Consider the following 55,542-nt stretch of genomic DNA (forward strand, 5'->3'; position numbering starts at 1 on the left):
AGCCGGCCGCACGGAGCGCGAGGTCGCCGACGACATCGCCGCCGCGATCGTCGAGGAGGGCCACACCGAGGCTGCGTTCGTCATCGTCGGCTCCGGTCCGCACGGCGCCGACCCGCATCACGAGGTGTCCGATCGCGTGATCGAGGCGGGCGATGTCGTGGTGGTCGACATCGGGGGCCCGTTGCCCTCGGGCTACAACTCGGACTGCACCCGCACCTACGCGCTGGGCGAGCCGGCGGCCGGGATCGCCGAGCAGTACGCGCTGCTCGAGAGCGCGCAGCGGGCGTCGGTCGAGGCGGTTCGGCCCGGCGTCACCGCCGAGGCGATCGACGCCGCCGGGCGCGACGTGCTCGCCGCGGCGGGCCTCGGAGAGTTCTTCCTGCACCGCACCGGTCACGGGATCGGACTGTCCGTGCACGAGGAGCCGTACATCGTTGCGGGCAACGATCTTCCGGTCGAGGCCGGGATGGCCTTCTCGATCGAGCCGGGAATCTACTTCAGTGGCCGGTGGGGAGCGCGGATCGAGGATATCGTGATCGTCACCGAGGAGGGCTGCGAGCCGGTCAACACCCGTTCCCACGGCCTCACGATCCTCTAGGAGTTCACCGGGAGGTTCCATGACGCACGGCGGCGGTACCACGTCCGACGGCCCTTCGATCTTCGAGGAGGGCGACGGCAACAGCAGCCGGGTCGTCCAGATCGCGATCGTGGCCGCGATGGGCGGACTGCTCTTCGGCTACGACAGCGCGGTCATCAACGGCGCGACGAAGGCGATCGAGCAGCGGTTCGAGATACACGGCTACGCCCTCGGTTTCGCGGTCGCTTCCGCGTTGCTGGGCGCCGCCGCGGGCGCCATGACGGCCGGCCGCATCGCGGACCGGATCGGGCGCCTGCGCGTCATGCAGATCGCCGCGGTGCTGTTCTTCATCAGCGCTGTGGGCTGCGCCTTCGCCACCCATACGTGGATGCTGATCACGTTCCGCGTGATCGGCGGTATCGGCGTCGGCGTGGCGTCGGTGATCGCCCCGGCGTACATCGCTGAGGTCTCACCGGCCAGGATCCGCGGGCGGCTCGGGTCGCTGCAGCAGATGGCGATCGTCGTCGGCATCTTCCTGTCGCTGCTCGTGGATTGGCTCCTGGCCTCGCTCGCGGGCGGCGCGTCCGAGAAGCTGTGGCTGGGCATGGAGGCCTGGCGCTGGATGTTCCTGGTGATGGCGATCCCGGCCGTCGTCTACGGCGTCGCGTCCACGATGATCCCCGAGTCGCCCCGCTACCTGGTCTCCCGGCACCGCATCCCCGAGGCCCGCACCGTGCTCACGATGCTGCTGGGCGAGAAGAACCTCGACATCACGGTCACCCGCATCGAGCAGAGCCTCGCCGGCGAGGAGAAGCACTCCTGGCGGGACCTGGTGAAGCCGGGCGGCGGCATCTACCCGATCGTGTGGGTCGGCCTCCTGCTGTCGATCTTCCAGCAGGCCGTGGGCATCAACGTGATCTTCTACTACTCGAACATGCTGTGGCAGGCGGTCGGCTTCGAGGAGTCGCAGTCCAACCAGATCAGTGTGTTCACGTCGATCGTCAACGTGATCGTGACCATCGTCGCGATCATGCTGGTCGACAGGATCGGCCGCCGGCCGCTGCTACTCATCGGCTCGATCGGCATGGCGGTTTCGCTGGCGACCATGGCGCTCTGCTTCAGCACCGCGGTCATCGGGGCCGACGGTAAGCCCTCGCTCGCGGGCGCGGTCGGCGTGATCGCTCTCATCGCCGCGAACCTGTTCGTCATCTTCTTCGGCGTCAGCTGGGGCCCGGTGGTGTGGGTTCTGCTCGGCGAGATGTTCCCCAACCGGATCCGCGGCGCGGCGCTCTCCCTGGCCGCCGCGGCGCAATGGGCGGCGAACTGGGCCATCACGGTGACCTTCCCGAAGATGGAGGGCAACCTGTCGCTGGCCTACGGCCTGTACGCGTTGTTCGCGCTGCTGTCGCTGATCTTCGTCTACCGCTTCGTCCCCGAGACCAAGGGTCGCTCGCTGGAGGACATGGACGGCAGCCTTCCGGCGCGGCGCTAGCCTCGGAAGCCGCTCGACCCCAACACCCGCGCGACCTCGATCTCGATGACGACACGCTTCGGGTTCTCCCGCGGCGGCTTGTAGCGCACGGCGTAGCGCGCCTCGGCGTCGCGGACCGACTCCGCGTCGCCCAGCACCCGCGCCGGGCCCTCCAGGGTGAGCCACCGCGGACCGTCGACCTGGGTGAGCGCCGCGTACCCGCCCCGCGCCGCGTTGCGGGCCTTCTGCGTGTCACCCGAAGTGATCACCCGCGCCACGCGAGCGCCGGGGTCGTAGGTGAAGGCGATGGCGACGCTGTGCGGCGTGCCGTCGGCGCGCAGGGTGACGAGGGAGGCGAGGTGCCGCTCGGTGACGAAGGCGAGGGCGTCGGCGTTCAGTTCGGGCACAGCCCCACCGTAGTCTGGACCGGTGACGGACAGGATTCCCGACGGTGCGGTGCTCCTCCTCGGCGGCCGGAGCGAGGTCGGCACGGAGGTCGCCAGACGGCTCGCGCCGGGCCGCGACGTGATCCTCGCGGCGCGCCGCCCCGAGTACCTGGACGAGCAGATCGCGCTGCTGCGGGAGGCGGGCGCCACCGGAGTCTTCCCGATCGCCTTCGACGCCGACCGCACCGACGAGCACGCCGCGGTACTCGCCGAGGTGGCCGATCGGTTCGGTCGGATCGGTGTGGCGGTGGTCGCGTTCGGGATCCTGGGCGATCAGGCGCGTGCCGAGGAGGACCCGCAGCACGCGGTGCAGATCGCGCAGACCGACTACGTGGCGCAGGTGTCGATCCTGCTGAGCTTGTCCAAGCTCCTGCGCGCCCAGGAACCGCGCGAGGGTCGACGGGGCGCGATCGTCGCCTTCTCGTCGGTTGCGGGCGTGCGGGTGCGCAAGGCCAACTTCGTGTACGGGAGCACCAAGGCCGGCCTCGACGGCTTCGTGCAGGGGTTCGCGGACTCGCTGCACGGCTCCGGCGTTCAGGTCCTGCTCGCGCGGCCCGGGTTCATCGTCGGCGCGATGACGCGCGACCTCATGGCCTCCGGCGTGCAGCCGGCGCCGTTCAGCCGCACGGCGCCGCAGGTCGCGGAGGCGACGGTGCACGCGCTGCGCCGGGGCCGTCGGGCGGTGTGGATCCCGGGCGTGCTGCGCCCGCTCTACGCGGGGCTGCGGTTCGTCCCGCAGGCGGTCTGGCGCCGGATGCCCCGATGACGGTGACGGTGGTCGGCATCGGCGCGGACGGCTGGGCCGGGCTCACCGAGGGTGCGCGCCGAGAGCTGCAGGGTGCCACGACGATCCACGGGGCGCAGCGACACCTCGAATACCTGCCCGGCGAGGTCGCCGCCGACCGGCGGCCGTGGCCGTCGCCGCTGCTGCCCGCGCTCGACGACCTGCCGGACGGGGTGCACGTGCTCGCCAGCGGCGACCCGATGTTCTACGGGATCGGCGCCACTCTGTCGCGGCGCCGCCCGGACCTCGCGCTGCGGGTGCTGCCCCACCTGTCGTGCTTCGCTCTGGCCTGCGCGCGGCTGGGATGGCCGGCCGAGGAGGTGGTCGTGGTGTCCGCGGTCGCGCGGGACCCCGCCCCGGTGGTCCGTGCGGTCCGCGCGGGCCGCCGCGCGATCGTGCTGAGCGAATCCGGTTCCACCCCCGCGCAACTGGCCGACCTGTTGCACGACGCCGGTCCGACCCCGACGATGACCGTCCTCGAGCAGCTGGGCGGCCCGCGGGAGAAGGTGCGCACCTACCGGCGTTCGATGCGGGTCGACGACCTCAACGTCCTCGCGATCGACCCGGTCGCCCCGGGTAGCACCGACGGGGATTTCGAGTTCGAGCACGACGGCCAGATCACCAAGCCGGACATCCGCGCGCTGACGGTGGCGGCGCTGCGGCCGTCGAGCGGATGGATCTGGGACTTCGGTGCCGGTTCCGGCTCCGTCGGCATCTCGTGGGCGCTGGCCGGCGGCGGCTCCGTCGCTGCGGTCGAACGCCGGACCGACCGCGCGGAACGGGTGGCGCGCAACGCCGCCCGCGCGGGCGTCCCCCTCGAACTCGTCGTCGGCGACACAGCCGAGCTGACCGCGGAGATGCCGGTGCCCGACGCGATCTTCATCGGCGGCGGCCTCACCGAGAACCTCGCCGCGGCGTGCGTCGGCGTATTGCCGCCGGGCGGGCGACTGGTGGCGAACACGGTCACCGTCGAGGGGCAGTCGCTCGTGGCACTGCTGCGCAACCGGTTCGGCGGTGAGCTGCGCAGTTACGCCGTGTCGGATCTCGCGGCGCTCGGCGCCGGGACGGCGTGGCAGCCACGCCGCCCGATCGTGCAGTGGGCCTACGTCAAGGAGTCGTCGTGACCGTCTACTTCATCGGTGCGGGACCGGGCGCACCCGACCTGCTGACGTTACGTGGCGCGGATCTGCTGGCCCGGTGCACGGTGTGCCTGTACGCGGGATCCCTCGTGCCGCAGGAGATGCTGGACCGCTGCCCGCCGGGCGCGCGGCTCGTCGATACGGCGCGGATGCCCTTGCCGGACATCGTCGGCGAGCTGGTCGCCGCGCACGCCGCCGGCCTGGACGTGGCGCGGCTGCACTCCGGCGACATCTCGCTGTACTCGGCGTTCACCGAGCAGGCGGGCCGGCTCGACGCGGCGGGAGTTCCCTACGAGATCGTGCCGGGTGTCCCCGCGTTCGCCGCCGCGGCGGCGTCGCTGCGCCGCGAGCTGACGGTGCCCGGCGTGGGACAGTCCTTGCTGGTCACGCGCGTGTCCACACTCTCGACGGACATGCCGCCGGGGGAGGACCTCACCTCCCTCGCCCGCACGGGCGTCACGCTCGCGCTGCATCTCGCCGCCCACCGCGCGCAGGCGATCGCCGACGAGTTGACCCCGCATTACGGCGCCGACTGCCCGGTCGCGGTGGTGGCCTTCGCCAGCCGCCCGGACGAGCGGGTGGTCCGGTGCACCCTGGCGGACCTGCCGCGGCGGCTCGCGGAGGAGGGCATCACCAAGACCGCGGTGATCTTCGTCGGAAAAGTGCTGGCGCCGGCGGAATTCGAGGAGAGTTACCTCTACTCGGCGCGCCGCCTGCGCGTTCCCGGGGCGAGCCATTGACCCGGGTGCTGGTGCTCGGCGGCACGGCCGAGGCCCGGGAACTGGCCCGCCTGTTGCACGAGGACGACCGTTTCGAGGTCCTCAGCTCGCTCGCCGGCCGGGTCGCGAATCCGCGCTTGCCGGTGGGGGAGACGCGGATCGGGGGGTTCGGCGGACCGTCGGGCCTGGCGGAGCTTCTCGAGGACTTCGACGTGCTCGTGGACGCGACGCACCCCTTCGCCGCGACGATCTCCCGCAACGCGGCGGAGGCCGCCCAGCGGGCCGGGGTGCCGCTTCTCGCCCTGGTCCGACCGCCGTGGTCGCGCGCGCCCGGCGACCGCTGGACCGTCGTCCCGACGGTGCCCGCCGCAGCAGCCGAACTCGCCGAGCGGGCGCCCGCCCGGGTGTTGCTGACGACCGGGCGGCAGGACGTCGGCGAGTTCGCGGCGCTCGGCGACCACTGGTTCCTCGTCCGCGTGGTCGACGCCCCGTCGGGCCCGCTGCCGCGCCGGCACGTGCTGCTCCGCGACCGAGGACCCTACACTCCGGAGTCCGAACGGACCCTACTGCGCGAGAACGCTATCGACGTCCTGGTCACCAAGAACAGCGGCGGCGACCTGGTGTCCGCGAAGCTCGCCGCGGCCCGCGAACTCGGGCTGGAGGTAATCGTCGTGGATCGGCCCTCCCGCCCGGACGGCGTCCCGACCGTGCCGACCGCCGCCGAGGTGTACGCACGGCTCGTCGCCGGGCTCTGATCCACAACAGGAGCTTGTGGATCGCCCCGGAATTCGAGCGGCACGCGCGGACCGTGGCCCCTACGATGGTTGATGTGGGACTGCAACGTCCCGCCCGACGACGAACCAGGAGACGCGCATGACGAGCATCGAGATCCCCAGCCCGGTAGCCGAATTCATCGACGTCGTGAACGCCGGTGACGAGACCGCGTTCCTCGACGCCTTCACGGCGGACGGCTTCATCGACGACTGGGGTCGCGTGTTCGGCGACCGCGCGGCGATGCAGGGGTGGTCGGCGAATGAATTCATCGGCGCGAAGGGCGTTCTCACGCCCCAGAGGGTCACCATCGACGGCGATACCGTGACCGTGATCGGAGACTGGCGCAGCACGCACGCCAACGGCCTCAGCTCGTTCGCGTTCGTCGTCGCGGGAGACAGGCTCGCCTCCATGACCATTCGCGAGGGCTGACCGCCGTGCGGACGATCATCATCGTCGCCGTCGGCATCGTCCTCGCAGTGGCGTTCCTCGCCGTCGGGCGTGCGGTGCGGAGCGTCGGGGCGCAGCGCGCCGCCGCAGCGTTCGTCCTCGTGTGGATCCTCGCCATGATCGCGAACATGATCGTCGGCATGACCCACGGCTACTCCTTCGGCGAGGAGTTCCCGATCCTGCTGGTCAACGTCCTGCCGGGTGCAGTGGTCGCGCTGATCGGCGCCCGGCTGCTCACGCGAGCAGGGCGCTGACGGCCGAGCGCCGCCGTGCGAGTTCGTCCAGGTCGGCGTCCAGGCGGGCCAGAGTGGCACGCATCGTTGCCTCGATGGTGGGGCACAGTTCGACGGTCCGCTCGTGCCGCACGCAGGGGAGGATGACGCCGATCGAGTCCGTGTCGAAGCCGGCGTCGAGGAGGCCGCGGATCCGGCGGACCTGCAGCGGCGCGCCGTCGTCGTAGACGCGATAGCCGGCGGGGGTGCGCCTCGACGTCAGGAGCCCCTTCTCCTCGTAGTACCGGAGCGAGCGTGCGCTCGCACCCGTGACCTCGGACAACTCGCCGATCAGCATCTCGGTCTTGACCTTCACACCGGTGTCAACCCACAGACTGGGGCCATGCATTCCGATGACGCTGCACAGATCCTGTCCGGTTCCCAGTACGAGGTCGTCGACGGTGGTGGAGAGGGCCCCGTCGTGGCGCTCGCCCACGGCGCCGGCGGAGGTGTGCGGGAGAACTTCGCGCCGTTGATCGACGGCATCGGCGAGCGACGGTTCGTCGGACCGTACTGGCCGGGCTCCGGTGACACACCCCGATCCGGCGCCCCGCTCGAACTCGATGCCCTCGCGGACGCCGTGGTCGCCGCCGGGGTGAGCAGCGGTGCCGATCGCTTCCCGGTCGTGGGCCTGTCACTCGGCGCCGCTGTCGCTGTGACAGCCGCCCTGCGCCATCCCGAGCATGTTTCGGGCCTGATACTCACGGTGGGGGTCGCCCGCGCGGACGTGCGCGTGCGGGCCGCGACCGACTCCTTCCGCGCCCTCGCGGCGGCCGGCGCCCCGGAACTGGCGGCGTACGTCCTCCGAGCCTGCTCGACCGACGAGCAACTCCGCGGCCTCTCGCCCGAGGATGCGGAACGGATCATCGCCGACGTCCGTGCCGCGATTCCTCCGGGCGCTCCGGAGCAGATGGAGCTCGCCGGCCGCGTGGACGTGACCGGTCTGCTGTCCGCGATCGCCGTCCCGACTCTGGTCGTCGTCGGTGGCGGCGACAGGCTGATCCCACCGGACATCGAGCGGGAGTTCGGCACCGTCCGGGGCGCACGGGTCATCGAGTACGACGGTGCCGGCCACATCTTCACCCCGCCCGAGGCGACGGTGTGGGCAGCCGATGTCGCGGACTTCCTGCACACCCTGCCGTGAGGGCGTGCATGATCGGCGCATGAGTACGGCAGTCCTGGCCCTGCACTGGCAGGTGAACGTGATCGAGCCCGAGGGCTTCTTCGGCCCCATGCTGGCCGGTCCCGTGGCGGAGTCCGGTGTCGTCGACCGCGCCGCGGCGTTCCACGACCTGGCACTGGCAGCTGGAATTCCGGTGATCTTCACGCGGTTCACGGTTCCGGAGGACGAGGGCGAGCTGGTCCGCAACACCGGCTTCATGCAGGCCGTCGGGGACGCACAGGAGGCCTTTCGCCCCGAGTCCGACGGTGCCCGGATCATCGACATCATGGCGGACCAGCCGACCGCGGTGTACGACAACCAGCGCCTGTCCGGCCTGGCGGGTCCGGCCACGGATTGGCTCGCGGAGCACGGCATCGACACGATCTACATCACCGGCGTCGCGACGAATCTCACCGTCGAGCAGACGGCCCGGCACGGCACCGATCTCGGCCTGATCGTGCACGTCGTCGAGGACTGCGTCGCCGCCGGCGACCCAGCGGTACACGACGCGTCACTGGACAATCTCGACCTGGCCACGGCCGGGCGCGTCACGGCGGCCGAGGCCGTGACGCGATTCGCCCTTGAATTCGAACAGAACGGATAGTCGGACCGAGCGACCGCCTCTCAGCGCAGCTTGGCGCCGTACACGTGGGTGATCGTCAGGATCAGCAGGACTCGACGGTCCGCGACCATGACGGCCCGGTACTCGTCCCAGTCGGGATGCTCGCCCGCGCCGCGACGGTAGTAGTCGACGAGGGAGTCGACCTCCGGGCCGTTCGGGTCGGAGCCCGGGCCGATCAGCTCGGCGGCACCCTCCGCGGTGGCCCAGGTGTAGCCGTCGGCGCTGGTGAATTCGACGGCCGCCCGCGGATCGCGCCGGAGGTTCGCCTCCTTGGCCCGGCCTGCTGTCATCGATACCAGGATCCGGTCGGCGCCCGCGTCGTACACCGTCGTCACGGGCGAGAGCTGGGGCATGCCGTTCGCTCGCAGGGTCGCGAGGACCCCGATGCGGCTGGTGGCGATCAGGGCGCGGGGGTCGAACTCACTGGAAGCCATGCCCCGTGCAACGCCGCCACCGCAGCGGCTGTTCCTCGGGGCGTCAGGAACCCTCGCAGATCCGGATCTCCCGGACCGCACCGTCGCCCAGTGCCGCAAGGGCCTCCTGGTAGGCGGGGGAGTCGTGGGTGGCGACGGCCTGCTCGAGGCTGTCGAACTCGATCACGGTGGTGCGCTCGATCTTTCCGGCCTCGTAGGCGACGGCCGCCTGGCCGCGCACGATGAACCGACCGCCGCCCGCGATGATGGCCGGGCCGCCGATCGCGGAGTACGCCGCCATCTTCTCGGGATCCTTGATCTCCTGGTAGAACGCGATCCAGTACGCCTTCGCCATCTCTTCACCCATCGTCGCAGCCGTCGGAAGAACGCCTCGACGATAGTCGGCTCGCGATCACGACACGGAGACGGGCACGAGCCGCACCGCGCGCCCGTCGTCGTCGAGCACCCGCCCCATCCGTTTGATGTGCACCAGCGCGACCGCCCGATCCACCGTCTCCAGGTCGGGCACGCGCTCGCTGAGCTGCGCCTCGAGACGCTGCAGGTCTCCCGCCGAGCGCAGCCAGAGAGAGGCGAACATGTTGGTCGGGCCGCCGGTGATCGCGGCACAGACGCGGACCTCGGGCACGCCGGCCATCCCCGCGAGGACGGCGTCGAGCCGGGCCGGCGGTACGCGGCACCAGATGCTGCCCGATACCGGCCACCCGCTCAACGGCTGCGCCACCTCGCAGCGCAGGACCACGGCGCCGGACGCCAGGAGGCGGTGCGCGCGCCGTCGAGCGGTGGAGACGGACATGCCGGTCCGCACCGCGAGGTCCGTGAATCCGGCTCGCCCGTCCCGAAGCAGCTCCGTCACCAGGTCGTGGTCGCGGTGGTCGGCGCGCTCGGGCCGGATCTCCAGGGCGGGACGGTCCGCGGCGAGACGCCGTGCGGTGGCCGCGTCGAGGGCCCGCAGGCGCCAGTCGGCACCGTCGGTCCTGGCGGTCGTGACGATGTGCACCCGGGTGCCGATCACCCCGTCGGTCGCGCCGAGTTCGTCGCGCAGGAGCCTCGACAGCGCCACGAGATCGACGACGAGGACGGTGAGCAACAGGTCCCGGCCGCCCGAGGTGTGCTCGATGGTGAGTACCCGAGGCTTCGGGACCAGCTCCTGCGCCACCGCGTCGGCGGAGCCGGCACGGCAGTTGACCTCGATGAACGCGATGAGGGGCGAGCCGGGGCCGCCCAACCCCGGGTGCGCCGACATCCACGCCCGGCCGGAGGCGGTGAGGCCGGCCCACGCGCGCGCGGCGGTGTCGGGATCGATACCCAGCGCTTCGCCGATCAGAGTCCAGGAAGCGCGAGGGTGGATCTGGAGCGCGTTGACGATCTTCCGCTCCAGCTCGGTCAATGCGACGATTCTCCGATCATCGAACTCCATGACGGCGATAATCCCACAGATCATCGGCATTGTGAGCGCGGTCACCACTATTGAGCCACCGCCGCACCGGCGGGCAGTAGGAAGGACCAGCGACAGTGACCACTCAACTCGAGAAGGCGGCGGCTCCGCGTCGCGCTCGCTCACGCAAGGAACTGGCGGCATCGACCGTCGGCTCGATCGTCGAGTCCTACGACTGGAACATGTACGCCGTCCTCGCGCCGTTCTTCGCGACCACGGTCTTCGGCGGGGGTGGCGGCAAGCTGCTCGCCGCCTATGCCGGTTTCGCCGTCGGCTTCCTCGCCCGGCCGATCGGCAGCGTCGTCATCGGGCGGTTCAGCGACAAGTACGGTCGCCGCCTCGGCCTGACCCTGAGCATGAGTCTCATCGCCGCCGCGAGCCTCGGCATCGCGCTGCTCCCCTCGGCGTCCATGATCGGCGTCTGGGCCGGCGTGCTGGCGGTGCTGTTGCGCCTGGTCCAGGGCCTCGCGTACGGCGGCGAGACGCCGACCGTCGCGGCGTACGTCACCGAAGCCGCACCCCGCGACAGCCGCTGGCGATTCAGTGCGATCTCGTACGGCGGCATCGTGATCGGATCACTGTTGTCCTTCGGCACGATCGCGGTGATGTACGCGGTGTTCGGCAAGGACGGACTCAGCAACGGCGGCTGGCGCTGGGGCTTCATCGCCGCCGCACTCATCGGCCTGCTCGCGATCTGGGTCCGGTCCTTCGCACCGGAGACCGAGTCCTTCGAGAAGATGTCCGCTGAGCACGGCACGAAGCGCCCGCCGATCTCGTCGGTCTTCCGGGAGCATCGCTGGGCCTGCCTAGCCCTGCTCGCGTTCACGATCTCGACGACGGTGCCCTTCTACTTCGCGCTCGTCTACCTGCCCGTGTACGCCGACAACATCGGTGCGGCGCAGAAGGCCTCGGCGTCCAGCTTCATGACGATCGTGCTCGCCGTCGTGCTGGTCGCGATGCTCTCACTCGGCGCTCTCGCCGACCGGATCGGCCCGCTGAAGGTGCTGCGCACCGGCTACATCCTGCAGATCGTGCTGACTCTCCCGCTGATCCTCGCGATGCGCTCGCACGTCCTGCCCTTCTGGGTCACCGCGCTGATTCTCGGCGTCATGGTCGCACCGATGCTCATGGTCACGAACGTGTACGGCGGCCTCCTGTTCCCGACCGCCCTGCGCGCCGTCGGCGGGGGCATCGTCACCGCCGCCGCGGTCGCGATCTTCGGCGGCACCTTCCCCCTGCTGGCCGAATGGCTGCACGAGAACGGCGGCTACGCCGTCCTGCCCTTCTACGTCACCGCGGTCGCGGTCATCGGCCTCGCCGGGACCTTCGCCGCGGTCCGCGCCCGCACCTTCACCGATGCCCTCTCCACCGACTCGAACGGAGCCACCCGATGACCACCCGCGCCGACGCCACCCAGATGCTCGACGAGCTCCAGCGATTCCGCCGCGACCTGCACGCGCACCCGGAACTCGGTCTGCAGCTGCCGCGCACGCAGGAGAAGGTCGCCGACTTCCTCGGCGGGCTGCCCCTGGAGATGACCCCCGGGAAGCAGCTCACCTCCCTGACCGCCGTGCTCCGCGGCGGCCGCCCCGGCCCGACGGTGCTCCTCCGCGGCGATATGGACGCCCTCCCGGTCGCCGAGCGCACGGGCCTCGACTTCGCCTCCGCCACCGGCGATATGCACGCCTGCGGCCACGACCTGCACACCACCATGCTGGCCGGCGCGGCCCACCTGCTCAGCGCCCGCCGCGATCAACTGGCCGGTGACGTGGTCTTCATGTTCCAGCCGGGCGAGGAGGGCTACGACGGCGCCCGCCTCATGGTCGAGGAGGGCGTGCTCGAGGCCTCGGGCACGCGCCCCGTCGCCGCCTACGGACTGCACGTGATGAGCGCGGCGGTACCGGCCGGGCAGTTCGGCACCCGCGCGGGCGCGATGCTCTCGGCGTCGGATGCGGTGAAGGTCACCGTCCGCGGCCACGGCGGCCACGGCTCGATGCCGCACCACGCCGTCGACCCGGTCCCGATCGCCTGCGAGATGGTGCTCGCGCTGCAGTCGATGATCACCCGCCGCATCGACATCGGCGACCCGGCTGTGCTCACCGTCGGCTCGATCCACGGCGGTACGCAGAACAACGTCATCCCCGAGGACGTGACCTTCGAGGTCACCGTTCGTACCTTCTCCGGCGCGACGCACGAAGCGGTCCGGGACGGCCTGTTCCGGGTGTGCCGCGGCATCGCGGCGGCCCACGGCGCCGAGGTCGACATCGATTGGCAGGACCTGTATCCCGTGACGATGAACAACGCCGCCGAGGCGGAGTTCGCCGCGACCGCCGTGGCCGAGGCCGTCGGCGAGGAGAACTTCGCCTGGTGGCCGCGCCCGCTCAGCGGCTCGGAGGACTTCTCCCGCGTCCTCGACGAGGTGCCCGGCGCCTTCCTCATGCTGGGCGCGACGCCTGCAGGTGCGGATCCGGAGAAGGCCCCGAACAATCACTCGGCCTACGCCGCCTTCGACGACTCCGTGCTCGGCGACGGCGCCGCGGTCTACGCGGAGCTCGCGCTCCGCAGGCTCGCTGCTGCCTCCGCCTGACGGTCCGCCATCGCCGGCGGACCTGCCGGCCCGGCGTCAGTACCTGCGCGGCGTGTGCACGATCCGGCCGGCGGCGCGGTCGGTGACCTCGGTGCGCGAGGACCCGACGATGAGCAGGCACCGCATGTCGACCTGCTCCGGGTCGAGCTCGCCCAGAGTGGTCACCGTCAGCGTCTCCTCCGGCGAGCCGACGGCGCGGCCGATCACCACGACGGTCTCGGGCGCGCGGACCTCGAGCAGGACCTCCCGCATCCGGACCAGCTGCTCGCGCCGGGTCTTCGAGGCGGGGTTGTACACGGCGAGGGCGAGATCCGCGCTCGCCACGGCGCGCAGCCGTTGCTCGATGACCTCCCAGGGCTTGAGGTAGTCGGACAGCGAGATCGCGGCGTAGTCGTGGCCCAGAGGAGCGCCGACTCGGCTGGCGACGGCGTTCGCCGCCGTCATCCCGGGGAGGACGCGCACGGGCACGTCGTGGAAGTCGGGGTCCGCGGCGACCTCCGCGACGGCGGAGGCCATCGCGAAGACACCGGGGTCGCCGGAGCTCACCACCGCCACCCGGGCGCCGTTCGCGGCCAACGACAATGCGTGCCGGGCCCGCTCCGCCTCGACCCGGTTGTCGGAGGCGTGCACCCGCTGGCCGGGGCGGGGCCGCACCCGGTCCGTGTAGGTCTGATAGCCGACGATGTCCGTGGCCTCGGCCAGCTCGTGCCGGACCTCCGGGGTGGTCCACGCCTCGTCGCCGGGTCCCAGTCCCACGACGACGACCTCGCCGCGCGCGGTCGACGGTGCGCCCGGCGCGTTGATCCGCCCGGGCACGAGCACCGTCGCGAAGTACGGCACGTCGGCGGCGCTCACGTCGCCGAGTGCGAGGACCCGTTCGTCGGCGCGGCTCGCGCGCTCGACGTACCAGGCCGCGTCGGCGCGGCCCGCGGCGTGCAGCGCACCGTCGACCGTGGGGAAGGTCCGGCCCAGCTTCATGATCGCGGCGGCGTCGGTATCGGCGAGCCGGCGACGCAGCTCGGGTTCGGGCAGGGTTCCGGGCAGCACGGTGAGCACCTCGTCGGCCTCCACGAGCGGGACGCCCGTCGCCGCCGCGGCGGCGCTCACCGAGGTCACGCCGGGCACGATGAGACACTCGAACCTGTCCCGGAGCCGCTTGTGCATGTGCATGTACGAGCTGTAGAACATCGGGTCGCCCTCGGCGAGGAGGGCGACCTTCCGTCCGGCGGTGAGGTGCTCGGCGAGCTGCTCGGCGGCCTGGGCGTAGAAGTCCTCCAGCGCGCCGCGGTAGCCGCCGGGGTGATCGGTGGTCTCGGTGGTCACCGGGTACATGAGCCGGATCTCGATCTGCCCCTCACGCAGGTACGGCGCCGCGCAGGCCCGCGCGTTCGAACGGCCGTGCCGCGCACTGTGATAGGCCACCACGTCGGCCTCGGAGATGAGCCGCGCCGCCTTGACGGTGACCAGCTCGGGGTCGCCGGGGCCCACGCCCACGCCGTACAGGATCCCCGTCACAGCTCCTCCTCCCGCGCCAGCGCGTTGAGCGCGGCGGCCGTGATCGCGCTGCCGCCGCGGCGGCCCAGCACGGTGATGTACTCGACGCCGAGATCCTCCGCCTCGGCGACGAGCGCGTCCTTGGATTCGGCGGCGCCGATGAACCCGACCGGGATGCCCACCACCACCGCGGGTTTCGGGGCTCCCGCAGCCAGCAGATCCAGCAGGTGGAACAGGGCCGTCGGGGCGTTACCGATGGCGACCACGGCACCGTCGAGCCGCTCGCCCCACAGCTGGACGGCCGCAGCGCTGCGCGTCGTGCCCAGCTCGGCGGCCAGGTCCGGCACGCGCGGGTCGCGCAGCAGGCAGGTGACCGCGTTGTCGGTGGGAAGACGCGTGCGGGTCACGCCGTGCGCCACCATGTTCGCGTCGGTGAGGATGGGCGCGCCGGAGCGGAGGGCTTCGCGACCGGCCGCGACGGCACCGTCGGAGACGCGGATGTCGCGCGCGAGATCGGTCTGGCCCGCGGCGTGGATCATGCGGACCGCCACCGTCTCCGCGGCGCCGGACAGGCCGGAGAGATCGGATTCCGCGCGGATCGTGGCGAACGATCGCCGATAGATCTCGGCGCCGTCGGTGAGGTAGTCGTGCACCCGGGAAGCCTAGTCGTCGGCCCCGTCGCGCACGACCACCCGTCGGTGTTCGCCCGACGGTGCGCCGCACCCGCGTGCGCAGGCCACGACGTGGACGCGTTCGTCGTCGCCGATCGTGCCCGCCAATTCCGCGGCGTGCGCCAGCGCGTCGCCCTGTGCCCGGGCGCACCCGTGATCACCGACGCAGGCGCTGACTCGCAGCAATGGTGAGTTCGCGTCGAAGATCAGGCCCCTCGGGGCGAGCACCCGGACCACGGTCTCCGCCGCGCCCTCGTCGAGGCCGTGAAGGTACAGGGTCCGCCACGGCGTGATCGTGATCGGATGGTCGACCGCGGCCACGAACTGCGCGGTGCGCGGATCGAGGCGGCCCAGGGGGACGCCGGCCCCGAGCACGACGGTCCCGTCCGCCTGGTCGAACCATCCGACGGGCGGCGGGTTCGGCGGCTCGGGGACGTCCCGGGGCCCCGTCACGCGGCCGCCCAGGGCCCGAGCGATGCGCCGGGCACCGTCGGGCAGGTCCCGGATGCGCCATTCATCGGCCCGCACGTCCAGGAAGGCCTGCGCTGCGTCCAGCAGGTGCGGGGCGGTGGCGGGCAGGTCGGTCGGGTGGCCGTCCAGGTGCACCACTCCGTCGCGGATCTCGGCGTCCGCGGCCAGCGCGGCGACATCGCCGGTCCCGTCGTCGAGGGCGAACAGGAAGCGGCCCGGGAGCTCTGCGAGCTCGGGGCGGGCCTGCAGCGCCTCGTCGAGTCGCGCGGCCGTGTCGCGCACGTCGGACGACAGGGGAGAGGCGACGATGTTGCGCACCCGCTCGTGACTGTCGGACGGAAGCAGCCCGGTGGCCATGAGGCGCTCCCGCGCGGCGTCGAGATCGACGACGCCGCGCAGCTGAACGTTGCCGCGCGAGGTCAGTTCGAGCGCGTTCTCACCGGCGAGCTCCGCGAGTTCCTGCAGCGCGGCGGGGGAGATCCGGCCGCCGGGCAGGCGCACCCGCACGAGCGCACCGTCGGCCGCCGAGTGCGGCCTGAGCACGCCCGGGCAGGCGTCGGGTTCCTTCGGCGGCAGGGCGATCAGTCCTCGACGTGCACCGGCGGCAGCGTGATGACATGGCCGGCGTAGGCGAGGCCCGAACCGAAGGCCATGACGAGGGCGGTCTGCCCGGGCTTGGCCTTGCCGGTGCGCAGCAGCTCCTCGATGGCGAGCGGGATCGACGCCGCGGAGGTGTTGCCGGTGGTCACGATGTCTTCGGCGACGACGCAGTCGTCGCGCAGCTCGAGCGCCTTGATGAGCACCTGCGTGATGCGGAGGTTAGCCTGGTGCGGCACGAAGACGTCGATGTCCTTCGACGTCAGGCCGGCCACCTTGAGCGCCTCCTGGCACGCGGGGAGCAGCGCGGTGGCGGCCCAGCGGAAGACCTTGCGGCCCTCCATCCGCAGGTACGGGCGGACGGGCGCCTCGGTCGAGGTGTCGTCGCGGAAGGCGTGCACCTCGTCGAAGTAGGTGCCGAAGTCCTTGTCCTGGTAGATCGCGGTGGTGAAGTCGCCGTCGGCGCCCCACGAGACCTGGGAGACACCCACTTCGTCGGACGGTCCGAGCACGGCGGCGCCGGCACCGTCGGCGAAGATGAACGCGCAGGTGCGGTCCTCGGGCGAGATGAGGTCCGACAGGCGCTCGACGCCCACGACCACGACGTACTTGGCCGTGCCCGCGCGGATCAGGTCGACGCCGACGGCGGCGGCGGTGGTGAAGCCCGAGCAACCGGCCGTGATGTCGAAGGCGGGGATCCCGACCTTGCCCAGCGCCTTCGCGATCTGCGGCGCGAGCGAGGGCCCGAGCTCGAGGCGCGTGTTGGTGGCGGAGATGACGCAGTCGATCTGCTCCGGGTCGATGCCGGAGGCCTTCACGGCGCGCTCGGCGGCCTTGACCGACATCTCCAGGATGGTCTCGTCGTCCTCGGCGAAGTGCCGCGACTCGATGCCCGAGCGGGTCTTGATCCACTCGTCGCTGGATTCGATCTTGTCGACGATCTCGGAGTTCGGCACGACGCGCCGCGGACGGTAGGCGCCGATCCCGAGGTAGCTGACGTTCGACTGCTCAGCGGGGGCGGGAGGGGCGATCCGGGCGGGGGCGGTCATGCGTGTACGACTCCGTTCGAGGGGGATGGCGCAGATGAACCATTCGGTTCATCGACCCGTCATTGGTAACATGAACCGAGCGGTTCAAACAAGCGCCGCCACACCGTGTGGCAACATTCGTCAACAGCGATTCGTTGTTCACTCATCGCCCGGAGGAGAGATCGCGCCCGATGTCGACCGCCCCGAAGCCGCGCCCGCGTCCCCGGGTCCGCCTCGTCAACACCGCCCTGAACCTGGTGGGCCGCCACGGCTTCGCGGACGCCGGGCTCGCCGAGTTGACGGCGCAGTCGCAGGCGTCGAAGAACTCGCTCTACCAGTACTTCCCGGGCGGTAAGGCCGAACTCGTGGAGGCCTCCACCTCGCTCGCCGGACGGCGGCTGTTGCGCTACATCGACGCCGCCACCAGCAAGGGGGAGCCGCACGAGTGGATCGGCCGGTTCATCGAGCTGTGGAAGCGCGTCCTCGTGCGCTCCGAGTTCCAGGTCGGGTGCCCCCTCCTCGCGGCCGCATTGGCCGACGGTGCGCCCCGGGTCCAGGACGCGGCCACCGCCGCGTACACGGAGTGCGAACGCCGCTTCGCCACGGCACTCGTGGACTACGGCGTCGAGGAGCAGGCCGCCCTCGTCTTCGCGTCGGTGTTCATGAGCTCGATCGAGGGCGCCGTCGCACGCGCCCGGGCCGCCCGCGACATCTACCCGCTCACGGACGTCTACCTGTCCATGACGGCGCTGCTCGACCTGACGATGGCCCGTCCGGACGCGGTGCGGGGCGCTACAGTCGCCGAATGACTCGTGGCGACTACACCCTCTGGCTCGACGACTGCTACGCGGTCGACTCAGAGGGCGTACGGGCCTACGCCCGCGCCACCCGGTCGCCGCACGTGGCATACGCGAACAGTCGGGTGATCGCGCACGACACGCCCGTGCCGCCGCTCATCGTCGCCGACCCGGTGTTCAAGGCGGCCGCGAAGCTCATGGCCGACGTGATCGAGGACTTCGACCTGAGCCGCGTGCTCCACGTGGCGCAGACCGTCCGGCAGCTCGTGCCGCTCCGCATCGGCGACGTGGTCTCCCTCGGCGCGCGGATCACCGACCGGATCACGAAAGCGGGCATCGATCTGTTCGAGGTCGACTGTGTCGTGTCCACCTCCGACGGGGTCCGGATCGAGACGGCCAGCACCGTCGCCTACGCCGCCGACGCCGACGTACCGGACATCGGGGACGCCTCCGCGGCGGTGATCATGCACGGCGCCGTGCTCTGACCGCGCCTGCCCGGACGGTGACCGGAGGCGGTGACATAGGGTCGCCTACATGATCCTGTTGCTGTCGACGTCCGACACCGATCTGTTGAGCGCGAAGGCGAGTGGCGCCGACTACCGCTGGGCGAATCCCGCACGTATCAGCGTCGACCTCGACCTGCCCGGCCTGCTCGACGGTGCCGACATCGTCGTCGTGCGCATCCTCGGCGGCCGCCGCTATTGGGAGAACGGGCTCGACGCCCTCGCCGCGAGCGGCAAGCCGGTGGTCGTGGTCTCGGGGGAGCAGTCGCCCGATGCCGACCTCATGGAGGCCTCGACGGTGGCCGCCGGCGTCGCCACGCAGGCGCACGCCTACCTGGCCGAGGGCGGTCCCGAGAATCTGGCACAGCTGTACAACTTCCTCTCGGACACCGTCCTGTTGGCCGGTGAGGGCTTCGAGCCACCGGTGACCGCGCCGCAGTGGGGCATCGTCCCTCGACCGGCCGTCTCCGCCGGGCCGCGCGTGGGCGTGCTCTACTACCGGGCCCAGCACCTGGCCGGGAACACCGCCTACATCGACGCGCTCGCCGCGGCGATCGAGTCGCGCGGCGGCACGGCCGTGCCGATCTTCTGTGCCTCCCTGCGCGCCGCCGACGACGCGCTGTTCACCGAACTCGCGACCCTCGACGCGCTGGTCGTGACGGTGCTCGCCGCGGGCGGTGTCAACGCGGCCGGTGCGGCCGCGGGCGGTGACGACGAGTCGTGGGACGTGGGTCGGCTCGCCGCCCTCGACATCCCGATCCTGCAGGCGCTGGCGCTGACCACCTCCCGCGAGCAGTGGGAGTCCAGCGACGACGGCCTCAGCCCGCTCGACGTCGCGACGCAGGTCGCGATCCCCGAGTTCGACGGCCGCATCATCACCGTGCCCTTCTCCTTCAAGGAGATCGGCGACGACGGCCTCCCGTCCTACGTGCCCGACGCCGAGCGCGCCGGCCGCGTCGCGGGCCTGGCCCTGCGCCACGCGCGGCTGCGCTCGATCCCGAACGGCGAGAAACGGATCGCGCTCATGCTGTCGGCCTACCCGACCAAGCACGCCCGGATCGGCAACGCCGTCGGCCTGGACACGCCGCAGTCGGCTCTGGAGTTGATCCGTCGATTCGCGCAGGCGGGCTACGACATCGGCGAGCCGTCCGCGATTCCAGGATTGGAGGCGGACGACTCCGACGCGTTCATCCACGCCGTCATCGCCCGCGGCGGACAGGACCCCGACTGGCTCTCCGCCGAGCGGCTCGACGGGAGTGAGGTCACCGTCGACCCCGAGACCTACCGCGCCTGGTTCGCCACGCTCCCGCTGGAACTGCGCGACGCCGTGACCGAGCACTGGGGCGAGGCGCCCGGCGCGCTGTTCACGACGGGCTCCGGCGACATCGCGATCGCCGCGCTGCGGTTCGGCAACCTCACGGTGATGGTCCAGCCGCCCCGCGGGTTCGGCGAGAACCCCGTGGCGATCTACCATGATCCGGACCTGCCGCCGAGCCACCACTACCTGGCCAGCTACCGCTGGGTCGCGGACCGCGAGAACGGCTTCGGCGCCGACGCGGTGATCCACCTCGGCAAGCACGGCAACCTCGAATGGCTGCCCGGCAAGACGCTCGGCATGTCCGCCGCGTGCGGCACCGACGCCGCGCTCGGCGACCTGCCCCTGATCTACCCGTTCCTCGTCAACGACCCGGGGGAGGGGACGCAGGCCAAGCGTCGCGCCCACGCCGTGCTGGTCGACCACCTGATCCCGCCGATGGCCCGGGCCGAGAGCTACGGCGACATCGCCCGCCTCGAGCAGCACCTCGACGAGTACGCCAACGTCGCGAGCCTGGACCCGGCGAAGCTGCCGATGATCCGGCAGCAGATCTGGACGCTGCTGCAGGCCGCGAAGCTCGACCATGATCTCGGGCTCACGGATCAGCCCGACGAGGACTCCTTCGACGACATGATCCTGCACGTCGACGGCTGGCTGTGCGAGATCAAGGACGTCCAGATCCGCGACGGCCTGCACATCCTGGGTCGGGCGCCCGGCGGCGAGGTCGAGACGGACCTCGTGCTGGCGATGCTGCGGGCCAAGCAGATGTGGGCGGGCGCGGTGCACACGCCGGGTCTGCGCGAGGCGCTGGGCCTGGAGGAGAACGGGACCGCTTCGAAGGCGCGAACCGATGAGTTCGAGGCCCGCGCCCGCGAGCTCGTCGTCGCCGCCGCGGCGGTGGACTGGGCACCGTCGGGCATGGCGGCGCTGACGGACGACCCCGCGGTGGCGAAGATCCTCGACTTCGCGGCGACCGAGATCGTGCCGCGCCTGCGTCGCACGGGCGACGAGATCGACCACGTGCTGCGCGCCCTGGACGGCGGCTTCGTGCCCGCGGGACCGTCGGGTTCGCCGCTGCGCGGCCTGATCAACGTGCTGCCCACCGGGCGCAACTTCTACTCGGTCGATCCCAAGGCCGTGCCCTCACGGCTCGCCTGGGCGACGGGGCAGGAATTGGCCTCCTCGCTCGTCTCGCGCTACCACGACGAGCACGGTGAGTACCCGAAGTCCGTCGGCCTGTCGGTGTGGGGCACGTCCGCGATGCGCACCGCCGGCGACGACATCGCCGAGGTGCTGGCGCTGCTCGGCGTGACCCCGGTCTGGGACGAGCAGTCCCGCCGCGTCTCCGGCCTGGAGGTCATCGGCCTGGAGGAGCTGGGTCGCCCGCGCATCGACGTCACGGTTCGGATCTCGGGCTTCTTCCGCGACGCGTTCCCGCACGTCGTGGCCATGCTCGACGACGCCGTCCAGCTGGTGGCCCCACTGGACGAGTCGGATGAGGAGAACTTCGTCGCAGCGCACACCCGTGCGGCGTTGGCCGAGCACGGGGATGCGCGACGGGCGACGACGCGCGTCTTCGGCTCCAAGCCCGGTACCTACGGCGCGGGCCTGCTGCAGCTCATCGACTCCAAGAACTGGCGCAGCGACGCCGACCTCGCCGAGGTCTACACGGCGTGGGGCGGGTACGCCTACGGCCGCGGGCTCGACGGCGCGCCGGCGGCCGACGACATGCGGACAGCGTACCGCCGGATCGCGGTGGCGGCCAAGAACATCGACACCCGCGAGCACGACATCGCCGATTCCGACGACTACTTCCAGTACCACGGCGGCATGGTCGCGACGGTCCGCCACCTCACCGGATCCGATCCGGAGGCGTACGTCGGCGACTCGACGCGACCCGACTCCGTGCGGACCCGCACGCTCAGCGAGGAGACCAACCGCGTCTTCCGCGCCCGCGTCGTGAATCCGCGGTGGATGGCGGCGATGCGGCGGCACGGCTACAAGGGTGCCTTCGAGATGGCCGCGACGGTGGACTACCTGTTCGGCTTCGACGCCACCGCCGGTGTCATGGCGGACTGGATGTACGAGAAGCTCACCGAGAACTACGTCCTCGATCCGGAGAACCGGAAGTTCATGGAGGAGTCCAACCCCTGGGCCCTGCACGGCATCGCCGAGCGGCTCCTCGAGGCCTCGCAGCGCGAGCTGTGGAAATCCCCGGACCCCGAGACCCTCGCCGCCCTCCAGCAGACCTATCTGGAGACCGAGGGCGACCTCGAGGACCGCTGACCCCCTTCGAATTGAACACCGTTATGGAGAATCCGACCTGCAGGTTCTCCCTCCATAACGGTGTTCAATTCGAGGAGGAGGGGAACTTTCGGACATCTCCGGCCGTTGTACGGGCATGAAGCTCTTCGCGTTCCTGACCTACATCGTCGTGGAGATCGCGGCGTTCGCCGGCTTGGTGGCCTGGCTGAATTTCGGCTGGGCTCTACTGGTGATGATCGCCGCCACGGCAATCGGCGTACTCATGCTGCGACGGACGGCCGCGGGCGTCCTCCGTGACCTCGGGGAGGCGCTCGACGGTCAGCGGTCCGCCGGACCGGCCCTCATGGACACCGCGATCCTCGCGACGTCGGTCTTCCTCCTCGCCGTGCCCGGCGTGGTCAGCACGGCGCTCGGCCTGCTCCTCCTGGTCAAGCCGGTCCGCGCGGTGGTCCGCCCTGTGGTCGCCTATGTCGGCGCCAAGCGCGTCGCCTCGTTCGTGGAGGAATCCGGCCTGGTCACCGTGCTCGCGGGGCAGCCCCGCGGATTCGGCACCGTCGTCGACGGCGACGTGGTGTCCGGCGCGGCGCGCACCGACGGCCCGATCGTCGACGTGACCGGCCCGGGCGGCCCCGGCCCCCGGCCCGGGTTCCGCGAGCTGCCGCCCGCGTAGCAGACTGGTCCTCCGTGACCACCGAACTGCTCGTCGGCGGGCGGATCTACACGCCCACGTCCACCTCGGCCACCGCGATCGCGGTGGAGAACGGCGTCATCACCTGGATCGGGGAGGACCGCGCCGCCCGCGCGCTGCACCCGGACCTGCCGGTCACCGCGCTCGACGGTGCCTTCGTCGCCCCCGCGTTCGTGGACACGCACGTCCATCTCACCGCCACGGGGCTCACATTGACCGGCCCCGACCTCGGCGGCGGCCACGACGCGGTCCGGACCGCGCTCGCCGCGGCCCCGGGCGACACGGTGATCGCCCGCGGCTGGGACGACACCGTCTGGGACCGGCCGCTGCAGCGCACCGACCTGGACGAGCACCGCGTGATCTACGCCGCCCGCGTCGACGAGCACTCCGCCCAGGCCAGCACCGCACTGCGGGCCCTCGTCCCGGGCCTGCCTGACCTCGAGGGCTACTCGTCCGACGGTCCGCTCACCGCCGCCGCGCACCACGCCGTCCGCGCCGCCGCGAGCGCCGCCCTCACCGACGCACAGATAACCGCGGCGCAGCGTGCGGCCCTCGACGCGGCCGCCGCCGCCGGGATCGCCGCCGTCCACGAGTGCGGCGGGCCGGACATCGCAGGGGAACGCGACTTCACCCTGGTCAGCGCCCTCGACCACGGGGTGCGCGTCCGCCGCTATTGGGGCGAGGCGGCCCGCGACGCCGACCACGCTCGCGCACTCATCTACCGCACCGGCGCCGACGGCCTGGCCGGCGACCTCTTCGTGGACGGCTCCCTCGGCAGCCGTACCGCGCTGCTGCACGCGCCGTACGCGGACGCACCGTCCAACGGCGTGGCGTACCTCGACCAGGAGACGGTGACCGCGCACGTCCTGGCCTGCACGGAGGCCAGGATCCAGGCCGGATTCCACGCCATCGGCGACGCCGCCGTCGCGCGGGTGGTCGCCGCGTTCGAGGCGGCGGTCAACGTGTTCGGCGGGCCGCGGGTCGCGTCGTGCGGGCACCGCGTCGAACACGCCGAGATGGTCTCGGCCGACGAGGCGCGCAAGCTCGGCGACTGGGGTGTGAACGCCTCGATGCAGCCGCAGTTCGATGCGCTCTGGGGCGGCGCGGACGGCATGTACGCGCGCCGGCTCGGCGTCGAGCGCGCCGCGTCCCTCAACGACTTCGCGCTGCTCGCCAAGAACGCGGTGCCGCTCGCGTTCTCGTCGGACTCTCCCGTCACCCCGCTCGACCCGTGGGGATCTCTCCGCGCCGCGACGCAGCACCATACCGCGGGGAGCGCCGTGAGCCCCCGTGCCGCCTTCGCCGCCGCCACCCGGGGGGCGTGGCGGGCCGGGGGAGTGCGCGACGGCGTGGCCGGCACCCTGGTCCCCGGCGCGCCGGCGACCTTCGCGGTCTGGGACGCCGACGAGCTGGTGGTGCGGGCACCGTCGGACGCCGTGCAACGCTGGTCGACGGACCCCCGCGCGGGCGTCGCGCCGCTGCCCGACCTCGCGCCGGGCGCCCGCCTGCCGCGGTGCCTGCGCACGGTGGTCGGCGGCCGGACGGTGTTCGCGGCGTGAGAGTCCTGCTCCGCGCGGGCGCGAGCCTCCTCGCCGGCGTCGCGCTGTTCTTCGCCTTCCCGCCCGCCGGGCTGTGGTGGCTCGCACCGCTCGGCGTCGCGACCCTGGTCGCCGTCCTCGCCACCCGCGAGCGGCCGACGCTGCGCGGCGGCTTCGGCTACGGCTTCCTCGCCGGCGTCGGCCTCTTCGTTCCCCTGCTCAAGTGGATCGACTCGATGGTCGGCGCCCTGCCCTGGATCGGGCTGGGCGTCGTCTGCGCCCTGTACTACGGCGCGTTCGGCCTCATCGCGACCCGCGTGGCGCGCGTCCCGGGCGGTCCCGTGTGGGTCGCCGCAGCGTTCTCCGTCACCGAGTGGGCTCGCGCATCCTTCCCGTTCGGGGGCTTCCCGTGGGGGCGGCTCGCGTTCAGCCAGGCCGACGGTCCGCTGCTCGCCCTCGCCCGGTACGTCGGGGCGCCGGGCCTGAGCTTCGCGGTCGCCCTGGTCGGCGCGTCCCTCGCCGCGGCGGGGATCGCCCTGGTGCGCAGGGCGGACCGTCGGGCGTACCTGCTGCCCGTGGCGGCCGTGGCCCTGACCGGCATCGCGACGGCGGCGGCCTGGCCGTTCGTGGGCGGACCGTCGGACGGGCGGACCGTGACCATAGCGGCGATCCAGGGGAACGTGCCCGAGCAGCGCTGGGACGTCGCGACCCAGCGCGAGGCCGTGCTGACCAACCATCTGACCGAGACGCACCGTCTGGCAACGGAGGTGCGGGAGGGCAGGCAGCAGCAGCCGGACGTGGTGATCTGGCCGGAGAACAGCTCCGACGTCTCGCCCGAGCGCGACCCCGCGGTCGCGGCACGGCTGGCCGCGGCGGCCGCCGACGTCCGCGCCCCGATCCTCGTCGGGACCGTCCACTACGACGGGACCGGCAAGTACTACAACAGCATGATCCTGATCGGCCCGAACGGCGCACTCGAACGGCACGACAAGGCGATCCTGCAGCCCTTCGGGGAGACCATGCCGATGCGCGGCTTCTTCCGGATGTTCAGCGACTACGTGGATCTGGCGAACGATTTCACGCCCGGCACCGGCACGGGTGTGGTGCACCCGAACGAGGTGCCGCTCGGCGTCGCGACCTGCTACGAGGTCGCCTTCGACCGGGCGCTGCGCGGATCGGTGCTGGGCGGCGCGCAGGTGCTGACGGTGCCCACGAACAACGCGACCTTCGGCCGTACGGGCATGACCTACCAACAGCTCGGCATGTCCCGGGTGCGGGCCGTCGAGCTGGACCGCGACGTCGTGGTCGCCGCGACGACGGGCGTCAGCGCGCTCGTCCGCCCCGACGGCGAGGTCGCGGCGCAGACCTCGATCTGGACGAACGCGCACCTCGTGGAGACGATCCGGCTGCGCGGCGGCCTCACCCCGGCCGCGCGGCTGGGGGATTGGGGCGAGGTGGTGCTGCTCCTGGTGGCCCTGTGCGGTATCGCGATCGCGATAAGGCACGATGGACTCCGATACACGCCCCTGAATCGGACCGAGGAATCTGCATGAGCGAGCCGTCAGCGCCGTCGTCGAAGACGCTGGTGATCATCCCCACGTACAACGAGCTGGAGAATCTGCCGCTCATCGTGGGCCGGCTGCACAAGGCGCAGCCCGAGGTCGACGTGCTCGTGGTCGACGACAACAGCCCCGACGGGACCGGCGACCTCGCCGACTCGCTGGCCGCCGAGGACCCGCGGATCCACGTCCTGCACCGCGCCGAGAAGAACGGTCTCGGCGGCGCGTACATCGCCGGATTCCGGTGGGCCCTCGAGCGCGACTACCGCGTGATCGTGGAGATGGACGCCGACGGTTCGCACGCCCCCGAGCAGTTGGAACGGCATCTCGCCGCGATCGACGCCGGGGCCGACCTGGTGATCGGTTCGCGGTACGTGCGCGGCGGCAAGACTGTGAACTGGCCGCTGTCGCGCCAATTGATCTCGCGCGGCGGCAATGTCTACAGCCAGGTGATCCTCGGCACCCGCATCCGGGACATCACCGGCGGCTACAAGGCCTTCCGCCGCGAGACGCTGGAGGGCCTCGGCCTGGACCAGGTCGAGTCGCTGGGCTACGGCTTCCAGATCGACCTCACCTGGCGCGCCGTGCAGGCGGGCTTCACCGTGGTCGAGGTACCCATCACCTTCACCGAGCGCGTCATCGGCGACTCGAAGATGAGCGGGTCGATCGTCAAGGAGGCCGCGACCCTGGTGCCGAAGTGGGGCTACCGGGCGCGCAAGCGCAAGATTGCGCGCCTACTGGGCAAGTAGCGCGCCTTCTAACTTGACAAGTAACACAAACGGGCGGCCCCGGATCACTCCGGGGCCGCCCGTTTCTCGTGCGATGGATCCCTGCGGCTACTTGCCGCGACGCGCCTTGAGCAGGTCCAGCCGCTCCTTGAGCAGCTCCTCCAGCTCACCCTCGGACCGCCGCTCCAGCAGCATGTCCCAGTGGGTGCGCGGCGGCTTCGCCTTCTTCTCCTCCGGCGCCACACCGTCGATCAGGGTGCCCTCGAGGCCGTTCTTGCACAGCCAGGTACCGGGGAGTTCCGCATCATCCGCGAACGGAACGTCGAACTCCTCACCGTTATCGGTGCGGTACCGCGCGATGCGGCGCGGAGCGAGGTCGTGGTCCCGATCCGTCTCATAGCTCACCGCACCCAGGCGGCTGCCCCGTAGAACTCGATCTGCCATGCTTCTCCCAACATCTGGCCTACGCCGAACATTCCCAGCCTACCGGAGTGAAGTCCTATGAGCACCTCCCGCCGCCGCAGGTCCGCGGCCTGCGCCTGGTGCGGCCGCGAGGTCGTCTCCGAGGGGCCGGGCCGGACCCGCAAGTACTGCCGCCGGTCGTGTCGGCAGCGCGCCTACGAGGCGCGCCTGACACTCGCCGGCACGGCGCTGCCCGAGGATTCCGTGGTGCTCACCGCGGACGAGGCGGAGGCGGTGGGGGAGCGTATGTTCGAGGTGAGATGCGCGGCGGAGGACGTGCGGACCGCGATCGCCGAGGGCGCCCCGATGGACGAACTGGCCGAGCTCGCGGACCGTCTCGTGGAAACCGCGCGCGCCGCGGAACGCCTGCGCTGACCGAGCACGGACGACACTTGCACGACGAACGAGAGGCAGTCGATGACCCCCGCCCGGATCCGGATCGCCGCGGTGATCGCGGCGGTGCTGCTCGCCGTCGGTGCCTGCTCCACGGACGCGGCCACGCCCGTCGTCTCCGTCCCACCGGCCCCGCCCGCACCCGGCGCCCTGCCCGCCGACTGGAGCGAATCCGCGGTCCAGGTGCCCGTCGACGCCGGTAGCGCCGTCTACGTCGCGCCCCGCTCGCCGGGACGGCTGCGCGCCGCCCTCATCCTCGCGGGGCCCGACAAGGCGGGTCAGGTGGCGGCCGAGGAATTGTCGGTCATGCTCGCCCAGCTCGGCGTCGCGTCCCTGCGGTTCGACGGTGCGCCGTCGGCCGTGCCGGACTACGCCCAACAGCTCGACCGCGCGGGCAAGGCCCTGTCCGCCCTGGCGGACAAGGCGGGCCTCGGCGACGACCGGCTGCTCGCCGTGGGACACGGCTCCGCAGCGCCGCTGGCGCTCGCGCTGGGATCGGGGAGGACGGGGCGCGGCGCAGTGCCGATCGGTCTGATCGAGCCCGTCCTGGGGAACCTGCCCGCCGGCGCGCCCGACCCGCTGCAGAGCGCGATGGCCCTGCCACCGCAGAAGCACAACATCATCTCCTGCTCCGACGCCGACATCGCGGTGGACTGCGGCGCCGTCCAGGACCTCGCCGACGTGATGACCGGGACGCACGCGAACTACGTGCGGCTGCGCGGTGTCAGCCACGCGCTGCAGGAGGACGCCTCGCGCGATCCCGCGAAGTACGGCTCGGACCTGCTCTTCTCGGCGGGCCTGTTCCAGTCGCTGGGCTCGTGGATCTCGATGCAGTGAGCGCCCGCGGGGCTGCGGTCCTGGCGGCCGGCGCCGCCGTCGCATGGTCCAACGCGGTTCTGCCGCGACTGGCGAGCAGGTACGGCTGGGACCGCGACGCGCGCTCCGCGGCCACGCTGGGGTTCTGCCTCGCGGACGCGGCGCTCGCCCGCTTCGTCGTCCCGACGGTGCCGGGCGTCGCCGTGGGTGTCGTCCTGGCCGGCGGCGGGCTCGCGTTGGTCGAGCCCGTGGCGAGGGAGGCACCGTCGAACCGGATGAAGTGGGCGTTCGTGGACATCCCGCTCGGCACCGCGCTGCCCGAGGAGCTCCTCTTCCGCGGCGCCCTGACGCCCGCTCTGGAGGCGGCGTTCGGGCGGCCGGCGGGTGTCATCGGCGGTCCGCTGACATTCGGACTGTGGCATGTCGGGGCCGCGCGGGCGGCGCACGACCCCGTATTTCCGACAATCGTCGTCACAACGGCATTCGGGGCGGTCCTGGACACCCTCGTCCGACGAACCCGCAGGTGGTGGCCTGGATTTGTGACCCACTGGGCGCTGAACGCGGGCGGTGTGATCCTCAGCTCCGGTTCAGGGATTTCTTCACCAGGGCGTAGGAACCCGTAGAATCGTGCGCAAGGCTTGATACCGCAGGAGGAACAACGATGACTGACCGCCACCTGGGCACCACCGGCGTCTCGCGCCGCGGGTTCGCCCGTCTCGGCGCCGGCGCCGCCGCAGCGCTCGTCGCGGCCACCGCTGCCACGGCTGCCGCGGGCGCGGCTCCCACGCCGTCGAAGCCGAAGCCGAAGCCGTCGGGCGATTCGACGAGCAGTGCGTCGACCACGGAGCCGGCCGCCGGGAACCCGGCACCGCCGGTCGCCACGAAGACCGGCTGGGTCGCGCTCGCGGACGACAACACCAAGCAGATCACCGTCTGGCACAACGGCGAGGTCGTCAAGACGATGCCCACGTCGATGGGTACCGACAAGCACCCCACGCCGAACGGCACGTACTACACGATGGAGAAGCTCCGCGACATGTACATGGACTCGTCCACGTACGGCGTCCCGGTCGATTCGCCGGAGGGCTACCGCACCTACGTGGAGTACGCCACGCGCATGTCCTGGAGCGGCATCTTCGTGCACGCCGCCCCGTGGTCGGTGAACCAGCAGGGCGTGTCCAACGCCAGCCACGGCTGCCTCAACGTGAGCACCGCCAACGGCAAGTACTTCTACGACAACTTCCCGATCGGCTCGCCGATCGTGGTGCGCAACACCGTGGGTGGCACCTACACCCCCGGCTCCTGAGCGTCCGTAAGACGAAAGAACCCGCCCCGGAAGCATCCGGGGCGGGTTCTTCGCGTTGCGGGGACTAGACGCCGGCCTTCGACGGTGCCGGGGTGGTGCCGAACTTCAGCTCGGGCGCATCGACCCGCGAGCGGCGGTAGTCGAGCGAGTCCAGCACGAAGTTGTGCCGGATCATCCACGGCTGCTCGGTGGCGGCCTTCGGCATCGCGTCGGGCGAGCGCTGCACGTAGCCGGAGCTGAGGTCGAGAGCGGGGTGCTCGGTGAGCACCTGACCGCCGACCTCGGGCTCGACGTGCGTGTAGCCCTTGGTGACCATGTGGCTGAGCAGACGCGCGATGCCACGGGCCGAGATGTCGGCGCGCAGCGTCCACGAGTTGTTCGTGTAGCCGATGATGAAGGCGAAGTTCGGCACGCCCTCGAGCATGTAGCCGCCGAACGCGAACTTGTCGTTGGGCTTGATCGGCGCCCCGTCGACATTGACCTCGACCCCGCCGAACGCGAGCAACTGCAGGCCGGTCGCCGTGATGACGATGTCCGCCTCGAGCTCGCGACCCGACGCCAGGCGGATGCCCTTCTCGGTGAAGGTGTCGATCGTGTCGGTGACGACCTCGGCTTTACCGTCGCGGATCGTCTTGAACAGATCGCCGTTCGGCACGACGCACAGGCGCTGGTCCCACGGCTCGTACTTGGGCTTGAAGTGCACGTCGACGTCGTAGCCCTCGGGCAGCAGGCTCTGGTTGAGCTTGCGCAGGAACTTGCGCGAGGTCTTCGGGAACGACCGAGCCAGCACGTACTGGCCCACGTTGATCACGGCGTTGACATTGCGCGTGATGTTGTGCGAGACGGCCGCGGGCAGCACCTTCGCGCCGAACATCGTCAGCGGGTCGGCGTTGGGGACCGGCAGCACGTAGGTGGGGGAGCGCTGCAGCATGGTGATGTGCTCGACGTCGTCGGCCATCGAGGGGATGAGGGTGATGGCCGTGGCGCCGGAGCCGATGACCACGACCTTCTTACCCTTGTAGTCCAGGTCCTCGGGCCAGTGCTGCGGGTGCACGACCTGGCCCTGGAAGGTGTCGATACCGGGGAAGGGCGGCTCGTAGCCGGCGTCGTAGTTGTAGTAGCCGGTGCAGGCGACGAGGAACCGCGACGTGTACACGACCTGCTCACCGTCGCGCTCGGCGGTGACGGTCCACAGGTCGGTGCGGGTGTCGAAGTCGACGGTGCCGACCTTGGTCTTGAAGCTGATGTTCTTGTCGATGCCGAACTTCGCGGCCGCCTCTTCGATGTACGCCTTGATCTCGGGGCCGCTCGCGAGGCGGTTGGTGCCCTTCCACGGGAGGAAGGGGTAGCTCAGGCTGAAGATGTCGGAGTCGGAGCGGATGCCCGGGTACTTGAACAGGTCCCAGGTGCCGCCCATCTCGGCGCGCTGCTCGAGGATCGCGTAGCTGAACTGCGGCACCTCGTTGGAGACGCGGTACGCCGTGTCGATGCCGGCGAGCCCGGCACCCACGATGAGCACGTCCTTGTAGATCGCCTCGGGATTGGCCACGGGAGCCACCTCGTTTCAGTCGTGACGGCCCCGTAGCGGCTGCCTACTGAGACCGAGTCAATAACGGTTGTCCGCAATGCTACCCCGCGGTAGCTTCACGGTCCAGATCTATCACCCGACCAGCAGTTGGTCGCCCTCGCGACGCACCGGGACCGCGGCGAGCGGGGAGGCCGCGGGGCCCCTCTCGACGGCACCCGTGGCACCGTCGAACCTGCTGCCGTGGGCCGGGCATTCCAGCGTGAGCCCCTCGCTCGCGGCGACCGTCGTGCCGCGGTGCGTGCAGGACGCGTCGAAGGCGACGAACTTCCCTGCGGTCGGCTGGGCCACGACATAGGGCTTGGGGCCCGCGATGACGACGGCGTTGCCCACCGGGACCTGATCGACGGCGACCTTGGCGGCTCCGCCGTTCCCTGCGCCGGTCGTGGTCCCCGGGGTCGAGCCCGACGAGGTGTCCCCGGAGTTCGACGACGTTCCACAGGCCACCGCGACGGGCAGGATCGCGATACCGGGGAGTGCCGCCAGGACGGCGCGCCTCGTGGGGCAGAAGCTTGGCTGAGTTGACTGCGTCACGGCGTCCACTCTGCCAGCATGACGACGTGCTCACAGAGATCGCGGGAATTCCCGCTCATCCACTGTTGGTCCACGGCGCCGTGGTCCTGCTCCCCCTGGCCGCGCTCGCGCTGCTCTTCGCCGCATGGTGGCCCGCCGCCCGTGCCCGACTGGGCGCCGGTCTGCCAGTGTTCGCCCTGGTCGCGGCAGGCGCCTGCTACCTCGCGAAGGAGTCGGGCGAGCAATTGGAGAAGCGGCCCTCCATGGAGGGGATGCGCTCCCAGATCGAGGAGCACTCCACGCAGGGCACGGCGACCTTCCTCTGGTCGCTGGGCCTGCTCGTGTTCGCGGTGCTGGTGTGGGCCGGATCCAGCTCGGTGGTCGCCGCACGGTTCTCGGGTGCGACGGTGCTGTCCTCCCGCGTCGGAGGGATCGTGCTCGGCGTGCTGTCGACGCTGGCGGTAGCTGCGTGCATCTGGGGCGTGGTCGCCGCGGGACACTCCGGCGCGACCATGGTGTGGGCGGGCGTGTAGCCGGCCCGGGCGCTCAGACCGCGCCGGTCTCGCGGGCGTGCGCCTTGGTCAGCTCGACGTAGGCGCCGCCGTTCGCGCTGATGCCGGCGCGCTCCGCGTCGCTGAGCTCCCGTCGGACCTTCGCGGGGACGCCCGCAACCATGGAGCCGGGCGGGATGTCCATCCCCTGCGGGACGAGCGCGTTCGCGGCGATGAGGCTGCCCGCTCCGATCACGGCGCCGTTGAGCACCGTCGCACCCATCCCGACGAGCACGTCGTCGCCGACCGTGCAGCCGTGCAGGACCGCGTTGTGGCCGATCGAGACCCGCTCGCCGACCGTCAGCGGGAGGCCCGGATCGGCGTGCATCACCACGCCGTCCTGCACGTTGCTGTCCCGGCCCACCGAGATCGTGGCCATGTCGCCGCGGATCACCGCGCTGTAGAACACCCCCACGCCATCGGCGAGCTCGACGTCGCCGATCACCGTGGCGGAGTCCGCGACCCACGCGGTCTCGGCGATGCGGGGCGAGAGCTGTCCGAAGCGAGCGATCACGAGGGCCTCCTAGGCGATTCCGGTGGTGCCGAGGAGCTTACCCACGGCGTACGTGACGGCCATCGCGATCAGCCCACCGACCACCACCCGGGCGGTCGCGCGGCGCACGTCGGCGTCGCCCAGGCGCGCGGAGACGTATCCGGTGAGCGCGAGACCCACGAGCACGGCCAAGACGATCACGAGGATCCGCTGCGTATGGACGAGTGAGGCGAGGATCGGGATCGCGGCACCCGCGCTGAACGAGATCGCGGACGAGACCGCCGCGGCGATCGGGCTGGTCAGGTTGTCCTCGTCGATCCCCAGTTCCGCGTCGAGGTGCGCCTGCAGCGGGTCGTACGCGGTCAGCTCTTCGGCGACGCGCCGCGCGGTGTCCGGCGAGAGTCCCTTGGCACGGTAGATCCCCTCGAGTTCGGCGAGCTCGTCGTCGGGCATCTCGCGGAGTTCCGTGCGCTCCTTGGCGATGAGCGCCACCTCCGTGTCGCGCTGCGTGCTCACGGAGACGTACTCACCGAGCGCCATGGACACGGCACCGGCGGTGAGCCCAGCGATGCCCGCGGTGAGGATCGCCGACGATTCCCCGGTCGCCGCGCCGACGCCGATGACGATGCCCGCGGTCGAGATCAGGCCGTCATTCGCACCGAGGACGCCCGCGCGGAGCCAGTTCAACCGGTCGCCGACGGCGTCGTGGTGCGGCTCGAACTCGTGTGTGCCTTCGCCGATCTGCTCAGCCATGAGAAGGAGTCTAGGTACGTTCATGGGATGACTACAGCGCAGATAGGACTTCCCCGCCGGCTCGCGGTCGGAGGTGGCGCTCTCGCCGACTCCGGCAGCCTGATCCGGGACCTCGGATTCTCGCGGCCCGTGGTGGTGACGGACGCCTTCCTGAGTGGTCAGGGCACCGTCGGGCGGTTGGTGTCGGCGCTCACGGACGCCGGATGCGCGGTGTCGGTCTTCGACGGGACGGTGCCGGACCCGACGACGGAGTCCCTCGCACCCGGCCTCGCCGTGGTCCGGGAGCACGACGCCGACTGCGTGATCGGCCTGGGCGGCGGCAGCCCGCTGGACACCGCGAAGGCGCTCGCCGTGCTGGCCGTCGGAGGCGGGACGATGCGCGACTACAAGGCGCCCACGGTCACCGTCGGGCCCGCCCTGCCGGTGATCGCGATCCCGACGACCGCCGGAAGCGGCAGCGAGGCCACACAGTTCAGTATCATCACCGACAGCGCCACCGACGAGAAGATGCTGTGCCCCGGCCCGGCTTTCCTGCCGATCGCGGCGATCGTCGACTACGAGCTCACGCTGTCGATGCCCGCGCGGCTCACCGCCGACACCGGCGTGGACGCCCTGACCCACGCGATCGAGGCGTACGTCAGCCGCAGGGCCAATCCGTTCGCCGATGGCTTCGCCCTCACCGCGATCTCGACGATCTCGCGGAACATCCGCGCCGTGTACGCCGACGGTGCCGACCGCGGCGCCCGCGAGGCCATGATGCTCGCGGCCACCCAGGCGGGCGTCGCGTTCTCCAACAGCTCGGTCGCGCTGGTGCACGGCATGAGCAGGCCGATCGGCGCGCACTTCCATGTGGCGCACGGTCTCTCGAACGCCATGCTGCTGCCCGCCGTGATGCGCTTCTCCGTGGGGTCGGCACCGTCGCGCTACGCCGATTGTGCCCGTGCCTACGGCCTGTCCGGCGACTCCGACGAAGCCGAAGCGTTCGCCCTCGTCGGGGCCATCGAGCAGCTCTGCGCCGACCTTGCGGTGCCCACGCCGCGGGCGTACGGCATCGATCGGGCGCGGTGGGACGAGCTGACACCGCTCATGGCCGAGCAGGCCCTGGCGTCGGGCTCCCCGGGCAACAACCCGCGGGTGCCCGACGCCGCCGAGATCGCCGAGCTCTACGGCGAGGTCTTCGGCTAAGCCGCGTCCGGGACCTCGGGGGCCGCAGCGGGTTCGACCGGATCGGCGGGGGAGGCCGGCGTCGGATCCGTACCCGACGGTGCCGTCTCCGCCGCCGGGGCCGTCGGGGCTTCTGGCGCTGTCGAGGCGTCCGGCGGATCCACGGGCTCGACCTCGTGGACAGGCGGCTCTGCGGGCGCCTCGTTCTGGGTCACCGGCAGCTGGTTCTCCTGCTGATCGTTCTGGACCTCGTTCTGACCCGGGTTCTGCTGGGGGAGCGGGTCGCTCTTCACCGGCTCAGCGACTACCAATCTCTGGTCGGACGGCGACGCATTCGCCGCCGGGCTGTCGTCATCGCCACCTAGATCGAGCATCTGGGTCAACGGAATGGTGCCGGGAGTGCCCTCGGCGTGCCGGGCCACCGAGTCGAGGCCGGATGCCTCTCGGTTCACCACGATCGGCGCGGAAAGTATCGGCAACAGACCAGCATCGCCGGGTTCCGGCACAGGAATCAGCGTGTTGAGCACGTGGTCGAACTGCAGCGGCACTGCGATCCCGTTCTGGCGCAGCATCCATCCCCATGGGTTCTCACCCTTGTCGATCGAGACCCACGTGGTCTGATCCTCGACCCACGTGCGCTTGACCGTCCCGTCTTTGTAGGTCTCGACGGTCACGGTGTTGCCGTTGCGAATCTCCGTATGCGTGTCGATCGGAGTCTCGGGCTTCGAGCCCGGCGTGAACGGTTCGCCCACGAGCGGAGAGTACGAACCGATGTTCTCCGCGGTGTAGACCGAGCCGTGCATCATGAAGCCTGGAACGAGGTACACCATCGCAGAAACTGGGTTGTGGCCCACCGCGCAAGCGACATCACCCTTCACGCAAATGCTGACCACGGTTGCCCCTGACGCTCCATCGTTGCGTACGGGTCCATTGCTGAGACCGGGAATACCTGCCGGGATCACACTCCACGCTCCGGAACGGACGAAACTGGGGCTGCCCTGTTCAATGAAGGTGAGCTTGGCGGATCCGTCTGCCGGACGGGGATGTTCCTTGCCGTATCGAATTACTGCCAGGCCGACCACGTCTGCGCCCTGCGAGATCGTGTAGACGACGACTTCCTCGTCCGGGTTCTGCTTAGCCGTATTGATTGCATCGACCGTGGCCGTTGCGCCGATGTCATTCGACTGCTGGTACGTGTGCTTGCCGTCGCTGCTGAGCGCGAATCCCGGATAGCCGACACCGAAGACAGCTGGGTACTGGACGAACACCGGAGACGGTCCGGTGTAGTCACCGCTGATCCGCTTCCACTGATCTTTCCCCGTGGGATCACTCGCTCCACCGACGACGATGATCGTTTTGGCTGCGACCTGCGCCAAGAATTCGGCGCCGCCGCCAGTGAGCGCGAGAGTTCCCGCGATTCCAGCTCCTGCAACTGCCAGAGCGAGTGGCCGGTTCTTACCCCGGGAATGCATCGACGTCATCATTGGCTCGCGTTTCTCGAAGCGGGGTATTCCCCCTCGACCTGTGCTGATTCTGCACCTGGATTATTCCGTGCAATCCCGGTTCGACCAATTCCGCGCGAACCCTCACCGCGCCAAACGCCCAGGTGGCCGCCGTCCGTACCCGGACAGCGGCCACCAGATTCCTCCGAACGGACTACAGCAGCTTCTCCATGCGCACGATCTCAGCCTGCTGACCGGCCTTGATCGCCTCGGCGATCTTCCGGTTCTCCGGGTTCACACCCTTGGCGATCTCGGCGTCGGCCATGGTGATCGCGCCCTTGTGGTGGGCGATCATCATCGTCAGCCACTCGCGGTCGAAGTCGGCGCCGCGCAGCGTCCCCAGCTTCTGCATCTGGTCCGCCGTCATCATCCCGTCCATGGTGTGCTCCATGGACGCGCTCGGCGCGGGCTTGCCCCACTGGGCGAGCAGCCTGGTGAAGGCGTCCATCTCGGGCTGCTGCGCCTGCTGGATCTCGGCCGCGAGCGCGACGACCTCGGGTCGCGTGCCCTTGCCCTCGACCATCTTGGCCATCTCGACGGCCTGCGCATGATGCGGGTACATCATCGTCGCGAACTCGACGTCTGAGTCGTTGAAGGTCGCGTTCGCCGCGACACTCGACGCCGCGGCCGACCCGCCGCCGTGACCGGCATGGGCCGCGGCGCCCGCCTGGGCGGAGCTCGACGGCGCGGCGTCCGACGAGGCGTCGGTGCCGCACGCGGCGAGAAGGGTCGCGCCGGTGGCGACTGTGGACAGGACGGTAGCGATGCGGATGCGGTTGGTGGTCATGGTGGTTCCTCGAATCTGCTCGGGTGATCGGTGTGATGGGTCGCGTCAGCGCGCCGCGGCGCGGGGCCGCGCGCGGGCGTCCATCAGACGCGGAGCAGGCAGAGTTGCGAGAGGTCGAGGACCGTCCACGGCGGGGGACCGCGCGCGACGGCGGCCCGGTCGGCCGGGCCGGTGTCCGGCGTACCGTCGGACAGGGGGAGGACGGCGACGAGGGAGGGCGCCCCGACGGACTTGTGCACCACGACGGTGCCGGCGCAGTCGTGCGCGTGGTGATCGTGGACGGCGTCGACGGACGGCTTCTCGACTGTCTGGTGATGGACGGACGGCCCGGCGACGGCAGCGACATCGGCAGGAGCATCGGGCGAGCCGTGCGACATGGCGGCCATGGCGGTGTGGCCCATCGGTATCACGCCCTGATGCATGAGAAGGACCGCGAAGCCGAGCACGACGGCGAAGGCCATCGCCGTCGTCCTACTCCGCATCGTCCGCACGCGGGCAGCATACCCCAGAGGGGTAGGGGTATGACTCAGCGCTCGCGGAGGCGGACCTCGGCGAGCAACTCGCGGGCGGCAGCGCGGGCCGCGGGCGCGTCCCCGGCGGCGACCGCATCGATGACCGCGATGTGCGCGCACTCGTACGAGGTCGCGGAGCCCACGGGGAACTCCTGCAGGTGCTCCTGGAGCACCGGCACGAGCGAGTCGTAGAACTCGAGATAGATCGCGTTGTGGCTGGCGGCGACCACGCCGCGGTGCATCGCGAGGTCCGCGACGATCGCCGCCCGCTCCGAGCCCGGGGCCACCTGATCGGGGGACCACATGCGGTTGCGCTCCTCGAGCAGACGACGCAACTCGACCACGTCGTCCTCGTCGCGGCGTTCCGCAGCCAACCCGGCCGCCGTCACCTCGAGGGCCTCGCGCAGCTCGAGCAGGTCCGTGTCGCGCGCCGCGGAGAAGTAGTCGCCCAGCGTCGAGGTGGCGCAGGCCGACAGCACGTAAGTGCCCGAACCCTGGCGCCGCTCCAGCATTCCCGCGTGGACCAGCGCCTGAACTGCCTCGCGCACGGTGTTGCGCGCAGTGCCCGTGAGCTCGCGAAGTTCGGTCTCGGTGGGTATGCGACCGCCCACGGGCCACCGTCCGCTGGCGATCTCGCCACGGAGCTGTTCTGTGACCTGGGCTATCAAGGTCTGCCTACGTACCGGTTGCATCACAGTCATCCTATCCGCACGGAAACCGCCTTGCCGTCATTGATCCATTCATCCTATGATTTCAGGGACCGTAAGGAGGGCGAATGACCAGCATCGCGACCGAGCCTCAGGAGGCCGAGCAGAGCATGGTGCGATCCGTGAAGCAGGGGCGACTGCTCGTACTGCTCGCGATCGTGCTGTTCGCGCTGACGCTCCGCACCGCCGTCACGTCGTTGACCCCGCTGCTCACGCAGATCAGCGAGGACCTGCACTTCGGCGCCACGGTCATCGGGGTCTTCGGCATGCTCCCGACCGCGATGTTCGCGGCCGCCGGCATCGTCACGCCGTTGCTCACCAACCGGATCGGTCTGGAGCGGACCACGCTGATCGCCGTGGTGGCGACGGCGATCGGCATCGGCGTCCGGTCCTTCGTCGGCGGCACCCTCGGCCTGCTGGGCTTCTCCTGCCTGGCCCTGCTGGGCATGGGCATCGGCAACGTCGTGCTACCGCCGCTGGTCAAGCGCTACTTCTCCGACAATGTCGCGGTGCTCAGCACCGCGTACCTGACCTTCGTCCAGCTCGGCACGATGGTTCCCGCGCTCACGGCGGTGCCGGTCGCCGACGCGTTCGGGTGGCGTGCGTCGCTCGCGATCTGGGCGATCATCCCGATCGCCGCGTTCCTGCCGTGGCTGGGCATCGTCCTCGCGCGGCGCGGCCACGACGTGCACGACGTCAGCGCCGAGCAGATCGCGGAGCCCCGGGGACGGATCTGGCGTTCCCCGCTGGCCTGGGGCGCGGCGGCGATGTTCGGCATGACCTCGCTGAGCACCTATTCGATGTTCACCTGGATCCCGACCATCCTGTCCGACTCGGGCGGCAGCGCCGCACTCGGCGGCAACATGGTCGCGCTGTTCTCGGGCGTCGGTTTCATCGCGACTCTGGTGATCCCCGGCCTGTGCGTGCGGATGGAGAACCCGTTCCCACTGGTCATCGCATTCCTCGGCTGCTTCGTGGTCGGCTTCCTCGGCCTGCTGCTCGCACCCATGACGCTGACCTGGCTGTGGGTGATCGCCGCTGGCCTCGGTCCGACGACCTTCCCGATGGCACTGACCCTCGTCAACCTGCGCACCCGCACCGGCGCCGGATCGGCGTCGCTGTCCGGGTTCATGCAGGGCGTGGGCTACCTCGCCGCCTGCGCCGGCCCGCTCGGCTTCGGCCTGCTGCACGAAGCCACGCACGGCTGGACGGCCCCGTTCGCGATGCTGTTCGGCTGCCTCGTGGTGCTCGGCCTGGGCGCCTACCAGGCCTGCAAGCCGCGCATGCTCGAGGACACGTGGAACTGACGGCTCAGAACTTGCTGCTCCAGTAGTCCCAGAACTCGACGGCGATCAGCGCGATGACCACGATGTACCAGAGCAGCACCAGGGCCGCGAGCAACTGACGGACCTGCTGGGTGGCCTTCGCGCCGAGCGCCGCGGCGACGGAGGTCGCCAGCACGATCGGCATGATCGTCCAGACGAGCATGCACCACAGGCACAGGGCGTGGATCTCGAACAGGCTCGAGTAGATCAGGAACACGATCAACGCGATGCCCGCAGTGGAGCCGAGCGCGAGCCCGGTCCAGAACCAGCGGGGGAGAGCCACGCCGCCGAGCGCGAGCACGCCGGCCACGATCACCACCGAGAACGACGCGATGCCGATCAGCGGGTTCGGGAATCCGAACAGCGAACCCTGCCACGAGTTCATCACCGAACCGCACGAGATCGTCGGGTCGATACTGCACCCGGGCTTGAAGTTCGGGTCCTCCAGGATCTTGATCTTGTCGATCGTCAGGGTCACCGAGGCCAGCAGGCCCAGCGCTCCGGTGACGAGCAGCAGGATGCCGGTGGTGCGACGGTTCTCAGTGATGGCCACGCACCGATCGTATGCGAACCCGCTGTGCGGTCGCTGTCAGCGGACCGTCGGCCCGGACCTTCCGGGACCGTCAGGCCCCGACGTACGCGGCGAGATGCTCCCCGGTCAGGGACGTCCGTCCCGCAACGAGATCCGACGGTGCGCCCTCGAACACGACCCGTCCGCCGTCGTGCCCGGCCCCGGGACCGATGTCGATGATCCAGTCGCCGTGGGCCATCACCGCCTGATGGTGCTCGATGACGATCACCGATTTGCCCGCGTCGACGAGGCGGTCGAGCAGGCCCAGGAGTTGTTCGACGTCGGCCAGATGCAGACCGGTGGTGGGCTCATCGAGGACGAGCACGCCGCCCTTGTCGCCCATGTGGGTGGCGAGCTTGAGCCGCTGGCGCTCACCGCCCGAGAGAGTCGTGAGGGGCTGACCGAGGCTGACGTACCCGAGACCGACATCGCTGAGATGTCCCAGGATCTTGTGCGCGGCGGGGATCTTCGCCTCGCCCTCGCCGAAGAAGCCGAGCGCCTCCGCGACGGGCATCGCCAGCACCTCGCTGATGTCCTTGCCGCCCAGGTGGTATTCGAGGACCGCCGCCTGGAAGCGCTTGCCCTCGCATTCCTCGCACGTGGTGGACGTGCCCGCCATGATCCCGAGATCCGTGTAGATCACCCCGGCGCCGTTGCACGCGGGGCAGGCTCCCTCGGAGTTCGCGCTGAACAGAGCGGGTTTGACGCCGTTCGCCTTCGCGAAGGCCTTGCGGATGTGGTCGAGCAGGCCGGTGTAGGTGGCGGGGTTGCTCCGCCGGCTGCCCTTGATCGGGGTCTGGTCGACGGTGACCACGCCCTCGCGCGGGCTGATCGAGCCGCGGATCAGCGAACTCTTCCCCGAACCCGCGACGCCGGTGATGACCACGAGCACGCCGAGCGGTACGTCGACGTCGACGTCGCGGAGGTTGTGCTCGGTCGCGCCGCGCACCTCGAGCACGCCCGACGGTGCCCGCACCGCGGCCTTGAGACGGGCGCGGTCGTCGAGGTGGCGTCCGGTGAGCGTGTCCGCCTTCCGCAGCCCCTCGACGGTGCCCTCGAAGACGATCTCGCCGCCGGCGGTGCCGGCACGGGGGCCGAGATCCACGACGTGATCCGCGATCGCGATGGCCTCGGGCTTGTGCTCGACGACGAGAACCGTGTTGCCCTTGTCCCGCAGGCGCAGCAGGAGGTCGTTCATACGGGCGATGTCGTGCGGATGGAGGCCGATGGTCGGCTCGTCGAAGACGTACGTGATGTCGGTGAGCGAACTGCCCAGGTGGCGGATCATCTTGGTGCGTTGCGCCTCGCCGCCCGACAGCGTGCCCGCGGGTCGATCGAGGGAGAGGTAGCCGAGCCCGATCTCGACGAAGGAGTCGAGGGTGAACTGCAGGTTCTCGAGGAGCGGCGCGACCGACGGCTCCTGCACGCCGCGGAGCCACCCGGCGAGCTCGTTGATCTGCATCGCGCAGCAGTCGGCGATCGACGCGCCGTTGATCTTCGAGGAGCGGGCCAGGTCGGACAACCGCGTACCGTCGCACTCCGGGCACACGGCGAAGGTCACGGCGCGCTCGACGAAGGCCCGCACGTGCGGCTGCATGGCGTCGACGTCCTTGGACAGGAAGGACTTCTGGATCTTGGGGATGATGCCCTCATAGGTGAGGTTGATCCCCTCGACCTTGATCTTGGTGGGCTCCTTGTAGAGCAGGTCGTTCAGCTCGCGCTTGGTGTACTTCGCGATGGGCTTGGCGGTGTCGAAGAAGCCGCTGCCGCGGTAGATCCGGCCCTGCCAGCCGTCCATGCTGTAGCCGGGAATGGTGAACGGGCCGTCGTCGAGCGATTTGGTGTCGTCGTAGAGGGCGGTGAGGTCGATGTCGCTGACATTCCCGCGCCCCTCGCACCGCGGGCACATCCCGCCGGTGATGCTGAAGCTGACCCGCTCCTTGACCTCGCGGCCGGCCTTGTCGTGCTTGACCGCGCCGGCACCGCTGACCGACGCGACGTTGAAGGAGTAGGCCTGCGGGGAGCCGATGTGCGGGGTCCCGAGGCGGCTGAACAGGATCCGGAGCATGGCGTTGGCGTCCGTCGCGGTGCCGACGGTCGAGCGCGGATCGGACCCGATGCGTTCCTGGCCCACGATGATCGCTGTGGTCAACCCGTCGAGGACGTCCACGTCCGGTCGCGCGAGCGTGGGCATGAATCCCTGCACGAAGGTGCTGTAGGTCTCGTTGATCATGCGCTGCGACTCGGCCGCGATCGTCCCGAACACGAGCGAGCTCTTGCCGGATCCCGAAACGCCGGTGAAGACGGTGAGCCTGCGCTTGGGCAGCTCGATGCTCACGTCCTTGAGATTGTTCTCGCGTGCACCGTGGACGCGGATCTTCTCGTGGGTGTCGGCGACGTGCGGGACGGGCTGCGACATGAACGCTCCTGATGACATCGTGGCGGCAACCGGACCAGAGTAACGAAGAAGTCGAGCACACCGCGGTGGCGTGCTCGACTTCGGAAGCGGACTGTGGGGGAGTACGACTCAGTTGTTGTACTGCGACAGCGAGACCTCGCCGGCCTTGTAGCGGTTACCCGGCGTCAGCGTGGCGCGGCCGAAGCCCTCGAGGTCCTCGAAGCCGCTCCAGTTGTCGTCACCGTCGGTGAGCCCGAACAGGTACACATCGGTGCCCAGCAGGTGCTGCACGCCGACGGTGTAGCCCTCGACATCGGTGACCAGCATCGGCATCCGATGCACGTCGACCATCAGGTCGTTGTCCTCGGGGTTGAACGAGATGAGCTTCTCGCCCGAGCTCGACAGCTGCCACTTGATCTTGTCGACGGGGCCGTCCTTCTCGGAGAAGTCCAGCAGCTCCGCCAGACGCAGCGAGCAATCGGCACTGTAGGTCGCGATCAGCGACGCGGTCTGACGCACGCGCCCCTCACGCTCGACCTTCTTGGCACGGACTTCCTCGTCGTGCTTGCGAACGAGTTCTTGGGCGCGCTTGAGGACGGACAGGTCTTCTTTGGTGATGGTGTCGGTCATGCGGTTAACAATAGCGTCATCCGCCCACCGATGGTTAATGTTTCTTCCCGGCGGCCGCGTGTCGGATCCGTCGCCCACCGACAGCCGGTGCCGCCCGCCACCGGCGTGCCGCACCCGCGATGCCGCTGCGTGCGCGAAACGCGAACCAGCTGAGGCGATCTGACGAAAATTGACCAGCGATCCGCGATGCACTGCACGCCTGGCGTTTTGGTCCGGCGCATGATCGCTCACGTCAATCAAATCAATCATGCGGGATATGGAATCTATGGCCATCTGGCGCGTATCGGAACGCGCGAGCGCCGGCATCGGGCGATCGAGATTCAATCCGACAAGGCTGAACTGGTCGGTGTCCGCCGACGAAACATCCGCGCGGTACGCCTGCGCCACCTCTACTTGACGATGCCGTCCCATCAGATCCTCCTCAATCACGACCCGCGAACCGGCGATTCCCACCACATCGATTCCGGGCAGTGCGGTCACACGCGTCACAAGAGTAGGAGAAGAATACTTGCGACTGCAATGATCGTTCGCAATGAAAAGTATTGGCGCCCGCGCTTGAGGGGGACGCCCGACCGAACAACCGGCCGCGGTCGGCGGGTCGAGCTCCGCGAGCTCGCATTGGCCAGGGTGAGCGGCGAGGCGGCACCCGGGAACGACCAGCCCAACGCCCGTATATACGTCACTGTGACGTATATACGGCCGTGCCGTGAGGATAAGAAGCAGGCGTGCACGTACGAAACGGGGCACGATGGCCGTCGCACACGACCGGGCGTGCGATCCGATCGCCGAGCACGGCACCGTCGAACGGGGATGCCGAAATGCCGCGGACCTCGAGTCATGGAAGCGGCACCGGCTCAGGCGCGGACGAGGCAATTGCAGCTCACCGCGACATCCGTACGACGACGTCCCGCCGGCGAACCGGATCGCGCTGGGTGCATCAATGCCGATAATCTACATTATGACATTACGCGTGGAAGTCGGCATGCCCCCACCGGGTCCGTTCCCCGTCACCGTGACTACACCGTCGGCCGTGTCGATCGAGATCACGTAGTCGTCGGGATCGACACGCGGTAGTTCCAGCGGCGGTCTCCCGTCGGACCAGGTGAAGACGCACGGGAGCGCCGGGAAGTCGCTCGACCCCATCCACGAGAACGTGGCCGGTCTCGGCGCCAACAACTCCCCCTCGACGGTGGGGATGGAGGTGGTGCCGCCGTCTCGGTAGCGCGTGGCCGGCCGCGCCTCGATCTCGCGCAGCGGCTCGCCCAGGCGTCCGAGGAAGACGCGGAAGTCGTAGAAGCCGCCGTCCCGACCGACGTACAGAACGGCCTCACCGTCCGTCCACAGGTACACGTGATGGTCGATCAACGATCCTCCTCCTTCGTGCCCAGATCCCACCCGACATCTGCGACCCGGCGCAGCGATGTCCCGTGGCCAGTGGCCGCGACCAGCCGAATCGGGGTCGCTCAGCTTCCCCCGAGCAGGCGCCCCACGACGACCGCCGCGACGTCGGTCGGGACGGACGGGTCGACCGCGCGTTGCATGCCGAGCCCGAGGATCAGGCTGAACAGGCCCAGCGCAAGGGTCTCCGCGTCGACCGGGAGCTCCAGGTCGTGCGCCACTTCCAGTTCCTCGACCAGCCTCGTGGTCGCGGCGCGGATCCGCTGGTAGCGGGATGCGGTGGCCGCCATGAGCTCTCCGTCGTGCTCACTGCTCGCGGTGACCGCCATCTCGAGCCGGAACCACGCGCGGTCGCCCACGATGGTCCGCCCCCACTCATCGAGCGAGGCCATCACACCGGCCAGGCCCTGATCGGCGGCCGAGACGGAGAGCTCGAGGACGCGACCGATCTCCCGGTCGTACAGCTCGTCGATCACCGCGGTACCCAGGGCGACCTTGCTCGCGAAGTTCGAATACACCGCGCCCCGCGTGAATCCCGCGTGCGCCGCTACGGCCTCGAGCGAGGTGGCCGTGTACCCGTCGCGGAGGAACAGTTCGGTCGCCGACGCCACGATGCGACCCCGCGTCCGCGATTGCGCCTCCGCCCTCGACAGTCGTTGCATATCGACATCCTAGCGGGATACAGTGTGCATTCGAATACTGCCTGTATCTGAAATGAGATGTCGATCGTGCCCGATGCATCCCCCGCCTTCATTCCGCACCACGAGATCGTCATCGTCGGCGCCGGCTTCTCCGGCATCGGCACGGCGATCGCCCTGATTCGGGCCGGATTCGACGACCTCCTCCTCGTCGACGACGCGGCGGGGCCCGGAGGCACCTGGCACTGGAACACCTACCCGGGCGTCGCCGTCGACATCCCCTCCTTCAGCTACCAGTTCTCGTTCGCCCAGCGGTCGGGCTGGTCGCGCAGCTACGCCCCGGGCCGGGAGCTGCGCGACTACGCCGAGCAGATCGTCGACGAGTACGGGCTGGAACCGAAGATGCGGTTCGACACCCGTGTGCACGAGGCGTCGTTCGACGAGGCGACGTCTCTGTGGACGATCGCGACGAGCACGGGCGAGATCACCGCGCGCTGGCTGATCCACGCCGGCGGACCACTGAGCCAGCCCAAGCTGCCCGACATCGAGGGCATCGACTCGTTCACCGACGACACGATGCACACCAGCCGGTGGGACCATGAGGTCAGCACCGCGGGCAAGCGCGTCGGGATCATCGGCACCGGAGCCACAGCCGTCCAGGTCATCCCGGAGATCGCCGCCGACACCGCACACCTCACGGTGTTCCAGCGCACGCCCATCTGGTGCCTGCCCAAGCCCGACTTCCCGCTCGGCCGGGTCGGCCGCGCCGGACTGGCGGCGATCCCGGGAATGCGACAGGCCGCGCGGCTCGCCAGCCAGGCCTTCGTCGAGGCGACCTTCCCCGTACTCGCGCACTTCCACCGCTGGATCCCCGGCACCGACGCGCTCGAGGTCGCCGCGCGCAGCTACATCCGCTCCCAGGTCTCCGATCCGGCGACCCGCGGCAAGCTCACCCCCGCTTACGCGCTCGGCTGCAAGCGCCCGAGCTTCCACAACTCGTACCTCTCGACCTTCAACCGGCCCAATGTCGCCCTGGAGACCACGTCCATCGAGGCCATCACGCCCACGGGCATCCGGACGACCGACGGCACCGAGCACCCGCTCGACGTGCTGATCCTGGCCACCGGGTTCAAGGTGACAGACAAAGACGCCCTCCCGACCTACCGGCTGACCACCGCCGACGGCACCGATCTCGCGGACCACTGGGAGTCCGAGCGGTTCCGGTCCTACCAGGGCGTCGCGACGGCCGGGTTCCCCAACTTCTTCACCGTCTTCGGGCCGTACGGCTACAACGGCGCCTCCTTCTTCACCCTGGTCGAGAACAGCGCCGCCCACATCGTCCGCGTGCTGGACGAGGCGCGGCGCCGGGACGCGATCACCGCGGAGGTGACCACGACCGCGCAGGACGCCTACATGGAGTCGATCCTCGCGCGCGGCCCGCTGCAGGTGTTCTCGAATCCGACCTGTGCGAGCGCCAACAGCTACTACTTCACCAAGAACGGCGACGTCCCGTTCCGGGCGTCCACGACGCTGGAAGCCGCGTGGCACAGTCGCCGGTTCCCGCTCTCCGACTACGCATTCTCGAACTGACAACACAAGGGAGACATGACATGACACTCGACCTCGCCGGCAAGACGGTGGTCATCACGGGTGCGGCACGCGGCATCGGCCTGGGCACCGCCAAGGCCGCCGCGAAGCGCGGCGCGAAGGTCGCAGTGCTCGACCTGCGGCAGGACGAAGCCGACGGTGCTGCGGCCCAGCTGGAGGGCGGCGCAATCGGCATCGCGGTCGACGTCACCGACCGGGACGCCCTCGCCCTCGCCTTCGACGTCGTCGCCGAGCGACTCGGAGGCATCGACGTGGTCGTCGCCAACGCCGGCATCGCACCGCGGGGCGCGACGGTGCAGGGCATGGACCCCGCCGAGTTCGACCGCGTGCTCGCCGTGAACCTGCACGGCGTCTACAACACCGTGCTCGCCGCGATGCCCCACATCCTCGAGCGGCGGGGACATCTCCTGCTCACGTCCTCGGTGTACGCCTTCATGAACGGCGTCGGTGTCTCCCCGTACGCCGTCGCGAAGGCGGGCGTCGAGCAGCTCAGTCGCGCGCTGCGCGTCGAGCTGGCGCCGTACGGCGCCACGGCGGGCGCCGTGTACTACGGCTTCGTCGACACGGAGATGGTGCGGGCCGGCTTCGACGAGGACCCGCTCACCGCCGGCGTGCCGGACCTGCTCCCCTCGTTCCTGAGCAACCGGATCTCCCCCGATCAGGCCGGTGAGGACACGGTGCGCGGCATCGAGCGACGGGCCGCCCGCACCATCACCCCCGCCCGGTGGGCGGTGTACAGCACGCTGCGCGGCGTGATCAACCCGCTTCTCGACATCGTCACCGCGCAGTACCGCCCCGCCGTCGAGCTGATCCACGCTCTCGACGCCCGGTCCGCGGCCGCGCGACAGGCCGTCGGCTCCCGGGTCGACTGACACCCGGAGCGCCCCTCTCACTCAGGGGGCGTCGCGCGGCGGAACCCGACCTCGGCGCCGATCGGCACCTGCGCCAACAGATCCAGGTGCCGATCGGCCACGACGGCGATCACGGGATAGCCGCCCGTCGTCGGATGGTCGACGAGGAACACCACCGGCTCCCCCGACGGCGGTACCTGGATCGCACCGGGGACCAGGGCTTGGCTCTGCACCCCTCCCGCCGCGCGGGCGAGAGGCGACCCCGTCAGGCGCACGCCGATGCGGTCGCTGCTCGATGTCACCGTCCACGCGCCGTCGAGCAGGTCGCCGAAGGCGGTGTCGGGGAACAGGTCCGCGTCGGGACCCGGCAGCAGTTCGAGCACCGTCGGGCGCGTCCCGTCGGGCACGGCGGGCTCGGTCTCCGGGAACCCGACCGCCGTGCGGGGCGGCGCGCCCACGGGCAGGACCGCACCGGCCGCGAGGGCCGGGGGCCCGAGACGCGCGAGGGTGTCGGCGCTGCGGCTGCCGAGCACCTCGGGCACGTCGACGCCGCCGCGGACGGCGATCACGACACGGAGGCCCGCCACCGTCGGGCCGATCTCGAGGTGGTCACCGTCGTCGAGGGCGAAGGGCCGTCCCCGCTCGACGGTGCGCCACCGCCCGTCGGGCGCCTCGACGATCAGGTCCGCGTCGGCGCCGGTCACGGCGAGCACCTGGTCCCCCACCGCCACGAGTTCGATTCCACCCCCGGCGTTCTCGATCGCAGCTGCGCCCTCGGCATTGCCGACGAGCCGGTTGGCCCGACGCAGGGCGCCGCGGTCCGCCGCGCCGGATCTCGTGACCCCGAGCGCGGCGAGGCCCGGGCGGCCCAGGTCCTCCACGAGGGCCTGCATCCCAGGGTTCTGCACGACGAATCCGCGGCCGGGCGCCGGCACCGTCGGCGCGGAGGCCGGGGGTACCGCAGCGACGACCCGATCCCGGACCGCGGTGAACCGCACCCGGGCGCCGGGGACGAGGAGCGCCGGCGGGTCGCGGTCGATCGACCACAGCTCGGCGTCGGTGCGGCCGATCAGGCGCCACCCGCCGGGCGAGACGCGCGGGTAGACGGCGCTGTACTCCCCCGCCAGCGCGACGCTGCCCGCCGGCACGCGCACGCGGGGCGCGGCGAGGCGCGGAATCTCCGGACCCGCCTCGGCCGAGCGCAGGTAGGCGAATCCCGGTGCGAAGCCGAGGAATCCGACGTGCCACTCCCGTCCGGTGTGCATCCGCACGACGCCGTCCGCGTCGGTACCCAGAAGCTCGGCGAGGGCGCCGATGTCCTCCCCGTCGTAGACCACGTCGATCCCGACGAGCGGGCCCGCGACGGCGACGGGCTCGGGCTCGGCCATGGCGGACAGGAGTCGGGCACCGTCGGCGGCGGACCGCGGACCGTCGAACAGGATGGTGACGGTGTCCCCGCCCGGCACGAGCTCGCGCTGCCCGGGCAGCGGCTCGGCCTCGAGGCGGGCCCGGAGCGCCTCGACGATGTCCGGCACCACGCGCACCCGGACCGCGCGGGCACCGAGACTACGGACCTGTCGCATGGTGCACACCCTAGGCGCGCGGGTCTCGAAGATCACAGCCGCACGGCCTGCGCACACCCGCCCGACGGTCGTACAGTTATTTATATGTTCGAAGCACTTCTCGCGCTCGGTATCCGCACCGGAGCCGTGCTCCGCGTGTCGACCGTGGACGGCACCGTCGAGACGCTCCACACCGGCCCGGCCGGCTCCTCCCCCGACGGCGTCGTCGTCACCGCGGGGCGGATCTTCTGGACGACGATGGGCCGCCCCGTCCGCGACGGCGCCCGGTCCGGCGAGGCCGGACTCGACTACTCGGCACGAACCGGCGGCGTGCACTCGATGCTCCCCGACGGCTCGGACGTGCGCGACCTCGTGGTCCCGGGCGCGATGACCACCGGCAAGCAGCTCACGACCGATGGTGCCGGCCGGCTGTACTGGGGCGACCGGGAGGGCCTACGGGTGAGCTCGATCCGCGTCGACGGGACCGGCCTACGCGACCTGGTGGTCAACGGGCCCGCACCGGATCGGTTGGCGGAGTGCGTGGGCGTCGCCGTCGATCCCGGTCACGGGCACCTGTACTGGACGCAGAAGGGCCCCGCGAAGGGTGGCCGCGGCCGCATCCTGCGCGCCGAACTCGATCTTCCGGCCGGCGCGGAACCGGAGGACCGCCCCGACATCGAGACGCTCTGGGACGGGCTGCCCGAGCCGATCGACCTGGAGATCGTCGACGGCACCCTGTACTGGACCGACCGCGGCGCGGCGCCCGACGGCAATTCGCTCAACCGGGCCCCACTGCCCGCGCCCGGTGCTCGCGGCACGGCGCCCGAGATCCTCGCTCGGGGCTTCGGCGAGGCGATCGGCCTGGCGGTCGACGCCCCGTCGGGCCTCGCCTATGTCTCCGACCTCGGCGGCCGCATCTGGCGGGTGCGGCTCGACGGAGGCGAACCCGAGATCCTCGTCGACCTGGGGACCCCCGTGTCGGGCATCTGCGGGGTCCCCGCGGACACCGACATCCACTGACGAACGGAGCGTTCCATGACCTACGCCTTCACCTTCGAGGACATCCGGCGGCGTCCCGTCGCCATCATCGGCGCGGGCACGCTCGGCCGCCGCATCGCGCTCATGTTCGCGAGCCGCGGCGGCGAGGCCCGGATCCACGACCCGAACGCCGACCAGGCCCGGGCCGCGGTGCGGTACGTGACCGACGCCCTGCCGGACCTCCTCGCCCGGCGCGGCTCCGGCGAGGCCGGGACCGCCACCGCGCACGACTCCCTGTCGTCCACGCTCGACGGTGCCTGGCTCGTCGTCGAGGCCGTGCCGGAGCGGCTCGACATCAAGATCCCGCTGTGGGGCCGGATCGACGCCGTGGCACCGTCGGACACGATCTTCGTCACGAACTCCTCGTCGTACGCGTCCCGCCTGATGAACGAGAACATCCGCGACAAGAGCCGCTTCTGCAATCTGCATTTCTACATGCCTCCCACGGCGAACGCGGCCGACGTGATGTCGGACGGCGAGACCGCGCGCGAGATCGTCGACACACTGCTGACGGTCCTGCCCGAGTTCGACGTGCACCCGTTCGAGGCGCGCCGCGAGAGCACGGGCTTCATCTTCAACCGCGTCTGGGCCGCCATCAAGCGGGAATCGCTGGCCGTGGTCGCGGAGGGTGTCGCGCGGCCTGAGGACGTCGACGGGATGTTCCGCCTCAACTGGCACATGCCCGTGGGCCCGTTCCAGATGATGGACAGCGTGGGCCTGGATGTGGTTCTCGACATCGAGGACCACTACGCGGCCGAGAACCCGCACCCACCCGAGGGGCCGCGCCGACTGCTGCACGAGTACGTCGACGCCGGCAAGCTGGGAGTCAAGACCGGCGAGGGCTTCTACGCCTACCCGCCGACTGCCGCTCCGTGACTACCGCTCCGTGACGAGTTTCGCCCCGAAGCCGATGAGCGCGACGCCCGCGATGCCGTCGAGGAGGCGCCGCGTGCGCGGCGTCTGCATCCAGGAGGTGACCGTGCCCGCAGCGGCGATGAGCACACCGCAGTAGACGGCCGTCAGCGCGATGAAGACGCCGCCGAGCAGCAGCGTCGTCCCGGTCACCGAATGGCCCGCGGGCACGAAGCCGGGGAGCAGGCTCACGAACAGCACCCCGATCTTGGGGTTGAGCAGATCGGTCAGGAAACCCGCCGTGAAGCCACCGCTGCGCCACGAGGACGCCTGCGGGGCGGTCGGCTGCTCCCCCAGCGCCGAGCCGCGGATCATCGCGCGCAACGACTGGGCGCCCATGTAGATCAAGTACGCGGCGCCGAGGAACTTCAGTGCGGTGTAGCCGTATTCGCTGGCTTTGAGCATCGCCGAGAGCCCCAACACGGCGGCGAGCACCCACAGGACGAGGCCGCTGAGCACTCCCAGGCTGGTGCGCAGTCCGGCGACGCGGCCGCCCTGGACCACGCCGCGCACCACGACGAGGGTGTCGGGACCCGGCAGCACCACGATGAGTGCGGCAGCAGCGGTGAACGACAGCAGGGCGATGAGCATTCGATGATCTAAGCAGGTACCCGCGGCTACGCGGAAGTCACGACCGCGCCGCGGCGGTCTCGCTCGGCGACTCGCCGAACCGCGCCCGGTAGTCCACGGCGAACCGGCCCAGATGCGTCAGGCCGACGCCGAGAGCCACATCGGTCACCGTCCGGCCCGGATGCATCGCGTCGAGAAGCCGCGCGCGGGCCGCGAGCAGGCGGCGCTCCTTGACCACCGCGGTCGGCGTCGAGCCCAGCTCCGTCCGGCACGCCTCGCGGAGGGCTCGGACGCTGACTCGGAGCCGCGCGGCGAGCCAATCCGGTCCGAGGGAGTCGGCGAGATGGTCGTCGATCAGCGCCGTCATCCGCGAACCGAGCGTGGCCGCGCCGTCCGCAGCCGCGGCCAGCGCCGCGCTGTAGTTGTGCGGCTGCACGTCGAGCAGCTGGTTGACGACGCCGCGGGCGAGGTACTCCGAACAGTCCGCGCCGCCGACCGAGGAGGCGCCGCGCACGGCCTCGTCGCCGAGGAAGCGCACCATCCGGACCCAGGACGCCACATCGGGCCGGCGCAGGTCCATGCCGACGTCGAAGCGCAGCGGCGTGGTGATCTCGTGACCGAGCCTGCGCATGAGCTCTCGGTCGACGGTGCTGCGCCGCAGCCGGACGCACAGCTGAGGGTTGCCCCGTTGCCAGGTCATGACAGTGGGCGCAGTGGGCGACAGAACGCTCGCGAGGTGCGGCGAGGACTGCACGCGCGTGGCGCCGTGCTCGACGAGAGCGCGGCCGGCGAGCGGGATCTGCACGAGGTAGAAGGTCGACAGCGGCCCGGGCCGGATCTGCACCGGCTCGCCGTAGTCGAGGTGCACCAGCCCCATGGAGCCGACGGTGTCGATCCGTAGCCGCATGTCGATCGCGTGCGCGCGGCCGACCGGGTCGAGCCGGTGGTCGCAGAAGAAGCCGGCGACCCGCGCCCGGGCGAGGTCGACGTCCCGCGTCCTGAGGATCGTCGGTGCGGTCACGTGTGCCTCCCTGTGGCGTGGATCACTGACGTCCATCATGTGCTGCATTCCTGCCTGTCGTCAAGCAGGCGCGATACCGCGAAGTGGATAGCGCCGTCGAAGAACCGGATAGCGGGCCTATGACCTGCGTCACTACCGTCCTGTCGCATCCGGCGCCCGCGCGGCGCCACGGAACGACGCGAGGCGGGAACGATGACAGGAAATCTGGACGGGCGTACAGCGATCGTGACCGGCGGGGCGACCCTGGTCGGTCACGGCGTGGTCGAGGCGCTGCACGATGCGGGTGCGACGGTGGTCGTCGCCGACATCGACGTCGTCGGGGCGCAGGAGATCGCCGACCGACTCGGCGATCGCGTGCACGCGCGCACCGTCGACATCACCGATGACGCGCAGGTCGCCGACCTCGTCGCCGGCACCGTCCGCGACCTGGGCGCGCTCGACATCGTCGTCAACCTGGCCTGTACCTACCTCGACGACGGTGCCGACACCTCGCGCGCGGACTGGCTCACGGCCTTCGACGTCAACGTCGCGAGCGCCGTGCGCGTGGCGGACGCCGCCCGGCCCGCGCTCGCCGAGAGCAGCCACGGATCGATCATCAACTTCACCTCGATCTCCAGCTCGGTGGCGCAGACCGGGCGCTGGGTCTACCCCGCCTGCAAAGCGGCACTCGTGCAGATCACCCGGTCGATGGCGATGGACTACGCCGCCGAGAAGATCCGGGTGAACTCGGTCAGCCCCGGTTGGACCTGGTCGAAGATCATGGACACCGTCTCCGGGCACGACCGTGCGCACACCGACGCCGTCGCGGCGCCCTTCCACCTCACGGGCCGGGTCGCCGATCCCATCGAGGTGGGCCGCGTCGTGGCCTTCCTCTGCTCCGACGCCGCGTCCGTCGTGACGGGCGCAGATTGGGCCGCAGACGGCGGCTACTCCGCGATGGGGCCGGAGCAGGCCGCCCCCGCGATCCCCCTGTTGGCCCCTGCGGGCACCGAATAGGAGAACACAGCCATGCGTATCGCCGTGATCGGAGCCGGTTTCGCCGGGGTCTCCGCCGCCAAGGTCCTCACCCAGTTCGGGCACGAGGTCACCGTCTACGAGAAGGCCCCGGACATCGGCGGCGTCTGGAGCGCGTCCCGCCGTTACCCGGGCCTGCGCACCCAGAACAACAAGGGCACCTACTGCCTCTCGGACCTGACGATGCCGGGTCAGTACCCGCAGTGGCTCGAGGGCGCCCAGGTCCAGGAGTACCTCGAGACCTACGTGGACCGGTTCGGGCTGCGGGACCGATTCCGGACGTCCACCACCGTCATCTCCGCGGAGCTGGCCGAGCCCGCCGCGGCACCGTCGGGCGATGTGACGGCGAATCCGGCACTGCGACCGGTCACCTGGTCGGTGACGGCCGAGGGCCCGCAGGGCGTGAGCACCGAGGAATACGACTACCTCGTGGGCGCCAACGGGATCTTCTCGGCGCCGTCCATCCCCGCGTGGCCGGGCCGCGAGGCCTTCGAGGCCGCGGGCGGACGGATCTGCGCACCCGGCGACGTGCACTCCCTCGACGAGGTCGCCGGCCGCGACGTGCTGGTGGTGGGATACGGCAAGTCGGCTTGCGATGTCGCGTCCGCCATCGCGCCGGTGACGGCGAGCGCGACCGTGATCGCGCGCAAGCTCCTGTGGAAGATGCCCCGCCGTCTCGCGGGCGTCGTCAACTACAAGTTCCTCATGCTCACCCGTCTCGGCGAGGCACTCTTCGAGTACCAGCGCCTGCAGGGTGTCGAGGCCTTCCTGCACGGTGCGGGCAAGCCAGTGCGGAACAGCATGCTCGCGAGCCTGCAATCGGTCGCGACCAAGCAGCTCAAGCTGAAGGAACACGGGCTGGTCCCGGACGGCGACTTCGAGCGGATCGCCCGCAGCACCGTCTCCCTGGTGAGCGAGGGCTTCTTCGAGGCCGTGCAGGACGGGAGCCTCGCGGTGCGCCGCGACACCGAGATCGCCGAGCTCGTGGTGGCGGACGGCAAGCCGGCAGCGCGCCTGTCGGACGGCTCGACGGTGCCCGCCGAGGTCGTCATCGCCGCCACCGGGTGGCGGCAGGACGTGCCCTTCCTCGACGCCGACGTCCAGGCCCGGCTCACGGACGCGAACGGCGATTTCGAGCTGTACCGCTTCATCCTTCCGCACGAGGTTCCCGGCCTGGCCTTCGTCGGCTACAACTCGTCGTTCTTCTCGCCGTTGTCGGCGGAGATGGCCTCGCTGTACGTCGCGCACGTGCTGGACGGCGCGGCACATCTGCCGCCGGTTCCCGAACGGCGCGAACAGGTCTCGGCCAGGCTCGCATGGATGCGCGGCCGCACCGAGGGGCACCACGCCCGCGGCACCAACCTGATCCCGTTCTCCATGCACAACATCGACGAGATCATCGAGGAGATGGGCCTGACGCTCCCCCGCCGCCAGCGAGTGCGCGAGTGGCTCCTTCCGCCGAAGCCCGCGGACTACCGCTGGGTGACCAGGCGCCTGCTCGCCCGTCGTCCCCGCGCCGCCACGTCGGTCGCGCGGTCCGGGGCGAGCCCGAGGCGCGCCGCGTGACGGCCGATGTCGTGGTCATCGGGTCCGGGATCAACGGCCTCGTCGCCGCGGCCGAGCTCGCGGGCTCCGGCCGGTCGGTGTGCCTGATCGAGCAGTCCGACCGGCTCGGCGGCTTCCTCGCGAGCGACGAGCTCACCCTGCCGGGCTTCCTGCACGACACCTACTCCTCGTGGCACCCGCTGTTCGTCACCGGTGGCGCGTACGCGGCGCTCGGCGCGGACCTGCACCGGCACGGGCTGGAGTACGCGAACGCCGACGACGTCGTCACCGGATCCGTTTCGGGCGACCGCCGCGCGGTGGTCGCGCACCGGGACCCGGCGCGTACCGTCGAACAGTTCTCGGACGCCGACGGTGCCGCCTACCTCGCGATGCT

59 protein-coding genes (2 of these 59 running past the window's edge) are annotated in these 55,542 nt (G+C 70.6%); 33 read left to right on the plus strand and 26 right to left on the minus strand.

The window, feature by feature from the left end; translation table 11 throughout:
• Nucleotides 1-598 carry the 3' portion of a M24 family metallopeptidase gene (locus AXK60_RS03720; protein ID WP_068569626.1) on the plus strand. Its footprint begins 527 nt before the window's first position, so only the last 598 of its 1,125 coding nucleotides appear in the window; its start codon lies off the left edge, out of view; it ends in the stop codon at nt 596-598.
• 19 nt (nt 599-617) lie between these two features.
• Complete coding sequence (locus tag AXK60_RS03725) at nt 618-2,069, plus strand: sugar porter family MFS transporter (RefSeq protein ID WP_068569628.1); 1,452 nt, start codon at nt 618-620, stop codon at nt 2,067-2,069.
• Here AXK60_RS03725 and AXK60_RS03730 read toward each other — a convergent pair.
• Nucleotides 2,066-2,455 carry a PPOX class F420-dependent oxidoreductase gene (locus tag AXK60_RS03730; protein ID WP_068569630.1) on the minus strand — a complete coding sequence of 130 codons (390 nt, stop codon included), beginning with the start codon at nt 2,453-2,455 and terminating at the stop codon, nt 2,066-2,068. The genes AXK60_RS03725 and AXK60_RS03730 overlap by 4 nt on opposite strands.
• Before the next feature lie 22 nt (nt 2,456-2,477).
• Here AXK60_RS03730 and AXK60_RS03735 point away from each other — a divergent pair, with 22 nt between their 5' ends.
• The 6 genes from AXK60_RS03735 to AXK60_RS03760 all read left to right on the plus strand — a co-directional run bounded on the left by AXK60_RS03735 (nt 2,478) and on the right by AXK60_RS03760 (nt 6,611).
• Nucleotides 2,478-3,260 (plus strand): SDR family NAD(P)-dependent oxidoreductase, encoded by a 783-nt coding sequence (locus AXK60_RS03735; protein WP_068569632.1) that lies wholly within the window; start codon nt 2,478-2,480, stop codon nt 3,258-3,260.
• A complete protein-coding gene (gene cbiE / locus AXK60_RS03740; RefSeq protein WP_068569634.1) occupies nt 3,257-4,402 on the plus strand; it encodes a precorrin-6y C5,15-methyltransferase (decarboxylating) subunit CbiE in 1,146 nt (381 codons plus the stop codon). Before AXK60_RS03735 ends, cbiE begins: the two co-directional genes overlap by 4 nt.
• The gene (gene cobM, locus AXK60_RS03745) at nt 4,399-5,157 is read left to right on the plus strand and encodes a precorrin-4 C(11)-methyltransferase (protein ID WP_068569637.1); all 759 of its coding nucleotides are present in this window, start codon (nt 4,399-4,401) and stop codon (nt 5,155-5,157) included. Before cbiE ends, cobM begins: the two co-directional genes overlap by 4 nt.
• A complete protein-coding gene (locus AXK60_RS03750; RefSeq protein ID WP_068569639.1) occupies nt 5,154-5,891 on the plus strand; it encodes a cobalt-precorrin-6A reductase in 738 nt (245 codons plus the stop codon). Before cobM ends, AXK60_RS03750 begins: the two co-directional genes overlap by 4 nt.
• 118 nt (nt 5,892-6,009) lie before the next feature.
• A complete protein-coding gene (locus tag AXK60_RS03755; protein WP_068569640.1) occupies nt 6,010-6,339 on the plus strand; it encodes a nuclear transport factor 2 family protein in 330 nt (109 codons plus the stop codon).
• Nucleotides 6,340-6,344: 5 nt separating this feature from the next.
• Nucleotides 6,345-6,611 carry a hypothetical protein gene (locus AXK60_RS03760; RefSeq protein WP_068569643.1) on the plus strand — a complete coding sequence of 89 codons (267 nt, stop codon included), beginning with the start codon at nt 6,345-6,347 and terminating at the stop codon, nt 6,609-6,611.
• Here AXK60_RS03760 and AXK60_RS03765 read toward each other — a convergent pair.
• Entirely contained in the window at nt 6,592-6,945 is a 354-nt protein-coding gene (locus AXK60_RS03765) for a MerR family transcriptional regulator (RefSeq protein WP_197466710.1), read from the minus strand. The genes AXK60_RS03760 and AXK60_RS03765 overlap by 20 nt on opposite strands.
• Before the next feature lie 27 nt (nt 6,946-6,972).
• Here AXK60_RS03765 and AXK60_RS03770 point away from each other — a divergent pair, with 27 nt between their 5' ends.
• Entirely contained in the window at nt 6,973-7,773 is an 801-nt protein-coding gene (locus AXK60_RS03770) for an alpha/beta fold hydrolase (protein WP_082777764.1), read from the plus strand.
• A gap of 19 nt (nt 7,774-7,792) precedes the next feature.
• Nucleotides 7,793-8,395 (plus strand): cysteine hydrolase family protein, encoded by a 603-nt coding sequence (locus tag AXK60_RS03775; RefSeq protein WP_068569645.1) that lies wholly within the window; start codon nt 7,793-7,795, stop codon nt 8,393-8,395.
• Between the two features lie 20 nt (nt 8,396-8,415).
• Here AXK60_RS03775 and AXK60_RS03780 read toward each other — a convergent pair whose 3' ends face one another.
• From AXK60_RS03780 to AXK60_RS03790, 3 genes are read right to left on the minus strand one after another with little or no spacing between them, the layout of a single operon-like run.
• Complete coding sequence (locus tag AXK60_RS03780; protein ID WP_068569647.1) at nt 8,416-8,847, minus strand: PPOX class F420-dependent oxidoreductase; 432 nt, start codon at nt 8,845-8,847, stop codon at nt 8,416-8,418.
• 43 nt (nt 8,848-8,890) lie between these two features.
• Nucleotides 8,891-9,193 carry a DUF1330 domain-containing protein gene (locus AXK60_RS03785; RefSeq protein WP_244881005.1) on the minus strand — a complete coding sequence of 101 codons (303 nt, stop codon included), beginning with the start codon at nt 9,191-9,193 and terminating at the stop codon, nt 8,891-8,893.
• Nucleotides 9,194-9,238: 45 nt separating this feature from the next.
• Nucleotides 9,239-10,264, minus strand: coding sequence for an Lrp/AsnC family transcriptional regulator (locus tag AXK60_RS03790; RefSeq protein ID WP_068569651.1), 1,026 nt, complete (start codon nt 10,262-10,264; stop codon nt 9,239-9,241).
• Nucleotides 10,265-10,359: 95 nt separating this feature from the next.
• On the opposite strand from AXK60_RS03790, the gene AXK60_RS03795 reads away from it, so the two are divergent.
• Nucleotides 10,360-11,676, plus strand: coding sequence for an MFS transporter (locus tag AXK60_RS03795; protein ID WP_068569653.1), 1,317 nt, complete (start codon nt 10,360-10,362; stop codon nt 11,674-11,676).
• Nucleotides 11,673-12,869 (plus strand): M20 metallopeptidase family protein, encoded by a 1,197-nt coding sequence (locus AXK60_RS03800; RefSeq protein WP_068569655.1) that lies wholly within the window; start codon nt 11,673-11,675, stop codon nt 12,867-12,869. Before AXK60_RS03795 ends, AXK60_RS03800 begins: the two co-directional genes overlap by 4 nt.
• Nucleotides 12,870-12,905: 36 nt before the next feature.
• Here the strand turns inward: AXK60_RS03800 and AXK60_RS03805 are convergent, their stop codons facing one another.
• Genes AXK60_RS03805 through AXK60_RS03820 form a run of 4 tightly spaced genes read right to left on the minus strand, consistent with a single transcriptional unit; the run spans nt 12,906 to nt 17,151 of the window.
• Complete coding sequence (locus AXK60_RS03805; protein WP_068569656.1) at nt 12,906-14,384, minus strand: precorrin-2 C(20)-methyltransferase; 1,479 nt, start codon at nt 14,382-14,384, stop codon at nt 12,906-12,908.
• The gene (locus tag AXK60_RS03810; protein ID WP_068569658.1) at nt 14,381-15,016 is read right to left on the minus strand and encodes a precorrin-8X methylmutase; all 636 of its coding nucleotides are present in this window, start codon (nt 15,014-15,016) and stop codon (nt 14,381-14,383) included. The genes AXK60_RS03805 and AXK60_RS03810 overlap by 4 nt, the downstream gene beginning before the upstream one ends.
• 9 nt (nt 15,017-15,025) lie before the next feature.
• On the minus strand, nt 15,026-16,048 hold the full coding sequence (locus tag AXK60_RS03815) for a nitrite/sulfite reductase (RefSeq protein WP_068569659.1): 1,023 nt from the start codon (nt 16,046-16,048) through the stop codon (nt 15,026-15,028).
• 38 nt (nt 16,049-16,086) lie between these two features.
• Nucleotides 16,087-17,151, minus strand: coding sequence for a beta-ketoacyl-ACP synthase III (locus AXK60_RS03820; RefSeq protein ID WP_068569661.1), 1,065 nt, complete (start codon nt 17,149-17,151; stop codon nt 16,087-16,089).
• A 170-nt stretch (nt 17,152-17,321) separates the two neighbouring features.
• Between AXK60_RS03820 and AXK60_RS03825 the strand changes: the two genes are divergently transcribed.
• The 7 genes from AXK60_RS03825 to AXK60_RS03855 all read left to right on the plus strand — a co-directional run bounded on the left by AXK60_RS03825 (nt 17,322) and on the right by AXK60_RS03855 (nt 26,544).
• Nucleotides 17,322-17,939, plus strand: a complete 618-nt coding sequence (locus tag AXK60_RS03825) for a TetR/AcrR family transcriptional regulator (protein WP_068569663.1) — start codon at nt 17,322-17,324, stop codon at nt 17,937-17,939.
• Nucleotides 17,936-18,412 (plus strand): FAS1-like dehydratase domain-containing protein, encoded by a 477-nt coding sequence (locus AXK60_RS03830; RefSeq protein ID WP_068569665.1) that lies wholly within the window; start codon nt 17,936-17,938, stop codon nt 18,410-18,412. Before AXK60_RS03825 ends, AXK60_RS03830 begins: the two co-directional genes overlap by 4 nt.
• Nucleotides 18,413-18,461: 49 nt before the next feature.
• Nucleotides 18,462-22,031, plus strand: a complete 3,570-nt coding sequence (gene cobN, locus AXK60_RS03835) for a cobaltochelatase subunit CobN (protein ID WP_068569667.1) — start codon at nt 18,462-18,464, stop codon at nt 22,029-22,031.
• A 115-nt stretch (nt 22,032-22,146) separates the two neighbouring features.
• A complete protein-coding gene (locus AXK60_RS03840; protein WP_068569668.1) occupies nt 22,147-22,680 on the plus strand; it encodes an FxsA family protein in 534 nt (177 codons plus the stop codon).
• 14 nt (nt 22,681-22,694) lie between these two features.
• Nucleotides 22,695-24,257 carry an amidohydrolase gene (locus AXK60_RS03845; protein ID WP_068569670.1) on the plus strand — a complete coding sequence of 521 codons (1,563 nt, stop codon included), beginning with the start codon at nt 22,695-22,697 and terminating at the stop codon, nt 24,255-24,257.
• The gene (lnt, locus tag AXK60_RS03850; protein ID WP_068569947.1) at nt 24,254-25,789 is read left to right on the plus strand and encodes an apolipoprotein N-acyltransferase; all 1,536 of its coding nucleotides are present in this window, start codon (nt 24,254-24,256) and stop codon (nt 25,787-25,789) included. Before AXK60_RS03845 ends, lnt begins: the two co-directional genes overlap by 4 nt.
• Nucleotides 25,786-26,544: a polyprenol monophosphomannose synthase gene (locus AXK60_RS03855; RefSeq protein ID WP_068569672.1), complete on the plus strand. Its 759-nt coding sequence runs from the start codon at nt 25,786-25,788 to the stop codon at nt 26,542-26,544. Before lnt ends, AXK60_RS03855 begins: the two co-directional genes overlap by 4 nt.
• 87 nt (nt 26,545-26,631) lie before the next feature.
• On the opposite strand, the gene AXK60_RS03860 is transcribed toward AXK60_RS03855, so the two are convergent.
• Nucleotides 26,632-26,967: an RNA polymerase-binding protein RbpA gene (locus AXK60_RS03860; RefSeq protein ID WP_068569673.1), complete on the minus strand. Its 336-nt coding sequence runs from the start codon at nt 26,965-26,967 to the stop codon at nt 26,632-26,634.
• A 57-nt stretch (nt 26,968-27,024) separates the two neighbouring features.
• On the opposite strand from AXK60_RS03860, the gene AXK60_RS03865 reads away from it, so the two are divergent.
• Genes AXK60_RS03865 through AXK60_RS03880 form a run of 4 tightly spaced genes read left to right on the plus strand, consistent with a single transcriptional unit; the run spans nt 27,025 to nt 29,500 of the window.
• Nucleotides 27,025-27,360: a hypothetical protein gene (locus AXK60_RS03865; RefSeq protein WP_068569675.1), complete on the plus strand. Its 336-nt coding sequence runs from the start codon at nt 27,025-27,027 to the stop codon at nt 27,358-27,360.
• 42 nt (nt 27,361-27,402) lie between these two features.
• Nucleotides 27,403-28,215 (plus strand): hypothetical protein, encoded by an 813-nt coding sequence (locus AXK60_RS03870; protein ID WP_068569676.1) that lies wholly within the window; start codon nt 27,403-27,405, stop codon nt 28,213-28,215.
• Nucleotides 28,197-28,817, plus strand: coding sequence for a CPBP family intramembrane glutamic endopeptidase (locus AXK60_RS27515; protein WP_231855334.1), 621 nt, complete (start codon nt 28,197-28,199; stop codon nt 28,815-28,817). Before AXK60_RS03870 ends, AXK60_RS27515 begins: the two co-directional genes overlap by 19 nt.
• Nucleotides 28,818-28,855: 38 nt before the next feature.
• Nucleotides 28,856-29,500 carry a L,D-transpeptidase gene (locus AXK60_RS03880; protein WP_068569680.1) on the plus strand — a complete coding sequence of 215 codons (645 nt, stop codon included), beginning with the start codon at nt 28,856-28,858 and terminating at the stop codon, nt 29,498-29,500.
• Between the two features lie 64 nt (nt 29,501-29,564).
• On the opposite strand, the gene AXK60_RS03885 is transcribed toward AXK60_RS03880, so the two are convergent.
• Together AXK60_RS03885 and AXK60_RS25415 are read right to left on the minus strand one after the other, a co-directional pair.
• Nucleotides 29,565-31,049, minus strand: coding sequence for a flavin-containing monooxygenase (locus AXK60_RS03885; RefSeq protein WP_068569682.1), 1,485 nt, complete (start codon nt 31,047-31,049; stop codon nt 29,565-29,567).
• A 111-nt stretch (nt 31,050-31,160) separates the two neighbouring features.
• The gene (locus AXK60_RS25415; RefSeq protein ID WP_068743524.1) at nt 31,161-31,619 is read right to left on the minus strand and encodes a Rieske (2Fe-2S) protein; all 459 of its coding nucleotides are present in this window, start codon (nt 31,617-31,619) and stop codon (nt 31,161-31,163) included.
• 26 nt (nt 31,620-31,645) lie between these two features.
• On the opposite strand from AXK60_RS25415, the gene AXK60_RS03895 reads away from it, so the two are divergent.
• A complete protein-coding gene (locus AXK60_RS03895) occupies nt 31,646-32,131 on the plus strand; it encodes a hypothetical protein (RefSeq protein WP_139057724.1) in 486 nt (161 codons plus the stop codon).
• A gap of 13 nt (nt 32,132-32,144) precedes the next feature.
• On the opposite strand, the gene AXK60_RS03900 is transcribed toward AXK60_RS03895, so the two are convergent.
• Both AXK60_RS03900 and AXK60_RS03905 read right to left on the minus strand, forming a co-directional pair.
• Nucleotides 32,145-32,663: a gamma carbonic anhydrase family protein gene (locus AXK60_RS03900; protein ID WP_068569686.1), complete on the minus strand. Its 519-nt coding sequence runs from the start codon at nt 32,661-32,663 to the stop codon at nt 32,145-32,147.
• A gap of 9 nt (nt 32,664-32,672) precedes the next feature.
• Nucleotides 32,673-33,395 (minus strand): VIT1/CCC1 transporter family protein, encoded by a 723-nt coding sequence (locus AXK60_RS03905; RefSeq protein ID WP_068569687.1) that lies wholly within the window; start codon nt 33,393-33,395, stop codon nt 32,673-32,675.
• Nucleotides 33,396-33,422: 27 nt separating this feature from the next.
• Between AXK60_RS03905 and AXK60_RS03910 the strand changes: the two genes are divergently transcribed.
• On the plus strand, nt 33,423-34,580 hold the full coding sequence (locus AXK60_RS03910) for an iron-containing alcohol dehydrogenase (RefSeq protein WP_068569689.1): 1,158 nt from the start codon (nt 33,423-33,425) through the stop codon (nt 34,578-34,580).
• On the opposite strand, the gene AXK60_RS25550 is transcribed toward AXK60_RS03910, so the two are convergent.
• The 4 genes from AXK60_RS25550 to AXK60_RS03930 all read right to left on the minus strand — a co-directional run bounded on the left by AXK60_RS25550 (nt 34,577) and on the right by AXK60_RS03930 (nt 38,052).
• A complete protein-coding gene (locus tag AXK60_RS25550; protein ID WP_082777768.1) occupies nt 34,577-36,043 on the minus strand; it encodes a PE-PPE domain-containing protein in 1,467 nt (488 codons plus the stop codon). The genes AXK60_RS03910 and AXK60_RS25550 overlap by 4 nt on opposite strands.
• A gap of 172 nt (nt 36,044-36,215) precedes the next feature.
• The gene (locus tag AXK60_RS03920; RefSeq protein WP_068569692.1) at nt 36,216-36,848 is read right to left on the minus strand and encodes a DUF305 domain-containing protein; all 633 of its coding nucleotides are present in this window, start codon (nt 36,846-36,848) and stop codon (nt 36,216-36,218) included.
• 83 nt (nt 36,849-36,931) lie between these two features.
• Nucleotides 36,932-37,339, minus strand: a complete 408-nt coding sequence (locus AXK60_RS03925) for a DUF6153 family protein (protein WP_139057725.1) — start codon at nt 37,337-37,339, stop codon at nt 36,932-36,934.
• 35 nt (nt 37,340-37,374) lie between these two features.
• Nucleotides 37,375-38,052, minus strand: coding sequence for a FadR/GntR family transcriptional regulator (locus AXK60_RS03930; RefSeq protein WP_068569949.1), 678 nt, complete (start codon nt 38,050-38,052; stop codon nt 37,375-37,377).
• An 83-nt stretch (nt 38,053-38,135) separates the two neighbouring features.
• Between AXK60_RS03930 and AXK60_RS03935 the strand changes: the two genes are divergently transcribed.
• Nucleotides 38,136-39,374, plus strand: a complete 1,239-nt coding sequence (locus AXK60_RS03935) for an MFS transporter (protein WP_068569696.1) — start codon at nt 38,136-38,138, stop codon at nt 39,372-39,374.
• A 4-nt stretch (nt 39,375-39,378) separates the two neighbouring features.
• Here AXK60_RS03935 and AXK60_RS03940 read toward each other — a convergent pair whose 3' ends face one another.
• The 5 genes from AXK60_RS03940 to AXK60_RS03960 all read right to left on the minus strand — a co-directional run bounded on the left by AXK60_RS03940 (nt 39,379) and on the right by AXK60_RS03960 (nt 45,051).
• Nucleotides 39,379-39,945 (minus strand): vitamin K epoxide reductase family protein, encoded by a 567-nt coding sequence (locus AXK60_RS03940; protein WP_068569698.1) that lies wholly within the window; start codon nt 39,943-39,945, stop codon nt 39,379-39,381.
• Nucleotides 39,946-40,015: 70 nt separating this feature from the next.
• A complete protein-coding gene (locus AXK60_RS03945) occupies nt 40,016-42,382 on the minus strand; it encodes an ATP-binding cassette domain-containing protein (protein WP_068569700.1) in 2,367 nt (788 codons plus the stop codon).
• 108 nt (nt 42,383-42,490) lie between these two features.
• Nucleotides 42,491-43,471 (minus strand): hypothetical protein, encoded by a 981-nt coding sequence (locus AXK60_RS26140; protein ID WP_139057726.1) that lies wholly within the window; start codon nt 43,469-43,471, stop codon nt 42,491-42,493.
• Between the two features lie 471 nt (nt 43,472-43,942).
• Nucleotides 43,943-44,356 (minus strand): hypothetical protein, encoded by a 414-nt coding sequence (locus AXK60_RS03955; protein WP_068569704.1) that lies wholly within the window; start codon nt 44,354-44,356, stop codon nt 43,943-43,945.
• A 98-nt stretch (nt 44,357-44,454) separates the two neighbouring features.
• Nucleotides 44,455-45,051, minus strand: a complete 597-nt coding sequence (locus AXK60_RS03960; RefSeq protein ID WP_068569706.1) for a TetR/AcrR family transcriptional regulator — start codon at nt 45,049-45,051, stop codon at nt 44,455-44,457.
• Between the two features lie 66 nt (nt 45,052-45,117).
• Between AXK60_RS03960 and AXK60_RS03965 the strand changes: the two genes are divergently transcribed.
• Together AXK60_RS03965 and AXK60_RS03970 are read left to right on the plus strand one after the other, a co-directional pair.
• A complete protein-coding gene (locus tag AXK60_RS03965; protein ID WP_231855332.1) occupies nt 45,118-46,617 on the plus strand; it encodes a flavin-containing monooxygenase in 1,500 nt (499 codons plus the stop codon).
• A 20-nt stretch (nt 46,618-46,637) separates the two neighbouring features.
• Entirely contained in the window at nt 46,638-47,507 is an 870-nt protein-coding gene (locus AXK60_RS03970) for a short-chain dehydrogenase/reductase (RefSeq protein ID WP_068569709.1), read from the plus strand.
• Nucleotides 47,508-47,524: 17 nt separating this feature from the next.
• Here AXK60_RS03970 and AXK60_RS03975 read toward each other — a convergent pair whose 3' ends face one another.
• A complete protein-coding gene (locus AXK60_RS03975; RefSeq protein WP_068569711.1) occupies nt 47,525-49,069 on the minus strand; it encodes a 5-oxoprolinase subunit B/C family protein in 1,545 nt (514 codons plus the stop codon).
• 84 nt (nt 49,070-49,153) lie between these two features.
• On the opposite strand from AXK60_RS03975, the gene AXK60_RS03980 reads away from it, so the two are divergent.
• Together AXK60_RS03980 and AXK60_RS03985 are read left to right on the plus strand one after the other, a co-directional pair.
• A complete protein-coding gene (locus AXK60_RS03980) occupies nt 49,154-50,068 on the plus strand; it encodes a hypothetical protein (RefSeq protein ID WP_068569713.1) in 915 nt (304 codons plus the stop codon).
• A 15-nt stretch (nt 50,069-50,083) separates the two neighbouring features.
• A complete protein-coding gene (locus AXK60_RS03985; protein ID WP_068569715.1) occupies nt 50,084-50,962 on the plus strand; it encodes a 3-hydroxyacyl-CoA dehydrogenase family protein in 879 nt (292 codons plus the stop codon).
• Here AXK60_RS03985 and AXK60_RS03990 read toward each other — a convergent pair whose 3' ends face one another.
• Both AXK60_RS03990 and AXK60_RS03995 read right to left on the minus strand, forming a co-directional pair.
• Nucleotides 50,963-51,589, minus strand: coding sequence for a LysE family translocator (locus AXK60_RS03990; RefSeq protein ID WP_068569716.1), 627 nt, complete (start codon nt 51,587-51,589; stop codon nt 50,963-50,965).
• Nucleotides 51,590-51,626: 37 nt separating this feature from the next.
• Nucleotides 51,627-52,589, minus strand: a complete 963-nt coding sequence (locus tag AXK60_RS03995; protein ID WP_068569718.1) for an AraC family transcriptional regulator — start codon at nt 52,587-52,589, stop codon at nt 51,627-51,629.
• Nucleotides 52,590-52,781: 192 nt separating this feature from the next.
• Here AXK60_RS03995 and AXK60_RS04000 point away from each other — a divergent pair, with 192 nt between their 5' ends.
• The 3 genes in view from AXK60_RS04000 to AXK60_RS04010 are tightly spaced (at most 12 nt apart) and all read left to right on the plus strand, a layout consistent with a single transcriptional unit that may run on beyond the window.
• Nucleotides 52,782-53,585, plus strand: a complete 804-nt coding sequence (locus tag AXK60_RS04000; RefSeq protein WP_068569719.1) for an SDR family oxidoreductase — start codon at nt 52,782-52,784, stop codon at nt 53,583-53,585.
• Between the two features lie 12 nt (nt 53,586-53,597).
• The gene (locus tag AXK60_RS04005; protein ID WP_068569721.1) at nt 53,598-55,169 is read left to right on the plus strand and encodes a flavin-containing monooxygenase; all 1,572 of its coding nucleotides are present in this window, start codon (nt 53,598-53,600) and stop codon (nt 55,167-55,169) included.
• On the plus strand, nt 55,166-55,542 hold the 5' end (the start) of the coding sequence (locus tag AXK60_RS04010; protein WP_068569722.1) for a phytoene desaturase family protein. It continues 1,228 nt past the right edge of the window; 377 of the gene's 1,605 nt are visible here — the first part of the coding sequence; it begins with the start codon at nt 55,166-55,168; its stop codon lies beyond the right edge, outside the window. Before AXK60_RS04005 ends, AXK60_RS04010 begins: the two co-directional genes overlap by 4 nt.

The sequence above is a fragment of the Tsukamurella pseudospumae genome, from assembly GCF_001575195.1.
Classification (GTDB): Bacteria; Actinomycetota; Actinomycetes; order Mycobacteriales; family Mycobacteriaceae; genus Tsukamurella; species Tsukamurella pseudospumae.

Excerpts from the sequence above, each read along its gene's own strand:
- AXK60_RS03725 (WP_068569628.1), top strand. The coding sequence starts at position 618 with ATGACGCACGGCGGCGGTACCACGTCCGACGGCCCTTCGATCTTCGAG.
- AXK60_RS03785 (WP_244881005.1), bottom strand. The coding sequence starts at position 9,193 with ATGGGTGAAGAGATGGCGAAGGCGTACTGGATCGCGTTCTACCAGGAG.
- AXK60_RS04000 (WP_068569719.1), top strand. The coding sequence starts at position 52,782 with ATGACAGGAAATCTGGACGGGCGTACAGCGATCGTGACCGGCGGGGCG.
- AXK60_RS03780 (WP_068569647.1), bottom strand. The coding sequence starts at position 8,847 with ATGGCTTCCAGTGAGTTCGACCCCCGCGCCCTGATCGCCACCAGCCGC.
- AXK60_RS25550 (WP_082777768.1), bottom strand. The coding sequence starts at position 36,043 with ATGATGACGTCGATGCATTCCCGGGGTAAGAACCGGCCACTCGCTCTG.
- AXK60_RS03790 (WP_068569651.1), bottom strand. The coding sequence starts at position 10,264 with ATGGAGTTCGATGATCGGAGAATCGTCGCATTGACCGAGCTGGAGCGG.
- AXK60_RS03855 (WP_068569672.1), top strand. The coding sequence starts at position 25,786 with ATGAGCGAGCCGTCAGCGCCGTCGTCGAAGACGCTGGTGATCATCCCC.
- AXK60_RS03945 (WP_068569700.1), bottom strand. The coding sequence starts at position 42,382 with ATGTCGCAGCCCGTCCCGCACGTCGCCGACACCCACGAGAAGATCCGC.
- AXK60_RS03825 (WP_068569663.1), top strand. The coding sequence starts at position 17,322 with ATGTCGACCGCCCCGAAGCCGCGCCCGCGTCCCCGGGTCCGCCTCGTC.
- AXK60_RS03770 (WP_082777764.1), top strand. The coding sequence starts at position 6,973 with ATGCATTCCGATGACGCTGCACAGATCCTGTCCGGTTCCCAGTACGAG.
- AXK60_RS03980 (WP_068569713.1), top strand. The coding sequence starts at position 49,154 with ATGTTCGAAGCACTTCTCGCGCTCGGTATCCGCACCGGAGCCGTGCTC.
- AXK60_RS04005 (WP_068569721.1), top strand. The coding sequence starts at position 53,598 with ATGCGTATCGCCGTGATCGGAGCCGGTTTCGCCGGGGTCTCCGCCGCC.
- AXK60_RS03755 (WP_068569640.1), top strand. The coding sequence starts at position 6,010 with ATGACGAGCATCGAGATCCCCAGCCCGGTAGCCGAATTCATCGACGTC.
- AXK60_RS03935 (WP_068569696.1), top strand. The coding sequence starts at position 38,136 with ATGACCAGCATCGCGACCGAGCCTCAGGAGGCCGAGCAGAGCATGGTG.
- AXK60_RS03870 (WP_068569676.1), top strand. The coding sequence starts at position 27,403 with ATGACCCCCGCCCGGATCCGGATCGCCGCGGTGATCGCGGCGGTGCTG.
- AXK60_RS03880 (WP_068569680.1), top strand. The coding sequence starts at position 28,856 with ATGACTGACCGCCACCTGGGCACCACCGGCGTCTCGCGCCGCGGGTTC.
- AXK60_RS03830 (WP_068569665.1), top strand. The coding sequence starts at position 17,936 with ATGACTCGTGGCGACTACACCCTCTGGCTCGACGACTGCTACGCGGTC.
- cobN (WP_068569667.1), top strand. The coding sequence starts at position 18,462 with ATGATCCTGTTGCTGTCGACGTCCGACACCGATCTGTTGAGCGCGAAG.
- AXK60_RS03975 (WP_068569711.1), bottom strand. The coding sequence starts at position 49,069 with ATGCGACAGGTCCGTAGTCTCGGTGCCCGCGCGGTCCGGGTGCGCGTG.
- AXK60_RS03820 (WP_068569661.1), bottom strand. The coding sequence starts at position 17,151 with ATGACCGCCCCCGCCCGGATCGCCCCTCCCGCCCCCGCTGAGCAGTCG.
- AXK60_RS03905 (WP_068569687.1), bottom strand. The coding sequence starts at position 33,395 with ATGGCTGAGCAGATCGGCGAAGGCACACACGAGTTCGAGCCGCACCAC.
- AXK60_RS03960 (WP_068569706.1), bottom strand. The coding sequence starts at position 45,051 with ATGCAACGACTGTCGAGGGCGGAGGCGCAATCGCGGACGCGGGGTCGC.
- AXK60_RS03985 (WP_068569715.1), top strand. The coding sequence starts at position 50,084 with ATGACCTACGCCTTCACCTTCGAGGACATCCGGCGGCGTCCCGTCGCC.
- AXK60_RS03800 (WP_068569655.1), top strand. The coding sequence starts at position 11,673 with ATGACCACCCGCGCCGACGCCACCCAGATGCTCGACGAGCTCCAGCGA.
- AXK60_RS03990 (WP_068569716.1), bottom strand. The coding sequence starts at position 51,589 with ATGCTCATCGCCCTGCTGTCGTTCACCGCTGCTGCCGCACTCATCGTG.
- AXK60_RS03970 (WP_068569709.1), top strand. The coding sequence starts at position 46,638 with ATGACACTCGACCTCGCCGGCAAGACGGTGGTCATCACGGGTGCGGCA.
- AXK60_RS03775 (WP_068569645.1), top strand. The coding sequence starts at position 7,793 with ATGAGTACGGCAGTCCTGGCCCTGCACTGGCAGGTGAACGTGATCGAG.
- AXK60_RS03930 (WP_068569949.1), bottom strand. The coding sequence starts at position 38,052 with ATGCAACCGGTACGTAGGCAGACCTTGATAGCCCAGGTCACAGAACAG.
- AXK60_RS03920 (WP_068569692.1), bottom strand. The coding sequence starts at position 36,848 with ATGACCACCAACCGCATCCGCATCGCTACCGTCCTGTCCACAGTCGCC.
- AXK60_RS03865 (WP_068569675.1), top strand. The coding sequence starts at position 27,025 with ATGAGCACCTCCCGCCGCCGCAGGTCCGCGGCCTGCGCCTGGTGCGGC.
- AXK60_RS03860 (WP_068569673.1), bottom strand. The coding sequence starts at position 26,967 with ATGGCAGATCGAGTTCTACGGGGCAGCCGCCTGGGTGCGGTGAGCTAT.
- AXK60_RS03840 (WP_068569668.1), top strand. The coding sequence starts at position 22,147 with ATGAAGCTCTTCGCGTTCCTGACCTACATCGTCGTGGAGATCGCGGCG.
- cbiE (WP_068569634.1), top strand. The coding sequence starts at position 3,257 with ATGACGGTGACGGTGGTCGGCATCGGCGCGGACGGCTGGGCCGGGCTC.
- AXK60_RS03910 (WP_068569689.1), top strand. The coding sequence starts at position 33,423 with ATGACTACAGCGCAGATAGGACTTCCCCGCCGGCTCGCGGTCGGAGGT.